This window comes from Pseudomonas sp. LBUM1679, from assembly GCF_059695565.1.
Window position 1 is genome coordinate 4593037 of the sequence record NZ_CP166774.1, and the last position, 57671, is coordinate 4650707.

The 57671-nt window shown below is 56.4% G+C and carries 48 protein-coding genes and 8 pseudogenes (2 of these 56 only partly in view); 31 read left to right on the forward strand and 25 right to left on the reverse strand.

Features of this window, described 5'->3' with window-relative positions; translation table 11 throughout:
• The 4 genes and pseudogenes from ACA062_RS20885 to ACA062_RS20900 all read right to left on the reverse strand — a co-directional run.
• Positions 1–190, reverse strand: partial view of an MFS transporter gene (locus ACA062_RS20885; protein WP_497452802.1) — the beginning only. 1013 nt of this gene lie to the left of the window's left edge; the window shows 190 of its 1203 coding nt (coding positions 1–190); the start codon lies at positions 188–190; its stop codon lies off the left edge, out of view.
• A gap of 225 nt (positions 191–415) precedes the next feature.
• Positions 416–1168: an SDR family oxidoreductase gene (locus ACA062_RS20890; RefSeq protein WP_497452803.1), complete on the reverse strand. Its 753-nt coding sequence runs from the start codon at positions 1166–1168 to the stop codon at positions 416–418.
• Positions 1169–1406: 238 nt separating this feature from the next.
• Positions 1407–2777 carry a purine-cytosine permease family protein gene (locus ACA062_RS20895; protein WP_497452804.1) on the reverse strand — a complete coding sequence of 457 codons (1371 nt, stop codon included), beginning with the start codon at positions 2775–2777 and terminating at the stop codon, positions 1407–1409.
• A 551-nt stretch (positions 2778–3328) separates the two neighbouring features.
• Positions 3329–3541, reverse strand: a pseudogene (locus ACA062_RS20900) (TetR/AcrR family transcriptional regulator); the annotation flags it as partial.
• Positions 3542–3551: 10 nt separating this feature from the next.
• Between ACA062_RS20900 and ACA062_RS20905 the strand changes: the two are divergent.
• The 4 genes and pseudogenes from ACA062_RS20905 to ACA062_RS20920 all read left to right on the forward strand — a co-directional run.
• Positions 3552–5165 (forward strand): ABC-F family ATP-binding cassette domain-containing protein, encoded by a 1614-nt coding sequence (locus ACA062_RS20905; RefSeq protein WP_497452805.1) that lies wholly within the window; start codon positions 3552–3554, stop codon positions 5163–5165.
• A gap of 400 nt (positions 5166–5565) precedes the next feature.
• Positions 5566–6630, forward strand: a complete 1065-nt coding sequence (locus ACA062_RS20910; protein WP_497452806.1) for an alpha/beta fold hydrolase — start codon at positions 5566–5568, stop codon at positions 6628–6630.
• Positions 6631–7001: 371 nt separating this feature from the next.
• Entirely contained in the window at positions 7002–8549 is a 1548-nt protein-coding gene (locus ACA062_RS20915) for a sensor domain-containing diguanylate cyclase (RefSeq protein WP_497452807.1), read from the forward strand.
• Positions 8550–8717 (forward strand): annotated as a pseudogene (locus ACA062_RS20920) (alpha/beta hydrolase); the annotation flags it as partial. It abuts the gene before it with no gap.
• Here the strand turns inward: ACA062_RS20920 and ACA062_RS20925 are convergent.
• Positions 8695–9288 (reverse strand): eCIS core domain-containing protein, encoded by a 594-nt coding sequence (locus tag ACA062_RS20925; RefSeq protein ID WP_497452808.1) that lies wholly within the window; start codon positions 9286–9288, stop codon positions 8695–8697. The pseudogene ACA062_RS20920 and the gene ACA062_RS20925 overlap by 23 nt on opposite strands.
• 62 nt (positions 9289–9350) lie before the next feature.
• Here ACA062_RS20925 and ACA062_RS20930 point away from each other — a divergent pair.
• Both ACA062_RS20930 and ACA062_RS20935 read left to right on the forward strand, forming a co-directional pair.
• A pseudogene (locus ACA062_RS20930) lies at positions 9351–9483 on the forward strand (transporter); the annotation flags it as partial.
• Between the two features lie 23 nt (positions 9484–9506).
• A complete protein-coding gene (locus tag ACA062_RS20935; protein ID WP_497452809.1) occupies positions 9507–10181 on the forward strand; it encodes a DUF3313 domain-containing protein in 675 nt (224 codons plus the stop codon).
• A gap of 100 nt (positions 10182–10281) precedes the next feature.
• Here the strand turns inward: ACA062_RS20935 and ACA062_RS20940 are convergent, their stop codons facing one another.
• On the reverse strand, positions 10282–11499 hold the full coding sequence (locus tag ACA062_RS20940; RefSeq protein ID WP_497452810.1) for an MFS transporter: 1218 nt from the start codon (positions 11497–11499) through the stop codon (positions 10282–10284).
• 129 nt (positions 11500–11628) lie between these two features.
• Between ACA062_RS20940 and ACA062_RS20945 the strand changes: the two genes are divergently transcribed.
• Positions 11629–12279, forward strand: coding sequence for a TetR/AcrR family transcriptional regulator (locus tag ACA062_RS20945; RefSeq protein WP_497452811.1), 651 nt, complete (start codon positions 11629–11631; stop codon positions 12277–12279).
• 91 nt (positions 12280–12370) lie between these two features.
• Here the strand turns inward: ACA062_RS20945 and ACA062_RS20950 are convergent.
• Positions 12371–12634, reverse strand: a pseudogene (locus tag ACA062_RS20950) (MFS transporter); the annotation flags it as partial.
• Positions 12635–12682: 48 nt separating this feature from the next.
• Between ACA062_RS20950 and ACA062_RS20955 the strand changes: the two are divergent.
• The 7 genes from ACA062_RS20955 to ACA062_RS20985 all read left to right on the forward strand — a co-directional run bounded on the left by ACA062_RS20955 (position 12683) and on the right by ACA062_RS20985 (position 20118).
• Positions 12683–13258, forward strand: a complete 576-nt coding sequence (locus tag ACA062_RS20955) for a transporter (RefSeq protein WP_497452812.1) — start codon at positions 12683–12685, stop codon at positions 13256–13258.
• 417 nt (positions 13259–13675) lie between these two features.
• Complete coding sequence (locus ACA062_RS20960; protein WP_497452813.1) at positions 13676–16210, forward strand: arylsulfatase; 2535 nt, start codon at positions 13676–13678, stop codon at positions 16208–16210.
• A 151-nt stretch (positions 16211–16361) separates the two neighbouring features.
• Positions 16362–17483 carry a formylglycine-generating enzyme family protein gene (locus tag ACA062_RS20965; RefSeq protein ID WP_497452814.1) on the forward strand — a complete coding sequence of 374 codons (1122 nt, stop codon included), beginning with the start codon at positions 16362–16364 and terminating at the stop codon, positions 17481–17483.
• 189 nt (positions 17484–17672) lie between these two features.
• A complete protein-coding gene (locus tag ACA062_RS20970; protein ID WP_497452815.1) occupies positions 17673–18350 on the forward strand; it encodes a DUF3313 domain-containing protein in 678 nt (225 codons plus the stop codon).
• A 63-nt stretch (positions 18351–18413) separates the two neighbouring features.
• A complete protein-coding gene (locus tag ACA062_RS20975) occupies positions 18414–18839 on the forward strand; it encodes a hypothetical protein (protein WP_497452816.1) in 426 nt (141 codons plus the stop codon).
• A gap of 14 nt (positions 18840–18853) precedes the next feature.
• Positions 18854–19312, forward strand: coding sequence for a glycine zipper 2TM domain-containing protein (locus ACA062_RS20980; protein WP_497452817.1), 459 nt, complete (start codon positions 18854–18856; stop codon positions 19310–19312).
• A 50-nt stretch (positions 19313–19362) separates the two neighbouring features.
• Positions 19363–20118, forward strand: coding sequence for a bestrophin-like domain (locus ACA062_RS20985; RefSeq protein ID WP_497452818.1), 756 nt, complete (start codon positions 19363–19365; stop codon positions 20116–20118).
• A gap of 331 nt (positions 20119–20449) precedes the next feature.
• Here the strand turns inward: ACA062_RS20985 and ACA062_RS20990 are convergent, their stop codons facing one another.
• From ACA062_RS20990 to ACA062_RS21005, 4 genes are all read right to left on the reverse strand, one after another.
• Complete coding sequence (locus ACA062_RS20990; RefSeq protein ID WP_201256747.1) at positions 20450–20833, reverse strand: VOC family protein; 384 nt, start codon at positions 20831–20833, stop codon at positions 20450–20452.
• A 90-nt stretch (positions 20834–20923) separates the two neighbouring features.
• The gene (locus ACA062_RS20995) at positions 20924–22042 is read right to left on the reverse strand and encodes an S-(hydroxymethyl)glutathione dehydrogenase/class III alcohol dehydrogenase (RefSeq protein WP_497452819.1); all 1119 of its coding nucleotides are present in this window, start codon (positions 22040–22042) and stop codon (positions 20924–20926) included.
• A gap of 119 nt (positions 22043–22161) precedes the next feature.
• Positions 22162–23130 carry an ABC transporter substrate-binding protein gene (locus ACA062_RS21000; RefSeq protein ID WP_497452820.1) on the reverse strand — a complete coding sequence of 323 codons (969 nt, stop codon included), beginning with the start codon at positions 23128–23130 and terminating at the stop codon, positions 22162–22164.
• Between the two features lie 154 nt (positions 23131–23284).
• Positions 23285–24121: a HalD/BesD family halogenase gene (locus ACA062_RS21005; RefSeq protein WP_497452821.1), complete on the reverse strand. Its 837-nt coding sequence runs from the start codon at positions 24119–24121 to the stop codon at positions 23285–23287.
• Positions 24122–24229: 108 nt separating this feature from the next.
• Here ACA062_RS21005 and ACA062_RS21010 point away from each other — a divergent pair, with 108 nt between their 5' ends.
• The 3 genes and pseudogenes from ACA062_RS21010 to ACA062_RS21020 all read left to right on the forward strand — a co-directional run.
• Positions 24230–25141 (forward strand): LysR family transcriptional regulator, encoded by a 912-nt coding sequence (locus ACA062_RS21010; RefSeq protein WP_497452822.1) that lies wholly within the window; start codon positions 24230–24232, stop codon positions 25139–25141.
• Positions 25142–25351: 210 nt separating this feature from the next.
• Positions 25352–25652, forward strand: a pseudogene (locus ACA062_RS21015) (hypothetical protein).
• 90 nt (positions 25653–25742) lie between these two features.
• Positions 25743–26012, forward strand: a pseudogene (locus ACA062_RS21020) (hypothetical protein); the annotation flags it as partial.
• A gap of 175 nt (positions 26013–26187) precedes the next feature.
• On the opposite strand, the gene ACA062_RS21025 reads toward ACA062_RS21020, so the two are convergent.
• Positions 26188–27402 (reverse strand): MFS transporter, encoded by a 1215-nt coding sequence (locus ACA062_RS21025; protein ID WP_497452823.1) that lies wholly within the window; start codon positions 27400–27402, stop codon positions 26188–26190.
• The gene (locus ACA062_RS21030; RefSeq protein ID WP_497452824.1) at positions 27403–27555 is read right to left on the reverse strand and encodes a twin-arginine translocation signal domain-containing protein; all 153 of its coding nucleotides are present in this window, start codon (positions 27553–27555) and stop codon (positions 27403–27405) included.
• Between the two features lie 96 nt (positions 27556–27651).
• On the opposite strand from ACA062_RS21030, the gene ACA062_RS21035 reads away from it, so the two are divergent.
• The 5 genes from ACA062_RS21035 (at position 27652) to ACA062_RS21055 (ending at position 33767) form a co-directional block, all read left to right on the forward strand.
• Positions 27652–28545: a LysR family transcriptional regulator gene (locus ACA062_RS21035; RefSeq protein ID WP_497452825.1), complete on the forward strand. Its 894-nt coding sequence runs from the start codon at positions 27652–27654 to the stop codon at positions 28543–28545.
• 178 nt (positions 28546–28723) lie between these two features.
• Entirely contained in the window at positions 28724–29659 is a 936-nt protein-coding gene (locus ACA062_RS21040) for a LysR family transcriptional regulator (RefSeq protein ID WP_497452826.1), read from the forward strand.
• A 160-nt stretch (positions 29660–29819) separates the two neighbouring features.
• On the forward strand, positions 29820–31274 hold the full coding sequence (gene tcuA / locus ACA062_RS21045) for an FAD-dependent tricarballylate dehydrogenase TcuA (RefSeq protein WP_497452827.1): 1455 nt from the start codon (positions 29820–29822) through the stop codon (positions 31272–31274).
• Entirely contained in the window at positions 31261–32418 is a 1158-nt protein-coding gene (gene tcuB, locus ACA062_RS21050) for a tricarballylate utilization 4Fe-4S protein TcuB (protein WP_497452828.1), read from the forward strand. Before tcuA ends, tcuB begins: the two co-directional genes overlap by 14 nt.
• Before the next feature lie 47 nt (positions 32419–32465).
• On the forward strand, positions 32466–33767 hold the full coding sequence (locus tag ACA062_RS21055; RefSeq protein WP_497452829.1) for an MFS transporter: 1302 nt from the start codon (positions 32466–32468) through the stop codon (positions 33765–33767).
• 445 nt (positions 33768–34212) lie between these two features.
• On the opposite strand, the gene ACA062_RS21060 is transcribed toward ACA062_RS21055, so the two are convergent.
• On the reverse strand, positions 34213–34665 hold the full coding sequence (locus ACA062_RS21060; protein ID WP_497452830.1) for a MarR family winged helix-turn-helix transcriptional regulator: 453 nt from the start codon (positions 34663–34665) through the stop codon (positions 34213–34215).
• 171 nt (positions 34666–34836) lie between these two features.
• On the opposite strand from ACA062_RS21060, the gene aceE reads away from it, so the two are divergent.
• Both aceE and ACA062_RS21070 read left to right on the forward strand, forming a co-directional pair.
• Positions 34837–37506 carry a pyruvate dehydrogenase (acetyl-transferring), homodimeric type gene (gene aceE, locus ACA062_RS21065; protein ID WP_497452831.1) on the forward strand — a complete coding sequence of 890 codons (2670 nt, stop codon included), beginning with the start codon at positions 34837–34839 and terminating at the stop codon, positions 37504–37506.
• 298 nt (positions 37507–37804) lie between these two features.
• Entirely contained in the window at positions 37805–38635 is an 831-nt protein-coding gene (locus ACA062_RS21070) for an alpha/beta fold hydrolase (protein WP_497452832.1), read from the forward strand.
• 416 nt (positions 38636–39051) lie between these two features.
• Here ACA062_RS21070 and ACA062_RS21075 read toward each other — a convergent pair.
• A pseudogene (locus tag ACA062_RS21075) lies at positions 39052–39437 on the reverse strand (histone-like nucleoid-structuring protein, MvaT/MvaU family).
• Positions 39438–40036: 599 nt separating this feature from the next.
• On the opposite strand from ACA062_RS21075, the gene rimA reads away from it, so the two are divergent.
• The 6 genes and pseudogenes from rimA to ACA062_RS21105 all read left to right on the forward strand — a co-directional run bounded on the left by rimA (position 40037) and on the right by ACA062_RS21105 (position 45497).
• Positions 40037–40810 carry a S6 modification regulatory phosphodiesterase RimA gene (gene rimA / locus ACA062_RS21080; RefSeq protein ID WP_497452833.1) on the forward strand — a complete coding sequence of 258 codons (774 nt, stop codon included), beginning with the start codon at positions 40037–40039 and terminating at the stop codon, positions 40808–40810.
• 230 nt (positions 40811–41040) lie between these two features.
• The gene (locus ACA062_RS21085; RefSeq protein ID WP_497452834.1) at positions 41041–41400 is read left to right on the forward strand and encodes a hypothetical protein; all 360 of its coding nucleotides are present in this window, start codon (positions 41041–41043) and stop codon (positions 41398–41400) included.
• Positions 41401–41402: 2 nt separating this feature from the next.
• Positions 41403–42695, forward strand: a complete 1293-nt coding sequence (locus ACA062_RS21090) for a sensor domain-containing diguanylate cyclase (RefSeq protein WP_497452835.1) — start codon at positions 41403–41405, stop codon at positions 42693–42695.
• A gap of 2 nt (positions 42696–42697) precedes the next feature.
• A pseudogene (gene dmeF, locus ACA062_RS21095) lies at positions 42698–43417 on the forward strand (CDF family Co(II)/Ni(II) efflux transporter DmeF); the annotation flags it as partial.
• A gap of 382 nt (positions 43418–43799) precedes the next feature.
• A complete protein-coding gene (locus ACA062_RS21100; RefSeq protein WP_497452836.1) occupies positions 43800–44633 on the forward strand; it encodes a glycosyltransferase in 834 nt (277 codons plus the stop codon).
• Positions 44634–44693: 60 nt separating this feature from the next.
• Positions 44694–45497, forward strand: a complete 804-nt coding sequence (locus ACA062_RS21105) for a 2OG-Fe(II) oxygenase (RefSeq protein WP_497452837.1) — start codon at positions 44694–44696, stop codon at positions 45495–45497.
• Between the two features lie 256 nt (positions 45498–45753).
• Here ACA062_RS21105 and ACA062_RS21110 read toward each other — a convergent pair whose 3' ends face one another.
• On the reverse strand, positions 45754–47190 hold the full coding sequence (locus ACA062_RS21110; protein WP_497452838.1) for an IS1182 family transposase: 1437 nt from the start codon (positions 47188–47190) through the stop codon (positions 45754–45756).
• Between the two features lie 290 nt (positions 47191–47480).
• Here ACA062_RS21110 and ACA062_RS21115 point away from each other — a divergent pair, with 290 nt between their 5' ends.
• Entirely contained in the window at positions 47481–48221 is a 741-nt protein-coding gene (locus ACA062_RS21115) for a Mut7-C RNAse domain-containing protein (protein WP_497452839.1), read from the forward strand.
• A 121-nt stretch (positions 48222–48342) separates the two neighbouring features.
• On the opposite strand, the gene ACA062_RS21120 is transcribed toward ACA062_RS21115, so the two are convergent.
• From ACA062_RS21120 to ACA062_RS21160, 9 genes are all read right to left on the reverse strand, one after another.
• Positions 48343–49230 carry a LysR family transcriptional regulator gene (locus ACA062_RS21120; RefSeq protein WP_168187400.1) on the reverse strand — a complete coding sequence of 296 codons (888 nt, stop codon included), beginning with the start codon at positions 49228–49230 and terminating at the stop codon, positions 48343–48345.
• Positions 49231–49301: 71 nt separating this feature from the next.
• Positions 49302–49808 (reverse strand): RidA family protein, encoded by a 507-nt coding sequence (locus ACA062_RS21125; RefSeq protein WP_497452840.1) that lies wholly within the window; start codon positions 49806–49808, stop codon positions 49302–49304.
• 29 nt (positions 49809–49837) lie between these two features.
• Positions 49838–50233, reverse strand: coding sequence for a c-type cytochrome (locus ACA062_RS21130; protein ID WP_497452841.1), 396 nt, complete (start codon positions 50231–50233; stop codon positions 49838–49840).
• A 10-nt stretch (positions 50234–50243) separates the two neighbouring features.
• Positions 50244–51848 (reverse strand): flavin monoamine oxidase family protein, encoded by a 1605-nt coding sequence (locus tag ACA062_RS21135; protein ID WP_497452842.1) that lies wholly within the window; start codon positions 51846–51848, stop codon positions 50244–50246.
• Positions 51848–53188: an amidohydrolase gene (locus ACA062_RS21140; RefSeq protein ID WP_497452843.1), complete on the reverse strand. Its 1341-nt coding sequence runs from the start codon at positions 53186–53188 to the stop codon at positions 51848–51850. Before ACA062_RS21140 ends, ACA062_RS21135 begins: the two co-directional genes overlap by 1 nt.
• A 115-nt stretch (positions 53189–53303) precedes the next feature.
• Positions 53304–54632 (reverse strand): MFS transporter, encoded by a 1329-nt coding sequence (locus ACA062_RS21145; protein ID WP_497452844.1) that lies wholly within the window; start codon positions 54630–54632, stop codon positions 53304–53306.
• Positions 54633–54682: 50 nt separating this feature from the next.
• Entirely contained in the window at positions 54683–56026 is a 1344-nt protein-coding gene (locus tag ACA062_RS21150) for an OprD family outer membrane porin (protein ID WP_497452845.1), read from the reverse strand.
• A 60-nt stretch (positions 56027–56086) separates the two neighbouring features.
• Positions 56087–57379 carry an ArgE/DapE family deacylase gene (locus tag ACA062_RS21155; RefSeq protein ID WP_497452846.1) on the reverse strand — a complete coding sequence of 431 codons (1293 nt, stop codon included), beginning with the start codon at positions 57377–57379 and terminating at the stop codon, positions 56087–56089.
• A 172-nt stretch (positions 57380–57551) separates the two neighbouring features.
• Positions 57552–57671, reverse strand: partial view of an aldehyde dehydrogenase gene (locus ACA062_RS21160; protein ID WP_497452847.1) — the 3' portion only. The gene runs 1374 nt beyond the window's last position; 120 of the gene's 1494 nt are visible here — the last part of the coding sequence; its start codon lies beyond the right edge, outside the window — the gene reads right to left on this strand; its stop codon occupies positions 57552–57554.

Genomic DNA, 57671 nt, shown 5'->3' on the forward strand with positions numbered 1-57671 from the left:
CCAGATACATCGTCAGCATCGTTCCAGCGGCAAACGCACTCAGGGCAAAACCCAATTCCTGATCGGTCAGCGCCAGCGCCTGTTTCATGCCAGGAATGTTTGTCGCCCAGATAGCCAGCACCATTCCGTTGGCAAAGAAAATCGCGGACGTAGCAATCCTCGCACGTCGTAGAACCTTGGAATACACCATCGAAACCTCACAGATTGTCGTTCTTATAGCGACAGTTATAGAAAGCGCTGTCTTTTCAAACGGAGGGGGAAATCGCTATCAACCAGCAACCGACCTGACCCTGGCAGCTCCAAGCGGACCAACCGTATACCGCACGGTCGAGAAGCACGAATCATTCCAAGCCCAATGGCCGTTAGTCATGCAAGAACGCGGACCATTAGTCAAATGGCCCGCGACCTGTGCGCATTACCAGGCGGTGTAACCACCGTCCACGGTGAACATCGCTCCAGTGGCGAAGCTTGAATCAGCAGACGAAAGGAAAAGGATCATATTGGCGATATCGACTGGTTCGCCCATTTTGTTCAACGGCGAACGAGCTTCCAGGCCTTTCTTGAACTCGACAGGATCGGGAACGCTTTCAAAGATCTTGTCGTAGTAACTCGATGCGATAACCCCAGGAGCAACACTATTGACTCGCACACCTTCAAGGGCGTGATCAAGCGCCATAGCGCGGGTCAATGCAGCAACGCCACCTTTGGCTGCAACGTAAGCGGCACGGTCCTTGATCCCTACAACGGAAATGGTCGATGCCAGGTTTACCACCGCTCCCCCGCCCCGCCGCACGATTTCAGGGATTGCAAATTTGGAGCAAAGGAATACCCCCTTCAGGTTGACGTCGATAACCTGGTCCCACGTATCTTCGTCAACAGTGACCACGGTTCCCAAGGTACCGAACCCGGCGTTGTTGACCAGAATGTCCAGGCCGCCAAAATGCGCGACGGTTTTTTCCACCATGAGTTTTACTTGCGCTGTGATAGCGACATCCACTTGAACGGCGAACGCTTGTGGCCCGATGGACTCGGCAACCGCGAGCGCCAATTCGATATTGCGGTCGGCTACGACGACTTTAGCCCCTTCTTGAGCAAAAAGGCGGGCGGTAGCTTCGCCAATGCCCGCACCGGCACCGGTGATGAGTGCGACTTTGTCTTTCAGTTTCATGTTGAAAATTCCTCAATGTTCAATCGATACGTCTAACAATCTGAAATTCGGATACCGTCCACGATGCCGATAACACCCCTTGCTCACTTCGCCAGTTGCCTATCGGCGGCTGGAATCCGAACCTCATTCAAAATTACGACAGCACTACTGTAAACGATTACAAAACAGTGCAGACAATACCAAATTTCCTGTACGCATGGAGCATTTGTCTTGTGGTTTGGTGATCAGGGACGAGGTATCAAGCTGCCTGACCCAAGGTTGGCAGGTGACGAGAGGCTTTGTAGCGGGCATGGCCAACATAAAGCGCCGCAGGGACGATCAAAGCAGGAATCCAGCTCATATCCGCTCCGATCATTTTGGCGAAATAGCTGTGGTAGAACGACATATCCATGAATGGAATAGTCGAAGCGACACCGATCAGGAAGATGATCATGGTGGACACATTGTACTTACCGTATATCCCTTTCCCATCGTACATATCCGCCACAACGTATTTGCCTTTCCTGACCAGATAGTAGTCGGCAAGGTTGATCGCGCTCCAAGGCACCAGGAAGTAGACTTGGGCAATCAAAATGTCAGCAAAATAAGCGTTGAAGTCGTATTGCGTTGCAACGGCAATTAACGTGGCCGCTGTCGCCGACAGTCCCATCACGATGAATTTCGTCTTGCGGCTGATTCGTTTCATCCCGTGCATGCCGGAAATGATCGTCATCGCCGACATGTACGCGCTGTACAGATTCAGTGAGTTGATCTCCAGAACACCGAGGACCACGATGACCATCGCGACTTTTGACCATGGGCCGAAGAAGCTTGCGATAGCATTGCCAGGGTTGCTCGTCACATCAGTGAACATGGTCGCCAACACAGCCCCCAGAAGCATCACCAGCCCTGCGCCCAGCAAGTTACCCATGTAGCTGAACCAGAACGTTTGTTTGCTGGAAATATTCGCCGGCAGGTAGCGGGAATAATCAGCGACATAGGGACCAAAACCCAATGTCCAGGAAGCTGCCTGGGTCACTGTCAAGGCAAACGCCGCCAGGGTAAAACCTTGAGTGAGGTCCATTGCGCCTGCAGGCAGAGGTTGTTGCAGCGCCAGGTAAGCCACCACCAGAAAGATGATGCCTGATAGTGCAGACATGATTGCCCCAAGGCGATGGATCAGCTCATAACCGATGAAACCGATGATGAACGAGACCAGGCCGAACAAGACAATGGCCATGTTATCGCCCACATCGAGAAAGACCTTGATCGTGTCTCGCATCACCACGCCATTTGCCGCGGTAAACAGGATGAAAGAGATGTAGTTGATCAGGAGCGGAAAACCGGCCCCCATCACACCAAATTGTGCGCGACTCTGGATCATCTGAGGGATGCCCAGATGTGGCCCCTGCGTTGAGTGGGCGGCCATGAAAATGGTCCCTATGACGCAGCCCAGAACCAGAGCGATGCACGTCCACGCCAGACTCAATCCAGCGACAATACCCAAGGTACCGACCACTAAAGTGGTGACCTGCATATTGGCACTGAACCAGATTGTGAAGAGACGACGCGGGTGACCGTAGCGCTCCGACATAGGAACAAATTCGATGCTTCTTTTTTCGATGTCCATCGTTGGCCTCTGTATGGGCACGCGACTCTGCGATCATCTCACAGAGGGCGATTGGGTTCTCGTTACCGAGAACGGTTGTCGATCAACCTGGAATGTAATGGATTACATTCAAGCTCAAAAAAAATGCCCTGTATCCATAACGTCATCGAGCTGATCGCTCAGTAGCCGCATGGCCTCGCATTGATACAGGTCATCTCTGTAAAGGATTACAAAGCAGTGTTCGTGCCAATTTCCTGCGTTTTTATTGCGACGCAGTGGCTAATGGGCAACTGGCTGGTGAAGCGCAGACACAGGAGAGATTTCAGTAGAGCCAGAGGATCGTTTTGTCTGCTTTGGTAACACCATGTGTTTCTGATAGACCCGACCGACTCGTGCAGAAACAGTGCGGCTCGTTAGAAATCGACCAATAACAGGACGCCCAACTGGAGAGCGAAGGAGAACTGCAGCAGCAAGGCCGGCCTGCTTAGCCCCCCGCTCCGGCCAACGACGTTTTGAGCCGGACCGAACTCAAGCACAGGCTGAGCCTCTCACGGATCGTACTTATTAATGGCCTAAGCGTCGCGCTTTCGTCGCGCCTGTGCATCCTCCGCCAGCGCCTGACGCACCAGCGCCCGAGCCGCCCAGGCGGCGGTGTCGAGCGATTCTTCGATACTCGCGCGACTGATATCACGCACGGCGATCAACGCCTCGGTGCCCATGACGATCGACAGCGCCTGCTTCAGTCGTTTGCGTGCCCGGGGGGATAGCACGTCTTTGAGCGAGTCGGAGTGACACATGACCAATCCCTATCTCGCGCTGGAAGGCGTGTCTTGTGTTCTGCCAGACGGCAGGACGCTCTTCTGCGATATCAACGAACAGTTCGATCAACGGCCCACTGGCCTGGTCGGGCGAAATGGTGCCGGTAAAACCGTTCTGGCGCGCATTCTGGCTGGGCAGATGCAGCCGACTGCCGGACGTAGTGCGTCCTCTGGCAGTGTGCACTACCTGGCCCAGCAGGTATCGCATCCAGCGGGCACTGCGGTCGCCGGCCTGGCAGGTGTACAAGCCACTCTCGATGCGCTCGAACGCATCGAAGAGGGCAGCAGCTCGCCCGAGGATTTCGATGCCGTGGGCGAGCGCTGGGATGTACGTCTGCGGCTCCAGCACGAGCTGGAGCGTAGTGGCCTGGGCTATCTCCATGCTGCGACGCCTGCCAGCACGCTCAGCGGCGGCGAGGCCATGCGCGTCACGCTGATCGGTGCGCTGTTATCGGAGGCCGACTTCCTGATCCTGGACGAACCCAGCAACCACCTCGACCGACCTAACCGGCAGGCATTGATCGAACAGCTGCAACGCTGGCCGCGCGGGCTGTTGGTGGTCAGTCATGACCGGCAATTGCTGGAGGTAATGGAGCGTATCGTCGAGCTGTCTTCACTGGGACTGCGCAGCTACGGCGGTAGCTACAGCGTTTACACGCAATGCAAGGAGCAGGAGCGGCAGAACGCAATCCAGCAACTCGAACAGCGCAAACTCGAACGCCAACGCGAAGAACAGTCCCTGCGCGAACAGCGCGAGCGCCAGGAGCGACGCCAGGCCCGCGGCAATCGGCATGGGCGCGAAGCCAACCAGGCGAAAATCCTGCTGGACCGCCAGAAAGAGCGCAGCGAAACCTCGGCAGGCAAGCTGCGCCAGCAGCACGCCGCCACGCGGGAGCAACTCGCCCAGCGCGTACGCGAAGCCGCGCAGCAGGTCGAGGACCAGGCAGCCATCGTGCTTCACACGCTGCCGGTAGCGCCATCCTCGCAGCGACGCGTCACGGAGCTCGATGCAGTGGAGCTGCCCTTTGTAGCGGCTGCCACGCGCCACATCAGCCTCGTCTTGACCGGACAACAGCGCGTGGGCGTGGTCGGTCCCAACGGCTGCGGCAAGTCGACCCTGCTCAAGGTGCTCGCCGGCCAGCTTCAACCCCGGGCCGGGATCTGCAAGGTTGCGATCGAAGGTGTCTACCTCGATCAGCGGCTGACCAACCTGGAGCCGCAGCGCTCCGTGCTGGAGCAGATGCTGGCAGCCAATCGCACTGCCACGGAAGGCGATCTGCGCATGCGCCTCGCGCAACTCGGCCTGCATGCCCGGAAGATCGTCGCGCCCAGCGGCTTGCTCAGCGGCGGGGAGCGCCTGAAAGCGTCACTGGCATGCGTGCTCTATGCTGACCCGCCGGCGCAACTGTTATTGCTGGACGAACCCAGCAACCACCTCGACCTGCCCTCGGTACAGGCGCTGGAAATCATGCTGCGCAGCTACCAGGGTGCTTTGGTCGTGGTGTCGCACGATGATGCATTCATGGACAGCCTTGGCTTGACCGATCGCCTGGTGGCGACCGAACAGGGTTGGAGGCTGGAGCCGCATTGATGCGCCAAAGTAAAGCCAGCCGACGTCCAGTTCCAGGCCGAAATGGACGGCAAACGAGACGATCAAGCCCGAGCCGGGGCGACGCCTGGCGTATGTCGGGATTGCCATTGGCAGTGTCAGTACTCCCAGTCAGCGTCTGCCCAATTGACCTGGCATCGTTAAACCGGCTCCCGCTTATGCTGCAGTAGCTCGCCCTCCGCCCGCCTCGCTGTTGATCATCCGCAGCGATCTGCCGCTGCACTATGTATCAAAGTATGTCTAACTGGCATCTTGATACACAGGTTTTCACCCGGCCTGCGTTTCGACACAGGCCCGATACGTCGCCGCGTTCAAATGCAACCCAGGTTTCAAAGGGATCATTCAGACCCCCTGGCCAACGGCTTGTAACGGAGACATCAGCATGCAAATGGCACTGCAGGATACAACCGGCAAAACCCGCCGCCGTCTGCTCGGCTCGTCGCTCCTCGCGTTCACCCTGTTTGGCGTGCTCGGTGCGGCCCAGGCACAAGCCACCGCCGCCGTGCAGCCCGCCGCGATCGATGGCGGCGCCACTCATGCAACCCCCTCTCCGTTCGGCCCGTTGAAGCATGTGAACGCCGGATTGTTGAACGTGGCGTACGCCGAAACAGGTCCGGCCGACGGGCCGGTGGTGATACTTCTGCACGGTTGGCCGTACGACATTCACAGCTATGACGAGGTCGCCCCCTTGCTTGCAGCCAAGGGCTATCGGGTGCTGATGCCCTATGCGCGAGGCTACGGCGACACGCATTTTCTCTCGCAGAAAACCCTGCGCAACGGCCAACCCGCTGCGCTGGCCAGTGACGTCATCGACTTCATGGACGCGCTGAAGATCAAACAAGCCGTGCTCGGTGGCTATGATTGGGGCGCGCGTTCGGCCGACATCGTCTCGGCGCTGTGGCCGGAACGGGTCAAGGCGCTGGTCTCGGTCAGCGGCTATCTGATCGGTAACCAGGCGGCCGGCAAGAATCCGCTGCCACCCAAGGCTGAGTTGCAGTGGTGGTATCAGTTCTACTTCGCCACCGACCGCGGCCGCGCCGGGTACGAGAAAAACACCCACGACTTTGCCAAATTGATCTGGCAACTGGCGTCGCCGCAATGGGCCTTCGATGACGCCACTTTCGACCGCAGCGCCAAGGCGCTGGACAACCCCGACCATGTCGACATCACCGTGTTCAACTACCGCTGGCGCCTGGGCCTGGTCCAGGGCGAAAGCCGCTACGAGGCGCTCGAGCAGAAACTGGCCACGGCGCCTTCCATCAGTGTGCCGACCATCACCCTGGAAGGCGATGCCAACGGCGCCCCGCACCCTGCCCCCGAGGATTACGCCAAGCGCTTCACCGGCAAGTACGAGTTCCGGCTGATCAGCGGCGGCATCGGCCACAACCTGCCCCAGGAAGCTCCGCAGGCGTTCGCCAAGGCGGTAATTGATGCGGATCACCTTTGAGGTCAGGCTGACAGCCGGATTTCACTAAACATCACATCTCTGATACCCCCCGCCCCGTAGGAGCTGTCGAGCGAAGCGAGGCTGCGATCTTTTGATCTTGATCTTCTCGAGATCGCTGAGAAGCAAGATCAAAAGATCGCAGCCTTCGGCAGCTCCTACATTGACCGCGTACTACGCCATTACGAATTGACCTCAATGGGGTGCCGCTCCTTGAGGCACTAACCACTGGCATTCATGTCTTACCCCTACCGCATTTGATATCAGCCAAAATGGCGCGCAAGGTATGCGCACCTCGCAAACGAACGCGCTGCCAGGGATGAAGCTGGACACCGCACAGGGCGAGTGCACATCAGTCGTAGAAGGACATGTAGATGCTCGGACGCAAACCACCAGAGTCAAAGTCAGACGGCCCCACTGAAACCTCCTCTGCAAACGCGGTGCGAGCGGGAGCGACCTTCCGGCTCATCGTGAGCTTCATGCTCGTGGTGATCGTGGCCTTCCTGGCCGTTGAAGGTTGGCGAACCTGGCGTGACTATCGTGCTGCCTTTGCCTCTGCCCGCGACTCCGTGACCAACCTGGCGCGTGCAACGGCCCAGCATGCCGAAGATGCCATTCGGCAAGTCGATGTGCTGACCGCTGCGCTCGGTGAACGGGTGGAAGGCGACGGCTTGCAGAACATCAACGTCCCTCGCATCCACAAGCTTCTTGTTCAGCAATCGAAAATCATGCCGCAACTGCACGGGCTGTTCATTTACGGCGCTGACGGGCAGTGGATCGTGACGGACAAGGCAGTGACCCCAGACACCGCGAACAACGCCGACCGCGATTACTTCCAGTACCACCGCACTCACGCTGATCGAAACGTGCGTATCGGCGAGGTTGTCAGAAGCCGGTCCACCGACGATCTGATCATTCCCATCTCTCGCCGATTGAACCATCCGGATGGCTCCTTCGCAGGCGTGCTGCTGGGTACGATCAAGGTCAGTTACTTCGTGGACTACTACGGCGATTTCAAAATTGATGATAAAGGCGCCTTGGTCCTGGCCATGCGCAACGGAACCATCCTGGTGCGGCGTCCCTTTATCGCATCCGTCGTCGGCAAAAGCCTGGCGGACAGCGAGATTTTCCGGCGCTATTTGCCGAACTCCCACGAAGGCGTCGCAGAAGTCAAAGCGGTCATAGACGACACCGAGCGCCTGTACGGTTACAGAGCATTGACCACCTACCCCCTGGTCGTGGAAGCCGGCCTCTCCCGTGAATCCATCATTGCACCCTGGCGGCGGGACCTACTGAAAACCGGATTGGTGCTGGTGTTCCTTATCGCGGTACTGGCGGTGTTCGCACTGATCGTCTTGAATCAGCTGCGCCAGAGAATGGTGATGGAAAGGGAGCTGCGTCGCGCGCACCAGGCCATGCGAGACATGGCGTTGACTGACAGCCTGACTGGACTGGGCAATCGTCGACGCCTGGATAGTGCGCTGCTGGATCAGATTCGCTGGGCGCAGCGTCATGGTTCACCGCTCTCGTTGATCATGCTCGATGTCGATTACTTCAAGCGCTACAACGACAGGTACGGCCATGCAGCAGGCGATGACTGCCTGAGCGCGGTGGGCGGCGCGATCCAGCATGTGGTTAAACGACCCGGAGATCTGGCCGCCCGGTACGGTGGCGAAGAATTTACCGTGCTGCTTCCCGACACGGACAGCGCGGGCGCACTGAAGGTTGCCCAAGATATCCTGCTGGCCATTCGATCACTGAACATCGAGCATTCCGAGCATCCCTTGGGTCTGGTCACTGCCAGTGCAGGCATCACTACACGTCAGCCGAGCATCGAAAACGTGACGCCGGCCACCTTGCTGAAGTTGGCTGACGCGCAACTGTATTTAGCAAAACACAGTGGGCGAAATTGCGTCATGTAGTGGCATGGCGCGGGCCAGTTCTCCAAGACCTGGGAAGCCATCGTCGATGGCCGCGAAGGCTTCCAGAACATCTTCCTGCGCCGCCAATCCGGTGTGTACCTGATAGACCAGCCGCGTCGTGGCGATGCCGTGGCTTCGCTACTGTTCAGTAAGTCCCTTCCCGCACCCACCGTCGGACCTCAACCTGTATGGCATATGCCGGCGCCTCCACCGCATTGAAATCCTGTGTATAGCGCTGGGCAAATCCTTCCACCCCCCACTCCTGATACTGCTGTACATGCTTGAGTTCGTGAGCCCAGAGCGCGATGTCCTGTTCTGCGGTTTGAGTGTCCCGGAAGAGGATGATGTCGATCAGCGTCACGGCCCCGACATCTGGATTTTGCAGCATGGCACTGGCGGCGCTGAATTGGCCGCTGTCGCTGACTTTGTAGCGCGCGGTATCGAGGACGCCGGGGTCGTACCAGCGCAGCAGTTGCTCCCGGATGTGCGGTGGAATGGGTTGGGTGCCGGCGATGGCGGCTTCAGCGCGGGCTTGGGTCAGCCACAGCGCCAGGGCAGGTGCCGCGACCTGGTAGATGCCAGGCAGGGTGCCGAGCAGGTCCCCGGGGTCTGGCAGGCAGATGCAGCTGTCCAGGCACACTGGTTTCTCGCCAGGTGGGCAGGCGTTGTTCTGGGCTGGCGCTTCAAGCGTCAGGCAAAGAACAAACAGCGCCACCAGGCGAGTGGTGATGGGCGGCATTGGGTGCTCCAGGGACGGACGCAGCGCGAACAATTGATCGACGATCCGCATAGCTCTAGCGTAGAACTTTTACCGTGCCCATGGGTGAATTCTGGCGCATAGCGGCCGGACGCCACCTATGCTCTGAACAAGGTCACCGACATCAACGTCAGCCGGGCCATGGTCTGGCTCGGCGACATGCCGGTAGACGAGACTTAATCCCTGGAGCACACCCCACAATGAACCTGTCCCGAAAACTGTTTATTGGCGCTGCGCTGGCCAGCCTGCTGCTCGGCGGTTGCACCTCGAAGGTCACCGAGCGTGAGCAGTATTCCGGCTTCCTGTCCAACTACAACAACTTGCAGCAAGTCACCACCACCAGTGGCGAGGCCACCATGCGTTGGGTGAGCCCATCCTGGAAATCCGGCGCCTACGACACCGTGGTATTCAACCGGTTGGAACTCTACCCGGCGCCACAGCCCAACGAGCGGGTCAACCGGCAAACCCTGGACGAATTGCAAAGCTACATGACCAGCAAAGTCAAAGGCGTGCTGGGGCAGAAGTACCGGGTTGTGACCAATGCAAAATCAGCGCCCGCCGGTTCGAAACCCTTGATCATGCGCGCGGCGATCACCGGGGTGAATGCCGAAAACGAAGGCATGAAGTGGTACGAAGTGGTGCCGGTTGCCGCTGTCGTGGGGAGTGTTTCCGCTGTCAGTGGCCATCGCGACCAGGACACCACACTGTTTATCGAGGCCGAGTTCATCGACGCCAGCACCAACCAGACCGTGGCCAAAGTCGTGCGTAAAGTCTTTGGCAGCACCCTGGAGAATGCCAGCCAGAAGATCACCGCCAAGGATTTCAAACACGCGATCGACAGGTTGACCAGTGATCTGCAAGCTTTCATCAGATAACTGAAAACAACATCACACCGAGACTCGTTGTCGTACCCACCCCCCTCATGCAGACGTATCGCTTGTACATGAGGGGTGCATGCTCTAAAGGCTGGTTGATTCAGTGCCCCGCAACCGCAGGCCTGCCAGCCGCACGCGGGCCTGACTTGAAGCCGTGAGCCCGAGCCCCCCAGGCAATCGCAAAACCTACCCCGGCCAGTACCACCATTGCCCACGGAAAAGAGGCGACGCCCCAGTTGTCCAGCAATACCCCACCCACCACTCCACTCCCGGCAATCGCACTATTCCAGGCCACCACATTCAACGACAACGCCACATCCGCCCCATCCCCCGCCGCATCCGCCAGCGCCGTTTGCAACAACGTCGCCGCCCCGCCGAAGCTCAACCCCCAAACGGCCACACCGATGCAGATCACCTCAGGCACGCTACCCAAAAAGCCAAAGGCCACAGAAACTGCCGCAAACGCCGCCAGGCTCACCAGCACAGTCTTGCGCAACAACGGCTCAACCAATTTGGCAGTCACCCAAATCCCCATCAACGCTGCAATACCAAACACCAACAACACCAGATCCACCCGATCCCCCAACCCCGCCGACGCCACGAACGGTGCGATGTAGGTGTAGAGAATGTTGTGTGCCAGCATCCAGCTGATCACCACCGCCAGCACCGGTCGCACGCCCGGCGTGGTCAGCACTGTGCGCAGCGACATGCGCTGGTGCGCGGCCTGGGGTGGGTAGTCAGGGACTTTCACCAGTACCCAGGCGATCAGCACCAGGGTCAGGGCCGACATGAGGCCGAAGGTGGTGCGCCAACCCACCAGGCCGCCCAGCCAGGTACCGAGGGGCACGCCCAGGGACAGGGCAATCGGCGTGCCGACCATGGCCAGCGCCAGTGCCTTGCCCTGTTGATGGGGCGCGACCATGCGGCGGGCGTAGCCGGCCAGCAGGCTCCAGGCCAGCCCCGCCGCGACGCCGGCGAAGAAGCGCGCCACCAGGGTCACGCCGTAGTGGGATGACAGCGCGGTGATGGAGTTGAACAGCAAGAAGCCGACGATGGTCAGCAGCAGCACGTTACGACGACGCCAGCCGCGGGTGGCGATGGTCATGGGGATGACCGCCAGCACCGAACCCAGGGCGTAGGCGGTGACCATCTGGCCAGCCATGGAGGGGGAAATCGCCAGGCCTTCGCTGATCAGCGGCAACAGGCCGGCGGGCAGGGTTTCGGTGACGATGCAGATGAAGCCGGTCATGGCCAGGGCGAGCAAGGCGCCGATGGGCAGGCGATCGGACGCTGCCGACAAGGTGATTGAGGGTGTCACGGGAGACTCCTTGTATGAGGATTTCAGACTTAAATACTGATCGGTATAAATGTTGAGGGCGACCAGCGCTCGTTGTCAACGACTTATGTATCGATTAGTATTTATCTCGTCATCCAGAGGAATCTTGCAATGGCGCAAATGGGCCGTCCCCGCACCTTCGACCGCGACCAAGCCGTGGAACAGGCCTTGCACCTGTTCTGGCAACACGGCTACGACGCCACCTCCCTCGCTCAGTTGAAAGCCGGCTTGGGGGGCGGGATTTCCGCGCCGAGTTTTTACGCCGCGTTCGGCTCCAAGGAAGCGTTGTTCGATGAGTGCGTGCAGCGTTACCTGACGACCTTCGCCCGGGTCACCGAATGCCTGTGGGACGAGCGCCTGCCGCCACGCCAGGCCATCGAGACCGCGCTGCGCCAATCGGCACGCATGCAGTGTGAAGACGGCCATCCCAAAGGCTGCATGGTGGCCCTCGGCGTGATGAGCGCGCCCAGCCCGGAGAATGCCCGGGTGGCCGATGCCCTGACCCGATCCCGCGCCCGCACTCGCGCGGGGATTCTGGCGTGTGTCGAGCGGGGTATCCGTAGCGGTGAGTTACCGGACACTGTTCACGCCCCCGCGATGGCTACGGTGTTCGACAGTTTCCTGCAGGGGATTTCCATCCTCGCTCGGGATAACACGCAGCATGAGGTCATCGATGCGGCCATCACCCAGGTACTGCTGACGTGGGACATTGCAGCCTCTACCGAACCGCCACGTGAGGCGAGACAAAGTGCGGTGCAATGACGGTGTTCAGTAACCAACGCCGTGCACGCCACCCGACGCCCGAATGGATTCATCTGTTACCCAATGCGAGTCCCACGCAACAGCGGCATTGTCATCGTAACGGAGGCAAACCCGTTCGCGAGACGAACAGTGCAAGCACGGCAGCCACCAGAAGAAATACTCCACTCGCGATGAACGTAGCCTGGTAACCAGCTCCGTCATTTAGCCACCCACCCACCGTTGCGCCGAGTGTGATAGCCAATTGAATCACCGCCACCATCAGACCGCCTCCGGTTTCGGCATCTCGTGGAAGCGTGCGTGATAGCCAAGTGAACTAGCCCACAGGCGCGCACGTCGCAATCAGGCCCGATTGACCGGCTCTGCCCTGCTCGCCGGTGAACCCAGGGAGCGCAAGGTTACCGGGTTGATCGATCCAAGCCTGCGCTTCTCGGTCAACTTGTATGGCGCCCCGGCGATGTCCCTGGCTGAGTTCCCCAGCTATCAACAGGATGTGATTATCGGCGCCAGCCTGGCGATCACGGCGCCGCTCGGCCAATACGACGATAGCAGGCTGGTCAATCTGGGCAACAATCGCTGGTCATTCAAGCCTGAACTTGGGGTTTCCAAGCGCCTGGGGCAAGTGACCCTGGAATTATCCGGCGCGGGCACCTTTTACACCGACAATGACGAGTTACTTGGCGAGCACGTACTTTCCCAAGACCCGATTTACCAGGTACAGGCGCATCTTATCTATGCCTTTGGCAACGGTGTTTGGGCGTCGCTGGATACGACCTGGTTCGCTGGCGGGAGTACCTCGGTCGATGGGGTCGGTAACCACGATTTTCAGGAAAACACACGCTATGGATGCACCCTCACGCTACCGTTGAACCGGAACCATTCGCTAAAGCTGAATGCGAGTAATGGTGGGCATACCCGCACAGGCAGCGAATACGATGTCATTGGCATCGTCTGGCAGTATCGCTTCGGCGGAGGGCTTTGAAACATAGGATTTACGCTACCTTCCATCGATGCCTTCCTGAGACATTTGGCTGATGCTGGTTATTACCCGCCGTCTGTGACAGGCAACTACCAGCCAAAAGCGGTCATTTGTCTGTTGTGACGAAGTGTGCCTGTGTCTATTGTGACGAAGAGTGCCTGAAACAAACTCGGCCCACTTGATTGGACGAGCGAGATTGCTGATCTATGCTGAATCATCAACATCGCTCACTAGCGGGTGTGATATTCGATGTTTGCGTTGATCGTGTTTTCCGCGCCACATAAACACGCGGTATGCGTAACGCACTTTCTTCAGGCCCATCAATACCAAAACAGAATTAACGCTATAGCGACTTAAGTGTGATGCCTGGCCCGGCGTCGCACGCCGCCTGGGGGATGGATCAAACATCTAGGAGGTCCTATGTGCAACGTCAGACTGGACATCGACTCACCAACAGGCGGACTGCTGAGCATCTTGATGTTCGCTATTTCAGCAATCGTCATGCAGCAGGCCAGTGCGGGCACCGATGAGATTAACGGTGTACCGGGCTCGCCCAGTGCCACGGTGACTATCAGCGGCGAACAGATCCCCGCACCTCCCTCAAAATTCGAAGGCAAGATCGAGCGCAATGCGGCCCAGTCGAAGCCTTATTGGCCTCCGCGTATCGAGCCACACAAGGGAGCGCCAAACGTATTGCTCATCATCACTGACGACACAGGTTTTGGCACGCCCAGCACCTTCGGTGGGGTTATTCCGACCCCCACCCTCGATCGGGTCGCCCGGGACGGGCTGCGCTTTACGAATTTCCACTCGACGGCATTGTGCTCGCCTACTCGCGCTGCGTTACTCACTGGGCGTAACCACCACTCAGCCGGTTTCGGTGTCATCTCTGAGCAATCGTCCGGCTATCCTGGCTACAACAGCATCATCGCACGCGACAAGGCGACAATCGGTAGAATGCTGAAGGACAACGGCTACCGCACTGCGTGGTTCGGCAAGGATCACAACGTTCCCACCTTTCAAGCGAGCCAGGATGGGCCGTTCGACCAGTGGCCGATTGGAATGGGCTTTGAATACTTCTATGGCTTCATCGGTGGCGATGCCAACCAATGGGCGCCGAACCTATTCCGTAACACCACCCAGATCTACCCGTTTGTAGGCAAACCAGGCTGGAACTTGACCACTGCGATGGCCGACGACGCAATTGCCTATGTGAACCGCATCAATGCGGTTGCACCCGACCAGCCGTTCTTCGTCAAATACGCCCCCGGCGGTGTCCACGCGCCACACCACCCGACCCCCGAGTGGATCGAGAAAATCAGCAAGATGAAGTTGTTCGACCAAGGCTGGAACAAGCTTCGGGACCAGATTTTCGAAAACCAGAAAAAGCTCGGCGTGATTCCAGCCGATGCCAAGCTCACGCCTTGGCCTAAAGACTTGCTCAAAGATTGGGACACGCTATCGCCGGACGAGCAGAAAATGTTCATCCGCCAGGTCGATGTATTCGCCGCGTACGTCGCTTATACCGATCACGAAATCGGCCGTGTCATCCAGGCAGTCGAGGACATGGGCAAGCTCGACAACACCCTGGTCATTTACATCAGCGGCGACAATGGCGGTAGCGCCGAGGGCACGTTGCTCGGCACACCAAATGAGGTCGCAAGTTTCAACGGTGTTGATGTGCCGGTCGCCGACCAGCTCAAGAACTTCTACGACGATTGGGGCTCCGACAAAACCTACAATCACATGTCGGTGGCATGGTCTTGGGCATTCGACACCCCCTTCTCGTGGACCAAACAGATTGCCTCACATTTCGGCGGCGTGCGGCAAGGCATGGCGATCATGTGGCCGAAGGTGATCACGGACAAGGGGGGTATCCGCAACCAGTTCCAACATGTCATCGACGTTGTACCGACAATCCTCGAAGCAGCACAGGTCAATCAACCCAAGGTGGTCGATGGCATCGCGCAGAGTCCGATCGAGGGCACCAGCATGATGTATACGTTCAACAAGGCTAATGCCAACGCGCCGTCAACGCACAAAACCCAGTACTTCGAAATGATGGGCGACCACGCGATTTACAACGACGGTTGGATCGCCAGCTCGAAAGTAATGCGACCACCGTGGATCATCGTCGGTAACGTGAGCCAGGACCCGGCCGCTTTTCCGTGGGAACTCTACGACCTGCACAAGGATTGGACTCAATCCGAAGACGTCGCCGCCAAGTATCCAGATAAGCTGAAGGAAATGCAGAATATCTTTTGGGCGCAAGCGGAGAAGTATCAGGTGCTGCCGCTCGATTCGACAGTGGCGACGCGATTGGTGACGCCGCGGCCGAGCCTGACTGCGGGACGTAACGTGTTCACATGGACGTTGCCGCTGACGGGCGTTCCAAACGGTGATGCGCCCTCCATTCTCAATGCCTCTTACACCTTCAAGGCCGAGGTCGATGTGCCAACAGGCGGTGCCGAAGGCATATTGATCACCCAGGGCGGTCGTTTCGGTGGGTACGGTTTCTACCTGCTGAAGAACAAACCGGTGTTCCTGTGGAATCTGGTGGACCTCAAACGTCAGCGCTGGGAGGGACCCGAGCTGACGCCCGGCAAACACATCCTGGAGTTCGACTTCAAGTACGACGGCCTTGGTATGGGGACACTGGCGTTCAACAATATGTCCGGCATCGGTCGCGGCGGCACCGGTGTGCTGAAAGTGGACGGTAAAGCCGTCGCGGAGCAGAAGATGGAGCACACCATCCCTCTGATCCTGCAATGGGACGAGAGCCTCGACATTGGTTCAGACACCCTTACCGGGGTGGCCGACCAGGACTACCAACCGCCATTCGCCTTCACCGGCAAGATTGACAAGATCACGCTGACGATCAACCGGCCAAAGCTGACGCCTGAAGACGAACAGAAGCTGTTACAGGCGCAACGGGACAATAAGACCAGCGAGTAACGGTTGCCGCTGGTGATCCGGATCACAGCCCCCAAAGGCTAGGGGGCTGGAGGACGTTTCGGTCGTGGCACCGGGCGGTAGTCAATGGTTTTGCAGTGGTCACCGCCTACAGACACCAAGGGGAGCGCATATGCTAGTCAGGAAACGGCGCTTGGGCATCGCTTTAGTCGCAGTCGGGATAGTGTCTGCCTGCGTGGCTTTTGCTGTGAGTCAGCATTTTAGCGGTCCAGTGGCTTTGACACTGGGTGATGGAAAAAATGGCCCCCTGGATATGATCTGGCTTCCTGCTGGCGAATTTTTGATGGGCAGCGATCACAAGAGGGCTCGACCCAATGAGGGGCCAGCTCACAAGGTCAGACTCGATGGATACTGGATCGACCGCTATGACGTCACCAATGCAGATTTCGCCCGTTTTATTTCTGAAACGCACTACGTCACCACCGCCGAACGCAAACCCGAATGGGAAGATCTGAAAGTACAACTACCGCCAGGCACTCCTGCGCCGGATGACAGCGTCATGGTGCCAGGCGCATTGGTTTTCGTGGGCACAGACAGGCCGATCCCTCTGGATGATTTCAGTCAGTGGTGGGCGTTTGTCCCGGGGGCTGACTGGCGTCACCCGTCGGGTCCCGACAGTACAATCGAGGGCAAGGAAACCCATCCGGTCGTTCAAGTTTCCCGTGAAGATGCAGAGGCGTACGCAAGATGGGCACATAAGCGCTTGTTGACCGAGGCTGAGTGGGAGTACGCCGCAAGAGGCGGACTGGAACAAGCGGACTACGCATGGGGCAATAGTTTCACGCCTGGTGGAGAAAAGATGGCCAACACCTGGGATGAGATTCAACCCTTTCCCGTTACCGGTTCGAGCAATAAATTCAAGATAGGCACCAAACCGGTAGGCAGTTACAGACCTAACGCTTATGGGCTATATGACATGTCCGGGAACGTTTGGCAGTGGGTCGCCGATTGGTATCGTGCAGATGCGTTTAAAGTTCGACTCAAACTTCAGCCGGCTGGGGAAGTAGCGGTTAACCCGGTGGGGCCAGCCGAGAGCTATGACCCCGAACTCGGGGTGACGGCCAACGCACCACAGCGCGTGATTCGAGGGGGCTCTTTTCTGTGTAGCGACAGCTATTGCACGAGCTTTCGAACCAGTGCCAGGCAAGGTGCGGATCCTATGAATTCCATGTCCCATCTCGGCTTTCGCTTGGCGATGAGTAATGACCAATGGGAAAAGAACCAGACTCAGCTACGCGCTGCGCCAGGACACTGATGTGAACTTCAGCTGGGTCACCCTCAGGCTCGGGACATGCCGGTGGATCAGACAAAAACCTTGTCCGGCGATCGAACCTCGGACTAGTTCGGCAATGTCTGGATTCATGCGCTCACGGGCAACATGACCTGACGTTTCTGAAGTTGTGTTGACGACAAATACGACTTAATCCAAGGAGCACAAAGCACCATGAACATGTCCCGAAAATTGCTCGTCGGCGCCGCTCTGACCGGGGTTCTACTCGGTGGTTGCACGTCGAAAGTCACCGAGCGTGAGCAGTACTCCGGTTACCTGTCCAATTACAACAACCTTCAAGAAATTTCCACCCCCAGCGGCGGCACGGCGATGCGTTGGGTGAGCCCGTCGTGGAACCCGAATGCGTATGACACGGTGGCGTTCAACCGGCTGGAACTCTATCCGGCACCTAAGCCCAATGAGCGGGTCAACCAGCAGACACTTGACGATATCCAGAACTACATGACCACAAAGGCCAAAGGCGTGCTAGGCCAGAAATACCGGCTGGTATCCACTACGGACGCAGCACCGGCCGGCTCGAAACCCTTGATTCTCCGAGCGGCCATCACCGGAGTAACCGCTTCGAACGAAGGCATGAAGTGGTATGAAATAGTTCCGGTCGCTGCCGTGGTCGGGGCGACACAAGCGGCCACCGGCCACCGGGACCAAGACACTAACTTGTTCATCGAAGCCGAGTTTATTGACGCAAACACCAATCAGACCGTTGCCAAGGTGGTGCGCAAGGTGTTCGGCAGCCAGCTTTCGAACGAGAGCGAGAAAATCACCACCAAGGACTTCAAAGCCGCGATCGACAAATTGAACGCCGATCTCTGGGCTTTCATCCGTAGCTAAGCCTCGCTTCAATCGTCAACACTCGTTGGCGGTTGAATATCCCTCAACGAGAGGACACCCGACATGTGGGCTTATTCATCGCTACTCTCAAGATTACACTGGCCATTACTGAGCGCAGCGCTCTTCGCGAGCGTACTCGCGCTGAGTGCTTGTGCAACCGTCGATGCCCAGACGACCGCTTATGTCGGGGTCGAGCATCCCGCACCGACCCTACCCAATGAAGTCCAGGTATTACGCGCTGAACCGACGCGCCCCAATGTGCAGTTGGGCGAAATTCTGATCGATGCCAGTGTCGACCCGGCGCCGCCGATCACGCAGGTCGAACAAAAACTGCGTGAAGAAGCCGCCAAGCTTGGCGCAGACGCGGTAGTCGTCGTTTACGACCAGATTCAGCCCGTCGCCGCCTACGTGACAGGCCCGCTGTGGAGCCGTGACATAGAAACGATCCAGGGACGCAAGCTCAAAGGCATTGCCATCCGATATCAATAATGAGGTGCACCGAAATGAAAACAATCTTGTCGTGGATGACGCTTACGTTGGTGACTGTGCTGATCAGTGCCTGCGCCGCCGTGGGATCAACCGATGGTGGTGCCGGTGAAATCGAGATTCGCTCAGGGAAGATCGAGCAGATATCGCTGACGCAGATGCAAACCAATCACGACAGTGGCGTCGGCGCTGTTCTCGGTGGCCTTGGCGGTCTCGGTGTCGGCAGCCTGATCGGTCGTGGCACCGGGCGCGACGTCGCCATGGTTGCGGGCGCTCTCGCCGGCGCTGTCGGCGGCAATTACGCGGAGAAGAAAAAATACGACCAGCCGATAGAGGCGCAACAGATCATCGTGCGGGTCAAAAGTGGCGTGCTGGTATCGGTTACCCAGCCGATCAATCCATCCCTGGGTAAAGGCATGAACGTTTACATCCAAGGCTCAGGTAATGACGCTCGAGTGGTACCGCAAGGCGGTTAAAGTTCACTTAGGTCTTCGGTCCAAGGGGATTCCATGCGCATTTTTCGCTCATGAGCCATTTAGCTATCGGACTCATCGCCTTCGTCGCTATCTTCGGCGGCGCTCTTGTTGGCATCTTTGCTGCGCGGGCTTTGCCCGAGCATCACCTCAGCAATGAGTCGCGCAATGCGATCTCCGTTTCAGCGGCGATTGTCGGCACGCTTTCGGCCTTGGTGATCGGTCTGATGATCTCGACGGCGAACAGTTCGTTCTCGACACGGTCGAGTGAAGTATCCAGGATTGCCGTCGACATCGTCCGCATTAACCGAATGATGCTGCGTTACGGACCAGAGGCGGAGGATGCCCGCGTTAACCTGCGCAACTACGCTAGGGCGAAAATGCAGGAGTTGTTCCCGACCGCGGGTGAACCGTCACAGTCAACCGAAGCGACTGTCGGGATGATGGAGGCGACACAAGAATCGATTCTATTGCTTGTTCCGACTGATCCGAGACAGCGCTGGCTGCGCTCGCAGGCGCTCACACTTTCAGACGATGTTTTACAGGCGCGTTGGCTGCTGGCGGAACAGCGTGCCAGCAACATTCCGATGCCGTTCCTGATCCTGTTGATCTTTTGGCTTAGCCTGGTTTTCGCCAGCTTCGGTTTGTTCGCACCTCGCAATGCCACGACTATCGCCGTTTTCTGCCTCTGTTCGGTTGCGGTTTCGGGGGGTATCACAATGATTCTGGAGCTGGACTCGCCCTTCTCCGGTCTTGTCCATGTCTCCGGTGAGCCGATGCGCCAAGCGCTGGCCGAGATCATCCGTTGATCAATCAGTCGAGGACGGGGTCGGTCAGCACATAAAATTCGCCTAGCCGAAGACCTCGTTATCCCCGGAACCGAGACACTCGAATATCTCCTTTTAGCGGTGACTGCATGGCCGGATCGATTGTGGACTGTCACGATGGACCTGTTTGGGTCGTTTTCTGCCTCTCGCGACGGGCAGAAAACGGCCAATAGCGGCCGATCGTAGCGAAGCTAACGACCGGCCGTCTGTTACACGAGTCCTAAAACATGGTCACTGGCAACTTCTGGAAATGACCACAACCTCATGAGGGATTGACCAGCTCGTGGGAGTGAATGCGCAGCCCGAATAAAGCTTAGGCCGGCTTGAAACAGTACGCGGCCAGTTTGTTACCATCCAGATCCCGGGCATAGGCGGCATAGGCATCAGGTGCCCAGCCCCGTGGCCCAGGGGCGCCTTCGTCGGTGCCGCCACAGGCCAGGGCTGCCGCGTGGAAGGCGTCGATTGCGGCGCGATTTGGTGCTTCAAAGCTGACAGTGACACCGTTACCGACACTGGCAGGAGCGCCGTTTGCCGGTTTCAGCACGAAGAAGGACGGGGCATTCTCACCCCAGATCGAGCCATTGTCTTCCAGATCAGCGATGCGTTTCTGGCCGAGTGCGCCGAGCACACTGTCGTAAAAACTGCGAGCCTTTTGCAGATCGTTGGTACCGACGGTGACGTGAGTGAAGATGCTCATTTTGATGCTCTCTTTTTAAAAACAAGATGGGTGGGCATTGCAGTTTGCCCGTGCGCGAGACGTCTAACGCTCAACGCCAGGACGATTCAATCAGCGATCGAAATGGATAACGGTGCGAATGCTCTTGCCTTCATGCATCAACTCGAAGGCCTTGTTAATGTCTTCGAGCCCCATGGTGTGGGTGATGAAGGTGTTGAGCGGGATTTCGCCGGCCTGGGCCTTCTCGACATAAGTGGGCAATTCGCTGCGGCCTTTTACACCGCCGAAAGCGGAGCCGCGCCAGACGCGACCGGTCACGAGCTGGAACGGTCGAGTACTGATTTCCTGGCCTGCACCGGCGACTCCGATAATCACCGACTCGCCCCACCCCTTGTGACAGCACTCCAGGGCTGCGCGCATTAGATGGACGTTGCCAATACATTCGAAGGAGTAGTCCACGCCACCCTGCGTCATCTCGACGATGACGTCCTGGATCGGTGTGTCGTAGTCCTTGGGGTTGATGAAGTCGGTGGCGCCCAATTGCCTGGCAATCTCGAACTTGGCCGGGTTGATATCGATCGCAATTATTCGACCGGCCTTGGCCATGGTGGCGCCGATTATGGCGGCTAGGCCGATGCCGCCCAGACCGAAGATCGCCACGCTGGCGCCCTCCTCCACTTTGGCCGTGTTGAGCACCGCACCAATGCCGGTCGTCACACCGCAGCCAAGCAGGCAAACCTGCTCCAGCGGCGCCTCCTTCGGAATTTTGGCCAGCGAGATTTCCGGCAGCACCGTGTACTCAGAAAAGGTCGAGGTGCCCATATAGTGAAACAGGGGCTGGCCTTCGTAGGAGAAGCGACTGGTGCCATCTGGCATCAGGCCCTTGCCCTGAGTCGCACGAATTTTCTGGCAGAGGTTGGTCTTCCCGGATTTGCAGAATGTGCAGTCGCCACATTCCGGGGTGTAGAGCGGGATCACATGATCGCCTACCGCCAGGGAAGTCACCCCCTCACCTAGCGCTTCGACAATACCAGCGCCTTCGTGGCCAAGAATGACGGGGAAGATCCCTTCGGGATCGGCACCGGACAAGGTAAACGCATCGGTGTGACAGACACCTGTGGCAACAATGCGCACCAGCACCTCACCGGCTTGCGGCGGTGCCACATCGATTTCCACAATTTGCAGTGGCTGGTTCGCCGCGAAGGCGACGGCCGCTCGTGATTTGATCATGTTCGTAATTCCCGGACGCGAAGAAGAGCCGCCTCTGTGTAGAAGCAGCAAAAAATCAGTAGTGAGATTGTGTTCAGAGGGACGTTACAAAGGCCGGGCATCCCTGCCCTCAAGACCAGTTAGAGCGATGCTTCGATCTTTTTTGCCGCGGCTTCATCTACCCAGGCGTGCCAGACTTCCGGGTGTTCCTTGAGGAACATTCTGGCCAGCTTCGGAGATTCGATGCGTTCCCGGGTCATCCTCGCCAGGTTCTGATTCAACAGATCGATGGGAATGTTGACCTTCTCCAGAACCGCGACCAGTTCAGGAGCCTGCTCATGAAAAGCCTTGGAGAGTCCGACCATGGTGATAACGTCTTTGTTGGCTCCAGTCTTTTCTTCCAGTCTGATCGCGTCAATCTGGCCCATCAGCGGCGTCGGCGACCAGTAGTAGAACAGTACCGGTTCACCGCGCTTATAGCTGGACAGGACAGCCGCATCCAATGCGGCACCAGTGCCTGGACGGAAATTCGTGAAGGTGTTTTCAAGACCGTACTCTTTCAACATCTCGGTATTGTCCTGCTCACAAATCCAACCAGCGGGACAGTTGTAGAAGCGGCCTTTGGAAGGTTCCTCCGCATCGCGAAAGACGCTGGCGTACTTGCTCAAGTCAGCGACTGTCTTGAGGTCAGGTGCTTGCGCTGGCCTGTTACGTTTAACGTCCCCTTCAACGACATAGCGCGGTACATACCAGCCCTGAGTCGCACCAATAATAGGCGCGCCAACCCCGACGACCTTTCCGGCTGCCGCTGCCTTTTTCCAGACCTCGCTGCGTTCCATCCATTCTTCGCCAAACACCTGAATGTCGTTGCCGGCGAGAGCGGTCTCAAGAATGATGGTATTGCCCACCAACTGATCCGTTGCACAGCCATAACCGTCCTTGAGCACGATCATCATGATGTCGGTAAGGAGCATCCCGCTCTCCCAATTCAAGCCGGCAAATTTCACCGGCTTGCCCGACTCACACCATCCTGAAGCCTGGCTTGAAGCACTACCAACGAGCAAGCCAAGGGTGAGCAACGAGGCCAGCAATCTCTTCCTGTTTTTCATGATCAGACGCTCCGAATCATTATTATTGGGGGCAGCGAACTGTTGTGTGCAACACAGGAACAAACGAGTCCATCAGATTTAGCATGGACAAGTACGTGCGCATACACGTGAAGCGAAGGCATGAATCAATTGCTTTTAGTGTTATTGGCGAAACTTAAACTTGATCTACGGAGGTGCGCCCGTAGAACAACTGGCGGGCATAGGCACTGAATTCAACGTTGGGCTGGTCCACGTACGCGAACACCGCATTGAGCCTCAGCCGGTCCCCTTCCACCGGCGTCACCCGGTGCAATGAATAGCGACCGCGGAACAATGTCAGGGTGCCGGGCACTTGAGGCAAAACCTCTATTTGCTGTGTTTTCGGGTCATCGAGGAATTGCCTGACCGCGTCATAACAATCGTCGTTTTCATTGCGCAGCATGCGTACGTACTCGAAATCCCCACCGGCGCTCGCCGCCTGGAGGGACAGCGTGACGCTGAAGTCGGAACGATCAAAATGCCATCCCAACTGCTGTCCTGCGGTGAAGCCCTGCAAGTTAAGGGCGGCTAACGGATCGGCATGGCGATAGAGCGCGTCCAGAACCAATACATCTTTGATGAAAGCAAGGACTTCGTCCGACTCATAGATCTGCCTGATCAAGTGCTCGGCCGGAATATCGGCATAAGCAACGGTGTCTTTTGCCGTGTTCATCAACCGTCGTAGCGGATGTTCCGGATCAACGCTTTCATCTTGAGGTTTGAAGTAAACCGTGTGGTTTTCCCGAAAATGAAACATGCACGAGTGCAGGGCAAGCGTCTGGTCAGCCATCGCGACAACCGATGGGTTGCGAACAAAACCCGGGAAGATCGCAACGCCTTCTTCTCCCAGCAACGACTGACTTTGAGCAACCAGTGCGAGGTAAGCGGAACTGGTGCGGTCAGTAATGGGGTAACGCTCGAGGTCGATGATATCGCCCAGGGTTAGTGCAGGTGTGAAAGGCAGGGTAGTCATTATTGTTGGTCTCCAGTGGCTCTGCTGGATTCAGATTGCATCGGCACCAAAAACAAGTCACGCTCATAATTTTACGCAATTTTGTGAATTATTTTCAGGTCGCTCGCCATGAGACTCACACTGGATCACCTTGTGATGTTGCAAACCCTGTCGGAGGTCGACTCGGTTACGGCCGTTGCCGAGCGTTTATGGCTGACGCCCTCGGCAGTCAGTCACCGCCTACGCGAAGCCGAGCGGCGGCTAGGTGTGAGCCTGACGGAAAGATCAGCAGGAAAGCTAAGACTCAGCCCTGCTGGCGCGCGCCTGGAACGAGCAGCCAAAGACATCATCGCGATACTCAATGAAGCCGAGTCTGAAGCCAGGTCCATGGCCGGTGGCGTCACAGCGTTTGTACGCATGGGTGTCACCTCCTACGGCCCGTTTCGCTGGATTCCAAAATTCATCAAGCATTACTCAAGTCTACGGCCAGACATAGAAATCACACTGGTGACCGTGCCCCGTAATGACGTTTACGCGAGCCTGATGCAAGGAAGACTCGATGTGTCCATCATCGATGACGGTATGGTGCCTAGCGGTGTCGCCAAGTTACCGCTTTTTCGGGACGACTTGATTGCGATCATGGCAACCGATCATCCCCTTGCGGGAAGGAAAAATATCTACGCGCAAGACTTCAAGACCTACAACCTGGTGACGTATTCGACCGATCGCGCCAGTGGCTGGGAATATGACCGTTTTTTCGCCCCCGCCAGCATCTTGCCGCGCCGCATGATCACAGTGGAGTTGATCGAAGCCATCGTCGAGTTGGTGCGCTCAGGCTACGGAATCAGCATCTTGCAACGCGATTTGGTGACACCCAGCCTTGAGCGCGGGGAACTTGCGTGGGCGGCCCTGAATGACGGTTTGGATATCGCCTGGAACGCAATCATTCGCCCCTCGGAACGGGAAGACAGTGAGGTCAATAAAATGGTTACAGAGCTTGATACCTGGATTAAAAATGCAGGAAAACCTGAACACAGATAATCGCTGTTAGCGTGTGAATTGGTTCATTGGGTCGATTTCTGCCCGTCAAGACAGGCCACAATCGGCCAAAAGCGGCCGGTGGTCGTTGCATTTCACTTGTCGCCGGCGTGTGGCTAAGCTTAATAAATCGGGGTTAATTGAAACCTGGGTGATAGCGGCCATCAGCAGATCTCGATAGGCATCAAGACGCTGCTCCCAAAGGAGACGACTATGTATGCGGTTATAAGAACCTACTTGGGTACTGGAGCAAAGCAGCTTTTCGAGCTTTTGGAAGAGCGCAAAACCGACGTCGAAGCTACCCTGCGGACAGTGCCTGGCCTCGTAAGCTACACACTGCTGAATACTGGTGAATACTGGTGATGGTGGTATGTCGGTGACTGTTTGCACGGACAAGGCCGGCAGCGATGCGAGCTTGAAAGTCGCACGTGAGTGGATTCAGAAAAATGCATCAAATATTCACGCGGACCCGCCGATCGTAACGGAAGGTCCGGTCATTGTGCAGATCACTTAACGCGCCCTTCCGATTGATCTCACGACACTATCACTGACCCAGGTTTTGTATGTTTGCTTCGCGCAGATGTGATCGTCCGCAAACAACCACATTGGCCCCAGTTGGGGGGACATAGAACGAAACCTTGATCAGAAATTCAATGATATGAATCAGAGCGTTCAAAGTGGTTTCCAAGACGCTGAAGACAGCTGGAACGGATTTACTCGCCGCCTCAGCAATGGCGCAAGCCGGGCTTACGGCTACATCGACGGGCACCAGATCGATCACGTTCGCCAAGCGATGGCCTTCTCCTACCCGATTATGCAAATGAACCTGACGCGTAAATGGGCGTCGATCAACATTACCGAGATATTGCCACTGCCCACTCGATAACTGTCCCATCATGCTGCGTGCTTCCCTGCTGGCCAATGTAGAGATTTTGCCGCAGGCCAGGCTGGGGAGCTACTTTTTCAACAGAATCGGCCAATAGCAGACGTTGGATCAAATCCGATCTGACAAATTGTGGACAGTTGCCTGCCTTACTCAAATCTGCCTTCTATTGAACCTGGTTTCGCGATGTGAAAAAGGCCGTCACTGCCGCGAGCACCAGCAAGATAGAGCTTGCGAGAAATGTCATGCGATAGCCGCTCCCGTCGAACAGCAGCCCGCCGAGGGTAGAGCCCAACGCAATGGATAGCTGAATGACTGCCACCATCAGGCCGCCACCGGCTTCAGCATCCTTGGGCAACGCCTTGGCCAACCACGACCACCACCCCACAGGCGCCGCCGTCGCGATCAGGCCCCACAGCCCAAGCAGTACAAAAGCTGCCACGACTCCGCCGCCAAGGACAATCAAGGAAAGTGCAATGGCGGCCATCAAGAGTGGAATGCAGACCAGGACGCGGTACATTCCGGTTTTCAGGAAAGTGCCGATCAGAAGGGTCCCGACAAAACCCGCCACGCCGATGACTAGCAGGATCATCGACAACATGGATACATCTACACCAGTGACGGTTTCCAGGAACGGGCGCAGATAGGTGAACAATACAAACTGCCCCATGAAGAAAATGCCCACACTCAACATGCCGAAACTGACCAATGGGCTCTTAAACAATCGGAAGACATTGCCAGCGCCCGGTTTGCGCGGCGCCGGGGTCATCGCTGGCAGGCTGATCCACTGCCAGATCAACGCGATGATCGCTACCGGAATAAGGCAGAAAAAAGCACCCCGCCAACCGATCACACTCCCCAGATAGCTTCCCAGTGGTGCGGCCACTACGGTTGCCAAAGCATTGCCGCCATTGAAGATTGCCAGAGCCTTGGGCACGCTATGGGCAGGTACCAGGCGCATGGCCATTGCCGCCGACATCGACCAGAATCCGCCGATCACCACGCCGATCAGCGCACGACCAATCATGTACACCGTATAGTTCGGCGCCAGACCGACCACCAGCCCTGACACACACATAAGCCCGGTCAGTAGAAGCAACAGCGTCTTGCGGTCCATTGAACCCGCTAGCCTGGAAATCGAAAGGCTTGTCAGCACCGCGAAGGCGCCGGAGATGGCGATCCCATACCCGGCCAGTCCTTCACTGATTTGCAGATCCGATGCAATCGGCGTGAGCAAACTGACAGGCATGAACTCCGAGGCGATCAGCGCGAATACGCACAGTGTCATCGCAAAGATGCCACTCCAGTAAGCCGGCAGTTCCCCAGTCCCCGGCGTGCCGATGGCCTCACCTGCCGGGGTGTCGAATACTTGAGCCGTCATTCAAACACCTCTCATCAAATAGTTGTTGGCTGAAGCGACGCCCAGAGCCGCAATGCTGACGCCGGAGGCCTTTACGAATGCGCGCCGATCAAGCCCTTGAGAGTCCAAGGCTTCTGTAGCTTCAAGGAGGGTTACAGGTGTCTCGCTCATCATCAGTACTCCGTTCCAGATAGGTGACAGAGCTTGACGGATTAGAGATATATTGATTAGTAGGCGTAATCTTCATGCAGTTTTGAGAAAAACTCAGTAATGGCCAATACCAAAGTCAACGATCTCCAAGCTTTTCTGGCGGTGGCGCGAGATCAAAGCTTTACGAAAGCCGCCGCCAAACTGGGCATTACTCCTTCTGCGCTGAGTCATACGATCCGGGCACTTGAACAAAGACTGGGGATACGACTGCTGGCCCGTACGACACGCAATGTGTCGCCCACAGAGGCGGGAGAAAGATTGATGCGCTCGATCGCTCCGCTTTTTGATCAGATCACCGCCGAGCTTGAAGCGCTGGGCGAGCTGCGGGACAAGCCCAGTGGCACGATTCGTATTTCCTGTACTGATGATCAGATTGAGTTGTGCATTCGGCCGATGCTTGCAAGCTTCCTGAAGAGCTACCCGGATATCACACTGGAGTTCTACGTCGACTATGGATTCACCAACGTGGTCGAGGAGCGATTTGATGCTGGCATTCGCATGGGCGAATCGATCAGCAAAGACATGATCGCCGTTCGCATAGGGCCGGATTGGCGGTTGGCTGTGGTGGGCTCTCCAGAATATTTCGAACGCAACCCGGCACCAACAACCCCCCATGAGTTGACCGGGCATGACTGCGTGAATATCCGACACAGACCATCAGGGGCGATCTACGCATGGGAATTTGAAAGGAATGGCCAGGCTTTTACCGTCAAGGCAGATGGACAACTTGTTTTCAACAGCATCATGCATGTACTCAATGCCGCCGTTGATGGCGTTGGCCTGGCCTACGTACCAGAGGAATTGGTAGCACCCTATCTGGCCGACGGCCGACTCAAAGAAGTCTTGGCCGACTGGTGCCCTGAGTTTCAGGGTTACCATTTGTATTACCCCAACAGACGCCAGGCGTCTCCCGCCTTTTCTGCATTGGTGGAGGCGCTGAAATATAGAAGCTGAGCCTTCTACATTCGACGCGCGGCAACCTCTGCTATGGGTCAACTGCTACCAGTCCTCGACAAAGCGCACGCGCTCAACGGTCAACCCAAACCTGCGACAATGCTGCCTCTTCGGGCTTCGTAACTTGCGTGGCAAACGTTCAGGTATTTGAATAACAAATTCGCGGGGAGCAGTCACATTGGAATTGAGACAACTGCGCTATTTCGTAAAAATCATCGAGCTTGGCAGCCTGGGGCGTGCGGCACTTGAACTGGACGTTGGTGTGTCAGCCCTCAGTCAGCAAATCTCCAAGCTGGAAAGCGAACTGTGCACCCGCCTCCTGAATCGAACCTCCACCGGCGTGACGCCCACTAGCGCCGGATTTGCGTTTTTACACCATGCCCAATTGACGCTACGCCAGGCGGAAAACGCAATCATGGCCGCCCATCGCGGGCGAATGAGCGGTTATGTCAGCGTCGGCTTACCACCGACTACCGCGACGGTGCTCGCGTTGCCGTTGATCAACGCTATGCGTGCGCGTTATCCGGACATACAACTGCATTTGGTGGAAATGCTTTCCGGCCACTTGGCGGCGCAGCTCAACGCACGGCAAATTGATCTGGCCATCCTCTTTCAGCTCGAAGGGGGTAAACGCTGGAGCGTGACTCCGCTGCTGGATGAAAAGCTGTTTGTCATTGCCTCGCCCAGCCTGCCTCAAGCGCCTTCTGGTGACAGCGTGCAGTTAGCCGACCTCGGCGGCCTGCCGCTGGTGATGCCCAGCGCGCAACATGGATTGCGCTCGGCATTGATGAGCGCGTTTGAGCGGGTCGGGCTAACACCCAATGTCATTATGGAAGTCGACGGTCTCGCTGTTTTGATGAACGCCGTTCGGGCCGGTCATGCGGCAACGATACAACCGGGGGCGGCCGCTGCATTGAAAGACGGGTCCGGACTTTCACTGATCAGGATTGCCGATCCCCATGTGGGCCGGCGTAATCTTCTGGCGACGCTGGCTGACGACGAACTCTCTCCGGCGGCGCTGGCAACGCGGTTGGTCATCGTCGATGTGGCGCGACAGTTGGTCGTCGACAAACAGTGGCCTGGAGCTACGTGGATAGAAGGGGTAGACGTGTAATCCTCCTTCAACCCCGGACATCTCCTGACGACAAAGCCTTTAGAAAAACTAAACACCCCGCGTCAAAAGCAGCCTTTCGGCCACTCCTTCCCCACCCTATCGTTCTCCCCACTCGCAAGGAGCACTTCGTTCCCGCTTCCTTGCAAATCGAGGAGCGATAATGATCGATGTCTTAATCATAGGGGGTGGCAACGCTGCCTTGTGCGCCGCTCTGATGGCGCGAGAAGCGGGCGCCAGCGTGATGCTGCTGGAAGCCTCTGCGAAAATCTGGCGCGGTGGCAACTCCCAACACACCCGTAACCTGCGGTGCATGCACGACGAACCGCAGGACGTGCTGATCGATGCCTATCCGGAAGAAGAATACTGGCAAGACCTGTTGAAGGTTACCGGTGGCCTCACGGATGAAAAGCTTGCACGCATTGCAATTCGGGCATCGTCTTCTTGCCGCGATTGGATGCGTTCGCACGGCGTGCATTTTCAGCCACCGCTGTCCGGCGCGCTGCACGTGGCGCGGACCAATGCTTTTTTCATGGGCGGCGGCAAAGCGCTGGTCAATGCGTATTTCCGCAGCGCCGAGCGCCTGGGTGTAAAAGTCCGATACAACACGCAAGTGACCGACATCGAGTTGGATGAGGGGAAATTCGTCGCCGCCCATGTGGGCGAACATGAGGTCGATGGTCAGCGTGTCGCCGCAGAACGCATTGAAGCCCGGGCCTGCGTGTTGGCGGCTGGCGGCTTCGAATCCAACCGTGAATGGCTGCGCGAAGCCTGGGGTCAGAACGAACGCGGTGAATGGCCATCGGACAATTTCCTGATCCGGGGTACCCGATTCAACACCGGCATTTTGCTACGGCGCATGCTCGACCTTGGCGCAGATGTGATCGGCGATCCGACGCAAGCACACATGGTCGCGATTGATGCCCGCGCGCCACTCTACGACGGCGGCATCTGCACCCGAATCGATTGCGTATCGCTGGGTGTGGTGGTCAATCGTGATGGCGAACGCTTCTACGACGAAGGTGAGGATTTCTGGCCAAAACGTTATGCGATCTGGGGGCGCCTGGTGGCCGGACAACCCGGTCAGCAGGCGTATTCGATCATCGATCAACAAGCCATCGGCCGCTTCATGCCGCCGGTCTTTCCCGGAACCACCGCCAATACTCTGCAAGACCTTGCCCGCCAGTTGAAGCTGCCTCAAGAAAAATTCGTCAAGACTGTCGAGGACTACAACAGCGCCTGCCACGTTGGCACGTTCGATCACACGGCGTTGGACGACTGCCACACCCAAGGACTGACGCCCGCCAAAACCCATTGGGCGCGGCCATTGGTGAAACCACCTTTCTACGCCTACCCGCTTAAACCGGGTGTCACGTTCACCTACCTCGGCCTCGCCACCGACGAAACCGCTGCCGTGCATTTCAACGGCAAAGCGAGCCCCAACCTGTTCGTCGCGGGAGAAATGATGGCCGGCAATGTTCTGGGCAAGGGCTACACCGCCGGCATCGGCATGGCCATCGGTACCGCGTTTGGCCGCATCGCCGGTGTGCAGGCGGCCGCTTCGGTGGGCTTTGGCATTTCATCTGCAAACACGGAGTCTCGACATGCAACTGTTTGATCCCCAAGCGTCGGGCGGGTTGATCCCGGTGTTGAATCTTGACGAAAGTGAAGTCCAGCGGCAGATGACCATCTGCAATGCCTGCCGTTATTGCGAAGGCTTTTGCGCGGTATTTCCGGCGATGACCCGGCGCTTGGAATTCACTCAGGCCGACATCCATTACCTGGCGAACTTGTGCCATAACTGCGGCGCGTGCCTGCACGCCTGTCAGTACGCCGCCCCACACGAATTCGAGGTCAACATACCCAAAGCCATGGCCAAAGTGCGCCTGGATACTTACGCCGAATACGCCTGGCCGCAAGTGATGGGCAGGTTGTATCAGCGCAACGGCCTGACCCTGGCGCTGGCTTCCGGTGGGGGACTGGCCTTGTTTTTATGCCTGACCCTGATGCTCATGGGCAACCTGTTCACGGCCATTCCCGGGGGCAACTTCTACAAGATTTTCCCGCATAACACCCTGGCGCTGATGTTCGGCTCAGTGTTCGGCTTTGCGGTACTTGCCCTGACCATGGGTGTACGGCGCTTCTGGCGCAACGTTTCACCGGTCGCGGCGCCACTGCCGTTGAAAACGTACGCTGCATTGGAGGCTACGGCCAACGTCGCGAAGCTCAAATACCTGGACGGCGGCCATGGCGAAGGCTGCAACAACGCCGACGATCAATTCACCTTGTGGCGACGCCGATTCCACCACCTCACCTTCTACGGCTTCATGCTGTGCTTCGCCGCCACCGGTGTCGCCACGCTCTTTCACTATCTGCTGAAGTGGTCGGCGCCTTATCCGATCTTCAGCTTGCCGGTGATGTTGGGTATTGCCGGTGGCATCGGCCTGCTGATCGGCCCGGCGGGTCTTCTTTGGCTGAACCTGCGTCGCAACCCTGCGCACGGCGATGAGCACCAAAAACCCATGGATCGCGGCTTCATCGCGTTGCTGTTTCTGGTCAGCGCAAGCGGCCTGGCGCTACTGGCTTTGCGTGAAACCAGCGCCTTGGGCTTGATGTTGGCTATCCATCTCGGCCTGGTCATGGCGTTTTTCCTGACCATGCCCTACAGCAAATTCGCCCATGGAATATTCCGCAGCGCAGCGCTGCTCAAACACGCCATCGAGAAGCGTCAACCCAACCCGATCAACGCCGGCAGCGACTGACGGTTAAAGCACTCATTCCAAAAACAATAGTGAGCATAACGGTAGCCATGATGAAAACGACAACGGCAACAACCCGAGCCAAGGGGTCCAAATTGGGCGCCATTTTGCGGGTCACTAGCGGTAACTTTCTCGAGCAGTTCGACTTCTTTCTGTTTGGGTTCTACGCGACCTACATCTCCCAGACTTTCTTTCCAGCCACCAGCGAGTTTGCCTCGCTGATGATGACCTTCGCGGTATTCGGCTCCGGATTCCTGATGCGTCCATTAGGCGCCATTGTGCTGGGGGCGTACATCGACAAGGTGGGCCGTCGCAAGGGGCTGATCGTGACGCTGTCGATCATGGCCGCCGGTACCGTATTGATCGCCCTGGTGCCGGGCTATGCCGCCATCGGCGTGGCGGCACCGATTCTGGTGTTGTTGGGCAGGCTGCTACAGGGCTTCTCCGCCGGCGCGGAAATGGGCGGTGTTTCCGTGTATCTGGCGGAAATTTCCACCCCCGGTCACACCGGTTTCTACACCAGTTGGCAATCGGCCAGCCAACAGGTGGCGATCGTCGTCGCGGCCGCGTTGGGCTACACGATCAATGCCACGATGCAAGCCGCTGAAATCGCCGATTGGGGCTGGCGTATTCCGTTCTTCATTGGCTGCGTGATCATCCCGTTCATTTTCATTATTCGCCGCTCACTGGAAGAAACCGCTGCCTTCACTGCTCGCAGCCATCGTCCAACAACTCGCGAAGTTTTTCGCTCGATGCGTGACAACTGGCGCACCGTACTGGCGGGCGGCTTGCTGGCGTCCATGACCACCACCACGTTCTACCTGATTACGGTCTACACACCGACGTTTGGCAGGACAGTACTGAACCTGAGCACCACCGACAGCCTGGTGGTCACACTGCTGGTCGGCATCAGCAACTTTGTCTGGCTGCCTATCGGCGGCGCCCTTTCCGACCGAATTGGCCGTCGGCCACTGTTGCTGGCGATATCGTTGCTGTGCATCTTCACCGCGTATCCCGCCATGCACTGGCTGGCAGAGGCGGCGAGTTTCGAACGACTGCTCGCTGTTCTGCTGTACTTCTCATTCTTCTTTGGCATTTACAACGGCGCCATGGTCGCGGCACTGACCGAAGTCATGCCACAGAACGTGCGGGTAGTCGGGTTTTCACTGGCCTTCAGTTTGGCCACCGCGGTGTTTGGCGGTTTTACCCCGGCAATCTCGACGCTGCTTGTCCAGGCTACGGGCGACAAGGCATCACCTGCCTACTGGCTGATGTTCGCGGCGGTGTGCGGGTTCACGGCGACGACGATTCTGTATCGTCGGCAAAAAGCTTTGGCAGTCAGAACCGTTTAGTTCCTCGATCGCGTGCGATGGGTAAGGCGCGCTCATGAGGAGCGCTCCATTCCCTATCAATATAATTGCATTTGCAATCATATTAAGGCGTGCAGTAGGGTGCAAGCATGACGGAACGCATGGAGATTTTTGGCATATGATCGGCTTTTCCAGCTTCAGCAAAACACCCGATACGCGCCTTGCCGCTCAGGCCTGCATCGATAAAATCCGAACCTTGGCACAGCAACACACCGCTGGCTTTTCCTCTCCGCTCTACACCATGCCCTGGCCCGTGATGCAGACAAGGCCCAACGCTGGAACCGGATGCATCCCGACATGCCGCGGCGGTCGTCACATTTGCTCGACTGCCTGAGCGCCGATGATTGCCCGGTGGTGGCAGTGACCGGTTATGCCCAGCATGTCGCCGAGCAGATCGGTGGGCATATCCAGTCAGACCAGACTGCGGTCAACCCGCTCGCCCACTGGCTCGCGCCGCGCTGGCGGCCCGCTCAAGCGCGTTACTGAAGAACCGCTGTTGCTCGTCATCGAATTGCGACAAAAACAACTCGTCCACCGCCCCTTCATAAATTTGCCACATTTTTTTACGCAGCACTTTCCCGCTCTCGGTAATGGCGACATACGCACCACGGCCGTCATCGCTGGCACGGCTGCGTGTGACCAGCCCTTCGGCCTCCAGACGGTCCACCAACCGGGTGAGGTTGTAGCGCTCGATCGCCATCACGTCAGCCAATTCGCTCATGCGTCGGGTGCCTTCAGGGCCGCTTTCCAGGCCCCATAACGCGTCGTACCACGCATACGCCGGCAGGCCGGCGGCCGCCAGTCGACGCTCGATTTCCCGGATCAGGCAGCGGTGGGCCCTGACGAATCTGAACCAGGTATCCGAATCGCTTGAAGACATGCATCACCTTTTTCATGACATCGATTTAGTTGCAATTGTAGCGTGCGCCAGGCTAAGTTCCCGCATGTAGTTGCAATTACAATTACATGTTTGCTCAAGGTTGGCGTCGACCCACGCCCCTTAGCCAGGCACCCAACGACTCGGTGCGGCTGCACTGTCCAGGAGACGACGATGGCACAACACCCCCTGTTTCTCGACGAGGATCCACAAGAAACTCGCGAATGGCTCGACTCCATCGAATCGGTGGCGAGCGTCGAAGGGCGCTCTCGCGCCCACTATCTGATCGATCAGATGCTGGATTTCGACGCCGACCGCCACGGTAATTTCTACGGGCGCGTCACTACGCCCTACGTCAACACTATCCCGGTCGACCGTCAGCAGCCCTACCCCGGCGACCTGGCAATAGAGCGCCGGATCAATGCGTATATCCGCTGGAACGCTTTGGCCATGGTGCTGCGCGCCGGCAAACATTCGAACGTGGGCGGGCACATTGCATCCTATGCCTCGGCGGCCATTCTGTACGACGTCGGCTTCGAGCATTTCTTCCGTGGGCGCACCGATCAATTTGCTGGCGACATGGTGTACATCCAGGGCCACTCTTCGCCGGGCATCTACGGGCGCGCCTATCTGGAAGGTCGCCTGAGCGAAGAACAGCTGGACAACTTCCGCCGCGAGACTGACCGCGACGGTGTCTCGTCCTATCCGCATCCAAGGCTCATGCCGGACTTCTGGCAATTTCCGACGGTGTCCATGGGACTCGGACCGATCACCGCCGCGTATCAGGCCAGATTCATGCGCTACCTCGAAGACCGTGGCCTGAAAGAACATCAAGGGCGCAAAGTCTGGGCGTTTCTCGGTGACGGCGAAATGGACCAGCCGGAATCCCTTGCGGCGATTTCCCTGGCGGGTCGGGAGAAGCTCGACAATATTATTTTTGTCGTCAACTGCAACCTCCAGCGCCTGGACGGACCGGTGCGCGGCAACAGCAAGGTCATTCAGGAATTTGAAAGCCTGTACCGGGCGGCCGGCTGGAACGTGATCAAGGTGATCTGGGGTAGCGGTTGGGATGCCTTGCTGGAAAAGGACAAAAGCGGCCTGCTACGCCAGCGGATGATGGAATGCGTGGACGGCGACTATCAAAACTACAAGTCGCAAAACGGCGCTTACGTACGTGAGCATTTTTTTGGCAAATACCCCGAGTTGCTGGAACTGGTCAGCGACCTGAGCGACGAAGAAATCTGGAAGCTCTCTCGCGGCGGCCATGACCCGGACAAGGTCTACAACGCCTACGCCGAGGCGATGCGCCACAGCGGCGGGCCGACGGTCATTCTGGCCAAGACCGTGAAAGGTTTCGGCATGGGTGAAGCAGGCGAAGGCCAGAACATCAACCATCAGCTCAAGAAGATGGGTGAGGATGCGGTCAAAGCGTTCCGTGATCGTTTCGCGCTGGACCTCACCGACGATCAACTGGGCGACATGCCCTACCTCAAACCGGCAGCGGACAGTATCGAGGCCCTTTATCTGCAAGCCAGGCGCACCGAACTGGGCGGTTACGTGCCTGCCCGCTTCAGCGCAGTCGAGCCGTTGCAGATCCCGCCATTGTCGGCCCTGGACACCCAGCTCAAAGGCACTGGCGAGCGCGGTATTTCCACCACCATGGCGTTTGTGCGCATCCTCGGCACTTTGCTCAAAGACCCGAACATCGGCAAGCTGATCGTGCCCATTGTCCCGGACGAATCACGCACCTTCGGCATGGAAAGCCTGTTCCGCCAGATCGGCATCCATTCCCACGTCGGCCAGTTGTATACACCTCAGGACGCCGGCCAACTGAGTTATTACAAGGAGGCACGGGATGGCCAGATCATGCAGGAGGGCCTGAACGAGTCCGGCGGGATTTCTTCGTGGATCGCGGCGAGTACTTCGTACAGTACGCACGGCGTGACGACGGTGCCCTTCTACATCTTTTATTCGATGTTCGGCTTCCAGCGTGTCGGCGATCTGGCCTGGGCGGCTGGCGATGCCCGTGCCCGAGGTTTCCTGCTGGGTGCCACGTCTGGCAGGACCACGCTGATGGGCGAAGGCCTGCAACATGACGATGGTCACAGCCATGTATTGTCCGCAACCGTACCGTGCTGCGTGTCCTACGACCCGACGTTCGCCTATGAACTGGCCGTGATCATCCAGGATGGCATGCGGCGTATGTATGTCGAAAACCAAGACATCTATTACTACATCACGTTGCTGAACGAAAACTACGCCCATCCGCCCATGCCCGAAGGTATCGAGCAGGACATTCTTAAAGGCATGTATCGGCTCTCAGCCCCGGCGCAGCCAATCGAAGGCAAGCACGTACAGCTGATGGGTTGCGGTTCAATCCTGCAAGAAGTCATCGCCGCCGCGCAGTTGCTGGAGCAGGACTTCGATGTCAGCAGCGAAGTGTGGAGCGTCACCAGCCTGACCGAACTGCGTCGGGACGGCCAGGATGCCGAACGCTGGAATTTGCTGCATCCCCATGAGGCGCCACGTATCGGTCACGTTGAACGGTGCCTGCAAGATAAACAGGGTCCGGTGGTGGTCGCGACTGATTACATGAAGATATTCGCCGACCAGATCCGCCCGTTCGTGCCCAAGCGGCGCTTTGTGGCATTAGGCACCGACGGTTTCGGCCAATCGGATACCCGGGAATCGTTGCGCAGGTTTTTCGAAGTGGATCGCCACTTCATTGCATTGGCGGCCTTGAAAGCGCTGGCCGATGACGGTGTGGTACCCAGGGAGAAAGTAGCCGAGGCGCTTGCGCTTTACGGGATTGACCCGGAGAAACAGAACCCGGCGAACGTTTGAGTCTTATCTGTTGTAACCGCCTCCCCCTGTAAAACGGGAGACGGCTTCCGGCCGCTGCGTTTGCAGTGGCCTTTTTATGGACGCTACCCAATCACATCGAATGCTTTCCTATCCACCGCCGGTATTGGCGGGAGCGAAAAGCGCCAATCCGCTGATTTTCGCCAGTTCGCCTATTCTCATATTCCACCCGGAAAAACCATTGACCTAAAAGCTGACTTTCAACCTAACGTCATTTGGCGGCCATGCGGCGGGAACACGACGCTGATCATGGCCTCCATTTCATCCAGGAGATGCGAACATGGGGTACGTCACTACGCAGGACGGTGTCGAGATCTTTTACAAAGACTGGGGTCCACGCGATGCCCAAGTGATCTTCTTTCATCACGGATGGCCACTCAGTGCGGACGACTGGGATGCCCAGATGCTGTTCTTCCTGGCGAACGGCTACCGGGTCATTGCCCACGACCGGCGCGGCCACGGGCGATCCACTCAGGTCTGGGACGGGCACGACATGGATCACTATGCCGATGACGTCGCGGCCGTCGTCGACCATCTTGGCGTGCAGGGTGCAGTTCATGTGGGGCACTCCACCGGCGGCGGTGAAGTCATCCATTACATTGCCCGCCACGGCGAAGACCGAGTGTCGAAGGCCGCCATCATCAGCGCCGTGCCGCCGTTGATGGTTCAGACCCCGAGCAATCCGGACGGCTTGCCCAAGTCGGTTTTCGATGACTTGCAAGCACAGCTGCAGGCCAACCGCGCACAGTTCTACCATGACGTTCCAGCCGGGCCCTTCTACGGTTATAACCGCCCGGGCGCGAAACCGTCCGAGGGCATCATCCGGAACTGGTGGCGGCAAGGCATGATGGGCTGTGCAAAGGCGCATTACGATGGGATCGTCGCCTTTTCCCAGACCGACTTTACCGAAGATCTGAAAAGCATCACCATCCCGGTGCTGGTGATGCATGGGGATGACGATCAGATCGTGCCTTATGCAAACTCGGGGCACTTGTCAGCCAAACTACTGCAAAACAGCACGCTGAAAACTTACTCGGGCTACCCACACGGAATGCCGACAACGAACGCCGACACAATCAACGCCGATTTGCTCGCTTTCGTACGAGATTAGGCCACTGGAGGGGTGGGGGAAAATCCTGCCCCTTGCCTTCTCCGATGTTAAATAGCTCGCGGTGAGCATCAGGAAATGCACTTGCGAATGCGTCGATAGCGTCGCCAATAGCCTGCCCTTGCGAATGGTCACTTCTGATCGCGACGCTATGGACCTGACGGGTGTCGGCGAAAGCCCGCCCAGTTTGATCGGCGAGAAACCTAGATTCTCCGCAAGCGCACCAATCCCCGCTGCGACGCCGTCATCGTCGCTCGCCAGAAACACGACTCTCCTGCCACCCTGTACAGCCGGATCCTGGCCAAGGACGGCGGCGCCCAAATGGTTGAAGCCCTTGACCAGTCGTCCACCAGTGAAGGCCTGCGCGACGACCCTGGAAGAAGGCTCTCCTCCGCCCGTGGTGCCGGCGCTCGATCCGGTCAGGATGATCGAACCGCCCTCGCCTGTTTGGCGGACTCGACGGTGTCGGAGCCGTATTCGGCTTTCCATTCCTTCAGAATCTTGTGGTTGCCACCCTTTGTCTCAACGACTTCGCCGGTCTCCGCATTTTTTTGTAGATCTTCACTTGTCGAGGCTTGCGAGTGCTGCTCTTCGACTCAGCAGCGGGCACACGCCGACTAGCCTTTGGCTCAAGTAGGTTGACGATGTCTCTCAAGCTAAAACCATACTCCGCCAACAACGCACGGAGCTTTGTTTCGAACTCGATTTCTTGCTTCAGACTGGCGTCACCTTTCAAGGCTTAAAGCGCTTGGAGTTGCTCTGCCAAGTGTTTTTCAAGCTGACGAAATTCTGCGAGTTTGGACATGGAATATCTCTCCGTGATTGTTTTCCTAACGTCATACTAAAAGCAGTGTTTTGTGTTGAATAAAAAGAACCTTTCCTTGCTCTGTAAGTCGCCCAACGCAACGTCAGCTTTGATCGCCAAGCCCGTCACTTAAAGAAAAAAGACAGGCTTTATGCTCACCTCTCCACCATTAAACTGGTCATCTAGGATGAACAATCGCGCGGTACAGAATGCTAGTAAGTGGTTCTCAACATCTTCCGCGCACCATGACCAGCTGCCCGCTTGGCAAAGGAGTCTCTATCGCTCCCCCTTTGTGTTGCCTGAGTTCCGAATACAATCCTTGGTTTCCGCCACTTACGCCTTCAGGATTTTTGCGAGATCGGACAACGTGAGGAAACGCCAAAATGCGTGCCAACATCCTCCTGAAACCGTCACCTTATACTTATGGCTAAAAAACCACATATTTACCGTGCTGAAGAAAATAATCAGCCAATAGACTGCTACACTTCGATTTTCCAGTGGAGGCTAAGCAAGGCACTCTGAGTGATTTCACGATTCACTCCAACATTCAGGATTCATTAAAAATAATATAAATTACATCCGACTTTTTGGAGTGCGACGTGACCGTTTTTCCGAGCTCATTGACTTCGCCCAGTGGTTGCCAAGGATGCAAAAGCTCCTTAGATCCGGATTTAGATTTCACCTTCGCTTATCAGCCGATCGTGAACGTACGCGATCAGTCGATTTTTGCACATGAAGCATTGGTACGGGGCGTTAACGGTGAGGGCGCGCTGTCTGTGCTCGAGAAGGTCAACGATCAGAATCGCTATCGATTCGATCAATTGTGCCGCGTGCGGGCTATTTCTACTGCCGCGCAGCTCGGCATGACCCAACACCTATCGATTAACTTTCTACCCAAAGCAGTGTACCGTCCAGACCTGTGCATTCGAAGCACACTGGAAGCTGCGCGAATAAATAATTTTCCGCTCGACCGGTTGATTTTCGAGACGGTTGAAAGCGAATATGTAGATAACAATTACCACCTGACAAACATACTATCAAAATACCGAGAGTTCGGATTCAAAACGGCAATAGATGACTTTGGCGCGGGTTACTCAGGGTTAAACCTATTAGCAGATTTTCAGCCGGATTTGATTAAGCTAGATCTTGCGCTAGTGCGCAATATTCATCTTGATTCCGCTCGCCAGGCCATCGTACGTGGCATTGTTATAATGTGTGCCGATCTAGGTGTCAACATCATTGCTGAAGGTATAGAACATTCGGAAGAGCGGGATTTTCTTACCGATTGCGGAATTTTTCTAATGCAAGGTTTTTGGTTCGCCAAACCTGCATTCAAAGCAATGGCTTGCATCGCTCCAAGCGCTTGGATATAAGTAAAAACCACACAAAATCTTATCGATCATATTTGATTATTTGGCTAGCTAATCAGCCGCGGCACCACCACCATGCCCACTTGGCCGATCAAGCCCGGAACAATAATTTTCAATCAGTGTTTGTTAAATATTGATTACGGAAAGGATGATTACCTTCTATCATAAGTTGACTGAAGCCAGTCCGAGATAAAGCGCTCCAATTGATATCAAACTTAGCGAGTGACTAGAAAATGAATCTTACGTTCGAAAAAGCATCGATACAATCATTATTGGAAGCGTCTGACCAGTTGGACACTCTGAACTTTGGGATCATTGGCATTAACGACGCTTCTAATGTGGTAATTTATAATACATTTGAAGCCTCAAGTGCGGCCTTACGACAGGCGCGTGTTTTAGGGAAAAATTTATTTTCTGAAATTGCCCCCTGTCTGAACAATGCTATGGTTGCTCAAAGATTTGAAAACGAACCAGAGTTAGATGTGATTATCTCTTACGTCCTGGCGCTTAGGATGCGGCCAATACCCGTCAGATTAAGACTCTTGAAAAAAATTAATAACGACACCCGTTTCCTGCTGGTTGAATGGGCATAAACATGAGTGGCATAGAACAGGACGACGATTCAATCGAATCAGAGTATGAAGCATTACTTTCATTCATGTATCTATCACCCGTAGGACTGGTGAGAACCAATCCCAGCGGAAAAATTGACATGCTTAATCCCATGTCAACTCAGTTATTGATGCCCTTGGTGAAATCTCCAGGCCTTGAAAACTTATTTGAAACACTTGCTTCCGTTGCACCTGAACTACGTAACCTTGTGACAAGTTTTAGAGAGCCTTGCGGGTCAATCGTTGTAAACCATAGAATTCACGTGACGCCCGCAGCCGACGGAGGTGTTGTACTGGCCTGTACTATTGTGAAGGTTAACGACGATGTTCTTATAACAGTTCTGACTGATATTTCATGCCAAGTTGCAACTGAAAGACGGCTTCGGCAGACCGACTCATGGCTTGACGCCATCTATACTATTGTTAACGATTTCGCCGTTCTCGGTTTGACAACAAAAGGAGAAATTATTAGCTGGAGCCCCTCAGCAGAGCGTTTGACGGGATACACCGAATCTGAGGCTATCGGTGAGACGTTGCGCCAATTCTGCAATCTTTCCGCCTTGGACGCGCACGTTTTAAGTGAACATCTGGCATTCGCACGTGAGGAAGGCTGGCACTCACGAGACTATTATTGCAAACACAAATCAGGACAACATTTTTTTGCTCAAACCATGATTGCCGTTCTGCGCGAAGACGATGATGAGTTTTCTGGTTATACCGTGGTGTTTCGAGATATTACCGAGCGAAAGGTGTCGAGTGACAATCTGGCCGATTTGCTAACTAAAGACCACCTAACAGGTGCAATTAACCGCGCTCATTTTTTCAACCTTGCAGAGAAAGAGTTTGCTCGAGCCAATCGATATAGACAGTCAATATCGATACTTATGTTAGACGCCGACCACTTCAAGCTTGTGAATGATAGTTGGGGGCACCCGACTGGTGACGAGATTCTCAAGTCTATTGTTAAAATTGCCCAAGGGATTCTCCGGCCCGCAGACACTATAGCCAGGTTTGGCGGGGAAGAGTTTGTCGTTATGCTCCCAAATACCAGTAGCCTTGAGTCATCTCTTATTGCAGAACGGCTCAGGAGTGGCATTGAGGCATCTAGCGTAGACGTTAAGGGGCAGGCAATAAAAATTACAGTCAGTATTGGTTGTACTTCCATGAATGAATCGAGATCCACTCTAAAGCAATTATTGAGTTCCGCAGATAGCGCGCTCTACCTGGCAAAAGCCAAGGGTAGAAACTGTATAATTGACATTGACTCAGCCCCTTAAATTCTGCCTACGCATACGCCAAACATCACGCGACCAGTAACCGCTTCAGTTTCGGCACCGGCAAGGTCGGAGACTTGGGTGGCTTCGCATCAGCCTTAATCCTGGGGCTGGTTTCCTTGGGAATCGCCGTAGAGTCTGTCATACGTCTACTTCAGCCTACCGAGGTTCAATTCGGTACGGCGACCCTCATCGCCATCGTCGGACTGGTAGTCAATATCCTGAGCGCGCTGTTACTCGGCCACGGTCATAGCCATGGCCATGGCCACGATCATGATCATACCCACAGCACTCACGGCAACGATAACAACCTGAAATCGGCTTACGTTCATGTGATCGCCGATGCCCTGACGTCGATCCTCGCCATCGCGGCGCTGCTTGCAGGACGGTATCTCGGATGGGTCTGGCTGGACCCGGTAATGGGCATCGTAGGCGCCATCGTTATTGCTCGGTGGGCCTGGACTTTGATGAGGGCGACCGCCAGCGTTCTCTTGGACCAGACGGACGACCATGTTGCCGAGGAAATTCGAGAACTGGTTGAGCAACCTGGTGATGCGACCATTACTGACTTACACGTCTGGCGGGTAGGTCCTGAGGCCCATGCGGCAATTGTGAGCGTAGTCGGCAACTCGACGCTGGACGCAGATAGCATTCGTGAGCGCCTCAAACCTGTTCACGAAGTGAACCACCTCACCCTTGAGTTTTGTGATGCCAGTCTGGCGTAGTGTCAGGACAAGGGACCAATGGCCCCTTCGCTTGCAGATGGACCATCCTGCTAACGCGAGCGTATGACGAAACGAGGTTCCTGAATGCCTTACCGAGACCCAGCTCACCACTACTCAAGAACCTTTGACTAACGCTCCTTTTGATGTAACAAATTATTTCAGCGAGGTTTACCTATAGACTAGCCCCTTATACGATGAAAGCCGCATCTGCTACTCTCTATTAGGTCTGAGTCAACGATGATTAGACACTGACTGCCAACGGTGTAACAAAGCTATGACTTCTGGCCACGCAAAGTTTGCGCGTGAAATAATAAACAGCAGCTGGATACAGGCGCGATTATTTTTTGCACCTATCTCCAAGCTATTATGGAGTGTCTGAACGATGGGCGGCACTGGTATTCTGGCTGACAAAACTAAAGTTTTCAGTATTGTTGTAGTTAACTACAAAACACCCGAAATAACCAAAATATGCTTAGACCTATTGCATCAGCATGTGGGCAACAGCGGCGTCCCAGTATGGGTAGTTGACAACTATTCCGCCGATGAAAGCACAGAGTATTTGCGGACACTTGACTGGATCAACCTGATCGAGCGAACCACTCCCGAACCAGAACAGGGCCATATCGCGCATGGCAAAGCACTCGACATGGCGTTGGAGCGTATTGATACCGACTACGTATTTCTGCTGCACACCGATACGTTTATTTTCGATAAAAATGTGTTTTCGATGATGCTGAACAAATGCATGAAGAACCCGAAGGTCGTAGCCGTCGGTTGCGTAGAACAATTAAACCGCGGCACCACTAGAACCCTTTGGCGCTTCAGCTCACGACTATTCAAACACCACTTCAGACGTATGAAACTTTCCCTTGGACTACGCTCCAGAGAGCCAAAACCGTACAGGGAAGTTTACCTAAAGAGCTTCTGTACGTTATGGAACTGCAAACTAATCAAACAGCACGACATGCATTTTTTGATGGATGTTCGTGTACCTGGCTATACCCTCCAAGACCGCATGACCGAGCTTGGTTATGTCGTTGAGCTTTTGTCGCCGCGTAAGATATTCAGTTATCTCGATCACATTCAGTCCGGCACTGTAGCTGCAGCCGGAGGCTATGAAACGACTCATAGACGAACCAAGATGTACAACAACCTCCTGCAGCGCCTGAACAAGGACAACAGCAAAGGTCAAACGTCGCAGACACGCAACAAGTAGTGTGGGCCACACTACTAAAAGTCATCCATAGGTCTTTATGTTCAGGTTATTGGAGCGGTAATGACACCCATCACTCAAACACTCCCCATCACGCTCTCCCCGGAGCTTGATTTCGACCAGAACGCCGCCAGCACTTTTGGTCACTCGCTGGCCAGTTGCTATGTCCAGGCCACGCCATTTCCACACATCGTCATCGATAATTTTTTACCGAAAGACCTGATTGCGAGTATCTGCGCGCACTTCCCAGTCGAGCCAACCAACAACGAAATGCTCTACGAGCGTGGCTATAAAGGTCAGCACAAACGGCAAATCAGCCCCAACGAATGCGATCCCTATCTGAAGACGGTTTTCAACGCCTTTAACTCGGCACCCATGTTGCAGTTTCTTGAAAAGCTGACGGGCATCGAAGGTTTGATACCCGACCCATACTTTACCGGTGGTGGGCTGCATGAAACAAAAAATGGTGGTTTCCTGGGTGTGCACTCGGACTTCAGACTCAACAAAAAGCTTAATATTGAACGCAGACTGAATGCCATTATTTATCTTAACGAAGACTGGCAAGAGGAATACGGCGGCAACCTGGAGCTTTGGGATGTCGACATGAAGACTTGTCTTAAAAAAGTCCTGCCGGTTTATAACCGCTGCGTCATTTTCAACACAGACAAAGACAGCAATCATGGGCACCCAGAGCCTTTAACGACTCCGCAGCACATCACGCGCAGGTCTATAGCGCTTTATTACTACACCGCAGCAACCGTGGCGGCCGATCCCGCACAAAGAAACAAAACCCATTACAAGCCAAGGCCCAAAGATCGTTTAAGCCTCAAGTACTATATGAGCAAGCTGATCAAGAAGAAAAACTAAACAATATCACCAGACGATTGTTTTATTTTTTGATTTTTCACCTTCTCCAGAGTCTAGACACTCCGACTGTCGGCTTTGGGTCCAGGCTGTGTGAAAACGCACTGAATACGTCGAAAGCTGAGAGTTGTGTGCGTTACCTACGAAACCAGCAGGCGAAAGCGCGAATTGCCCTAGTCAGCTACATAGGCGTTCGTAATGCTGTTTGGGCCGCGTCAGCGGCACAAACAGCCACTCACGGACGATCAAGCAGCTGGATTCACGCCCTGATCGCCTCAAGCAGTCCTGCGATACCAAAGATGCTCATCATTCGCTTGAGGTTGTAGGCGAGCACATGAAGGCTCATCTCAGTGCTCACCCTCGGTAGGGTTTTGGTCAGGAAGTGGGTACTTCCCATCCAGTACTTGAGCGTTCCAAAAGGATGTTCAACGGTCTGTCGACGAACCCTCATCATCGCTGGATCATGTTCTAGCCGAACCTGCATCGCGTCGACTACAGCCTCATGTTCCCAGCGCTTCACACGGCGCTCCTTACCAGTCGTACATTGCTTTTGCATTGCGCAGGACTGGCAGCCCGAGTAGTAGTAACAATGCAATAACATGCCGTCTTCCATCGACGAATACCGCCTGGTTAGTAACTGCCCCGCAGGGCATCGATACTCGTCCGACGCAATAAGATAGATGAAATCCTGCTTGCCGAATCTGCCTTCGGCTTTGCTGCCAGATGTGAGGGGTTTCGGTACGAAGGCAGTGATGCCGGCTTGCTCGCAAGCAAGGATTTCCAGACCTTTGTAATAGCCTCGGTCGGCCACCACCGTTAGCGATTCAGCCTCGATTTCTTCACGCGCTTGGCTCGCCATATTGCTCAGTTGCCCACGATCATTACCAACGTTGGTCACTTCATGGGCAATGATCAGATGGTGTTTGTCGTCGACAGCTGTTTGTACGTTGTAGCCAACCGTTCCGGTGCCTCGGCCGCTCGTGGCCATTGAGCGTGCATCTGGGTCTGTGAGGGAGATCTGCTGGTCTGGACTTTCGTGGAGCTGCGCCTCGATTTCCTTGAGTTTCTGCATCTGCTTTTTCAGTGTTTCTATCTTTTCTTTAAGCCGCTCTGCTTTGGCCTCGGCCACTTCGGGCGTTGCCCGATCCGCCGAATCCATCGCCGCCAGATATCGATCAATGCTCTGCTCGATCTGCTGCATGCGTGCCTTCACCTTGCCCTGAGTGAAGTTGCGGTCGCGATTATTGACGGCTTTGAATTTGCTGCCGTCGATGGCGATGATCGATTGGGAGAAGAGATTGAGGTTGCGACAAAGAACTACGAACTGGCGGCATACGCTGCGAATGGCTTTGCCGTTGTCTTTGCGAAAGTCGGCAATGGTTTTGAAGTCCGGAGCCAAACGCCCCGTTAGCCACATCAACTCGACGTTGCGCTCGGCCTCTCGCTCAAGTCGGCGGCTGGATTGAATCCGATTGAGATAGCCGTAGATATAGATCTTCAGCAATGTCGCTGGGTGATAGGCCGGACGACCAGTTGCGGCAGGATGGACGCCCTCAAAACCAAGTGCGCCCAAGTCGAGTTCATCGACGAAAACATCGACCACGCGCACTGGATTTTCTTCGGCTACGTAATCGTCCAGACACTCCGGCAGCAAGGTGACTTGCGTCCGAGCCTCACCTTCAATAAATCGCTTCATGATCGCCCCCGCTACGATCTCGACGATCAGAAGATTAGACAATTGCGGGAGTTTTCACACAGCCTGGACCGATAGCTGCCCGTTTACGTAGTGCGACTAACGGCCAAAAAGCTAGCTTGCTCAGCCTGATGTGAACTGCCTGATGTGAACTGCCTGAACAGCAGTAAATCCAGTAATAAAGCGCCATGCCGTAGTCAATTTCAACATCATTACGATCGTAGTTTGCAGCCTGCCGGAGAAGATGTCCGGACCAGACTCGCTCACTCCCCAGCCCTGCCATACTATTCAACATGACCAGCGCAACCTTCCGCTTCTACGAGGCGCTCAACAGTTTCCTGCCGGCCGAACGGCGGTGGCAGTCCTTTACCTGCGAGTGCGCGCGAGGGGCGACGGTCAAGCACATGATCGAGGCGCTCGGGATACCGCACACGGAGGTCGAGCTGGTGCTGCTCAACGGCGAGTCGGTGGGCTTCGAGCGGGTGGTCTTCGACGGTGACCGGCTGGCGGTGTATCCCAAGTTCGAAGCGCTGGACATCAGCCCGCAGCTAAAGGTTAGGGCGCAACCGTTAAGGGTGCTGCGCTTCGTCGCCGATGCGCACCTGGGCGGGCTGGCCAGCCTGCTGCGCATGAGCGGCTTCGACACCCTCTACGACAATGGCTTCGAGGATGGCGAGATCGCCGAGATCGCTGCGCAGCAAGGGCGCATCGTGCTGACCCGCGACCGCGACCTGCTCAAGCGGCGGATCATCAGCCACGGCTGTTATGTGCATGCGTTGAAACCGTCGCTGCAGCTGCGCGAATTGTACGAGCGCCTCGACCTGGCGCGTAGCGCGCGGCCATTCAGCCTGTGCCTTCATTGCAACCTGCCGCTGCACGAGATCAGCCCGGAACTGGCCCGGCCGCAGGTGCCGCCACGCGTTGGCGCCCTCTATTCGCACTTCCTGCACTGCGACGCCTGCCAACGGATCTACTGGGAAGGTTCGCACTGGCGCGGCATGTGTGCACTGCTGGCACCGCTGCTGGACCGATAGCCGGGCATATCGGACCGTTTGCGTAGCCAGGGATCACAGGCTTTTGCCTCAGGAAGATAACGGCCATATAGAGTCTTTAATAGCTGCATAAGCTTCCTGGTTTCGCCTTACGACGAACGATCTAATAGGTGCTGTGCAAAAAATCCTTAAGGCGCTGCGCCAGGCTTTCCAGGGTCAGGGTGCTGTAATGCTGACGATCCCACGCGGCATGCAGGGTCACGCCGAGGTTCACCTCCGGTGTGCGTGGCGATGCCTGAATCAGCACGCCATGTAGCCCGTAGCGCGGCAAATCCGTGACAACACCCACTCCACGCCCATTTGCCGCCAACGCCTGGATGATGGGTGATTGATCGCATTCTTCCACCGATGAATACCGCAGACCTTCGCGTGTCATGGCCAGATCCAGCTCAAGACGACTAACGCTGGAACTGCTTGGCAGTAATAACGGTTGAACCGCCAGTTCGGCGAGCGTCACCATGCTCAACTGTTCGATAGCCCAAGGATGACTGTCGTTCACATAGGCTCGTAGCGGTACCAGGCCTAATTGCAGGGTGGCGCAATCCTGCTCTGGTGTTACCGGCGAGACCACCATGTCCATCCCGCTATGAAGCAGTTCGTGCAGACCGAAATGCGACGATTCGTGGGTGAGGATCAGGGGATCCTCGACCTTCAACGTGCTGATAAAAGGCGCGATCAACCCGGCGATCGTGGCGTAAGTCGCACCCAGGTGCAGACGCTTGATATGCCCCTTGGACCAACTCTGTGCCGCTGCTTTTACCGACCGTGCGTTGCTCAACAGCTGCCGCGCCAAAGGCACCAGTTCGCGACCGGCCGGCGTCAGCCGCAAGCGGTTGCGCTGATTATCGAATAGCTTGAAGCCCAGCTCGCCTTCGAAGCTTTGTATCTGTCGACTCAGGGCCGGCTGCGCCATGTGCAATTGCGGGGCGGCAGCGGTCACCGTGCCAAAATCGACTACGGCGAGAAAACACTCGACACGGCGTAAGTTCATAGCGCCTTTACCCTTTTGCATTCCTGAAAAGAAGCACAGCTCAGTGGCTGCGCTTTTAGCGTATCAGTCGGTCAAGGACGTACCGCCGTGACTTCTATTTCAACCAGGTAGCCCGGATTGGCAAGACCGGCCACCTGAAACACTGAGCGAGTGGGCAGCAACGGTTGTTGCGCCGTGCCGAAAAACCGAGTGTAACCTTTCATGAAACCGGCAAAATCCATGTGGCCTTGCTTCACCGGATCCCCCACCAGGTACACCTGCATTTTCACCACATCACGCATGTCCATGCCAAGGCTCTTCAGTGATTGCTCGATACCCTGCAGGACATTGACCGTCTGGGTCTGGGTGTCACCATAGGCGGCGACACTGGTTTTGTCCTGATCGGCATGGATCATCGACGGCACCGCACCACTGAAATTCACCAGCGTCGCGTTTGCCGGAATCTCGATGGCCAGCGCGACGGGGAAATCGGTACCTGGGATTTTGTGGCGGATCACTTCACTGGCATTAGCTTGAGCGAGCAGCATAAAGATTCCAAGGCTGGCGGCGAGTGCCGGATTGAAGGAAGAACGGGGCATCGAAAGTCTCTCTATTAAAATTGGCAAACTCATCGGCCGGTTAATGCTTTTACCGTTGCCATGTTGACCGGTTCATTGAATGCATTGCCGTTGTGGGTGCGGATGTAGGTCACCACCGCCGCAATCTGTTCATCGTCCAGGAAGCCCTTGAAAGCAGGCATACCGCCCTGCCCTTGTGCCACCATGAACACGGGATAGGCATCTGCTGATAAGCGCGGATTGTTGGCCAGGGCCGGATACGCGCCTGCACCTTGGGCACCTTGGCCTTGAGCCATGTGGCAGCCTTGGCAAATGGCCTTGAACAGGCTTTCGCCCTCTCGTTGATCGAAATGCTTGCCAGGGACCGACACTTGCGGGTCGAGTGCATTGGCCTGCCCGCTGGCCAACGCAATCACCAACACCGAGGCACAATAAAATCGTTTCATGGTTAGCTCCTCAGGCCTGTGCGGTCGGGCGTCCGACGATGTGTGCATGCAGACGGGTGATAGCGTCCTGCGCCGAAAGAATGGCGCCTTCCTGCCACGCGGGCAGTTGCGAGGCGTGTTCGCCGGCCAGTACGAGACGCCCATCGATCTGACACAGATGGGTGTAGTGTGCGGCGCGCGAAGTTTCGGTCCATGCCCCATAGCAACCGTTGCTCCAAGGCACGCGATGCCAGCCGACAGCGATGCCGTTGTCGAATTCGACCGGATACTGCGGGTGAACCTGACTGCCGTATTCGACGGATTTTCTGATCCGTTCTTCTGGCGTCATTGCCGTGAATTCGAAGGCGTTGTTGTTCTCCCAGAGATAGCCACCGAGCACCACGCCTTTGCCGCGACTGCCATAATCGCAATTGGGATAACCAATCTGCTGCATGGGTGAATCCGTGTAGCTCACCCCGCCATAAATATGGTCGTCCTGCTCCCAGAAACGTCTTTTGAACTGCAAGCCGATTTTGACCGACGCGTTGTAAGGTACGGCCCGAATGGCTGCCTGCATCGGCGCGCCGCAATCGACAGGGATCTGACTGAGGATCGACAACGGCAGCGTGCACACGCACCAATCGGCTTTTTCCTGGCGGGGTGGGCCGCCCTGGCTGCTTTCCCAGGTGACCGTCACCCCTTGATCGTTCTGCTGGATGCGGGTGACTTTGCTATTGAACTGGATCAAGCCTTCGAGTTGGCGAGCGAACGCCTGGGCGATCATGTCCATCCCCCCCACTGGCTGAAACAGCGTGGTCTGAAACTCATGTAACTGACCGACCATGAGGTACAGCCACATGCCTGATTGGAGCAGCGCCTGGCGATCGATGATTTCCGAGGGTTGAGCCGCAGGCATCAGGCCGCCACCGGCATCCACGGCAAAGCCGCGACGAAGGCTGGTGTTTGACGATTTCCGGTACTCATTGCCCGCATCGAGCCCGGCCCATACACGCAGACTTTCCAGGAGTTTTTGCCGATCTTCGGCAGTGACTTCCTGATCCAGCGCCCCCTGGTTGACCGCCTTGCTCAGCAGCTCGGCAATATGCCCCTGGTAATCGGCCTGGACTTCGCGATAGCGCTTGGGTTTGCCGCCGAACGCCTGACTGTTGTGAACCAGGGCGTTATGGTTGACCTGTACGAAGGGTTCGAGTTTGACCTCGAATTTCTTGCAGTAATCCAGAATGGCATGGTGATGGTAGGGAATTCGCCAAGGCCCCGGATTGAAATAAAGCCCCTGATCGAATTGGCAGGTCTGAACGGCGCCACCCAACTCGGTGAAGCGATCACCCCCACGCAGGGTCCAACAGCGACCTCCGGCCTTGGCGTTGTATTCCAGCACTTTGACCTTGTAACCCGCCTTGCGCAGTTCATAAGCCGCCGTCATGCCTGCCAGACCCGCTCCCAAGACCAGTACCGTCGCGCCTTTTGGCGCCTGGCTCAGCTTGAAATCGCCGTTATAAGTCGACTCACCGGCAAAACTCAAGGCGCTCATGGCCTGGTACATCGCGGCCGCGCCGGCGGTGTTGCCGATCCAGCGCAGCAACGTGCGTCGTGTCACTTTACGTTGATCAATCATCACGACTTGGCTCCCAACCCCGCGAGCAGTGGATAGTTGAGAACGAACTCGACGTGGGCCCGTACACCGGTCTTCAGCGTGGCATCGTCGACGGTAAAAAACGGGCTGTGATTGACAGGCGCTTTAAGCATGTCCTGATCGGAAGCTGTCGCTCCCAGGAACACGAACAGTGCCGGGACCCGTTTGGCGTAATGGGCGAAGTCCTCACTCGCAGGGGAAAAATTCGGGGTGATTTTCGCGTTGCCGTCCGCGGCCTTCTTCATCGACGCCGCCATCATTCGAGTCAGGCGCTTTTCGTTCATCAGGACCGGTGCGTATTCGGAAAGCTCGACTTTTGCCGAGACACCATTGGCTTGGGCGACATGCTCGATCATCGGCGGCAACTGCTTCAGGATGCCGTTACGGATCTCGTTGTCGTTGGTACGCACCGTGCCAAGCATCGACAAGGTGTCAGGAATGATGTTGCCAACCGTTCCGGCGTTGATGGCACCGATTGTGACGACGCCCATGCCTTGACTCAGGTCTGCGCGACGACTGATCAGCGTCTGCAGTGCAGTGATCATTTGCGCACTGGCAACCACCGGATCCGCACCTTTCCACGGCATCGAGCCATGCACTTGTCGCCCACTGACGGTAATGCGCAGGCCATCGGCACTGTTGAGAACAGGCCCGGGCTTATAGCGAATTTGCCCGCTGGGCAGCCCCGCCATGACGTGCAAGCCGAAGATGGCTTCAACTTTTGGATTGTCCAGTGCGCCTTCGGCAATCATTTTCCGCGCACCGATTTCTGCGCCCCGGGTGAAGTTATCGATGTTCGCGCCACCCTCCTCGGCTGGCTGAAACACAAACACCACGGTGCCCGCAATCTGGTCACGGTGGTCAGCCAGCAGCTTCGCCGCACCCAGCAACATCGCGGTATGAGCATCGTGCCCACAGGCATGCATGACCGGGACTTCTTTGCCCTGGTATTGCGCCCGGGCGGTGCTCGCAAAGGGCAGCCCCACAGGTTCCTGCACCGGCAACGCGTCCATGTCGGCGCGTAATGCCATGACCGGCCCTGGCTTGCTGCCCTTGAGGACACCGATGACTCCGGTATTGGCGACGTTGGTACGAACGTCGATGCCCAGTGACTTCAAACGCTCGGCAACCAACTTGGACGTTTCAAACTCTTGATTGCCCAACTCGGGATGCTGGTGGATCTTGTGCCGCAGCGCGATGACGGCGGGCTCCTCCTGCAAGGCAGCGGCTTTGACCCAGTCATTGGGCTCGCTGGCTTGCGATGCCGTGTTGACGGCAGCGGCAAGCATTGAAACGAATAGCATCGGATAGATGGATTTCATCGGAACACTCTTTAACGAACAGGCACACCTCTCCCGCCCTTGACGATGCCAGGAGAAACCATGCGTGTTGGAAAAAAGGGTAATCGCCGTGCTGGCCAATTACCCTGAGGAAAGCTCAGTCAGGCTGGTGTCGCGTCACGTACAACGTGATGATCGTGGCGCACAGCGAGATGGCGGCGATAAGACTCAGGAGCAGCGCAGGCCCCCATGACTGGCCATCCGAAAGCATCAGGAACCCTGTGGCCAGGGCCGGCATGAACCCCGCTATCAGGCCGGAAAGGTTGGCCGACAACCCCAGGCCGCTGTAATGCAGATGCGGTGGAAACAAGCGGGTAAGTACATTGCCGATAGGCGCGTAGGCCACCGTCGCCAACCCCAGGCCAAGGACCATGGCCAGGTTGATGTACATAGGTTCACGGGTATCAACCAGCCAGAACATCGGGAATGCCAACACCAGGGTAATGACGTAACCGATGATCACCGTTTGCGTCGAGCCAATGCGATCGGCCAGCTTGCCGGCCACCACGAGGGTGACCATTTGCATGAGCGCACCACAGGTCAACGCCGTGAGAATGACGTGGCTGGGCAAGTTCAGCGTCTTGGTGACATAGCTGATCATGAACGCGGTGATGATGAAGAAACCGGCATTGCAATAAAGGTAAGTGGCGATGCCCAACACCAGCCGTCCCGGGACTTGGCGGAACAGTTCGAGCACCGGCATTTTTTCTGTTTTGTTCTCGCTCGCCAGTTGCTGGAAAGCCGGGGTCTCTTCGACTTTCCAGCGCAACCACAGCGCTACGCCGACCAACACGATGGACACCGCAAACGGCACCCGCCAGGCCCACTCCAGAAAGGCGTCACCCGGCAAGGAAGCGGCCAGGGCGACGGCACCCGACGACAGCAAGGTGCCCGTCGGCGAGCCCAGTTGCACGATGGCTGCGTACAACCCACGTTTTTTCGGCGGCGCGTATTCGATCGCCAGCAAGGTCGCTCCGCCCCACTCTCCGCCGGCAGCAATACCTTGCACGGCACGCAGGATAGTCAACAGGATGGGCGCGACGATTCCGGCCGTGGCGTAGGTCGGCAGAAAACCGATCATGGTCGTCGCCAGCCCCATCATCAGTACCGTGATGACTAATGCACTGCGCCGGCCATACTTGTCACCGATATGGCCGAAAATCACGGCCCCCAGCGGACGAGCAGCGAAGCCGACACCGAAACTCAAAAACGCGCCCATCACCGAAATGGCGGGGACGTCACCCGGAAAAAACAGCGGCGCGAACACAATCGCGGCCACGGTGCCGAACAGGAAAAAGTCGTACCACTCCAGGGCAGTTCCGATATAGGCCGCGATCACGATCTTGCGTGTCTGCGCCGCATCGAAACTGACCGGGGTCGAAGCTGGCCCGTCTGTCGAACTCACGGGGAGCGTAGTGGATTTCATGGGTACTCCGGTTTTGTATGCTGTTATGAGTGGTTACGGGCTGCGGCGGATCAGAAAATGTTGAAAGGCACGTTTACGATCAGGCGAAACTCTTCAAGGTTGCCTTCAATCTGGTTTTCGCTCGCGCGATGCCAGGCATAACCACTGAGTAGATTCACGCCTTTCAACTGCCCTGACTGGACGACGTAACTGACGAAGGTTCCAACCTCATAGTGGCTTTCGTCACTCTGTTTGAGCACGGACGAATAGATACCGTCGGGCCCGCCATCATAGTGAGTGCCATCTATTCCCCAGCCCTTGATGTACCAGAGGATGGTCTTGAAACCTGGAAATCCATACGCGGCGAAATCGTTGATGTAATTGACCTGGAATGAGCGTTCATTGGGGCCGTTGTAATACGAGAGCATGGTGTTTGGCAGATTGATCGCATTCGACTCGGCCACATAGTCGAAGTACTCATCGCCCTTGATCTGTTGTACGCCAACTTTCAGCGTGTGGTTCTTGTAAACAGGCGTAATGCTCAGGCCATAAGCCTGCTGGTCGATCGTCCCGGCCACTTCCTGGCCACTGGACTGAGTGTTGTAGAAGTCAAACTGGATATCGGTGGTGATTGCATCCCAGTTGAATTTCTGCCCCAGCCCCACATATTCACGATCCCAAATGTCCTCGAAACGCGAGACGTAAGCACTGGCGCGCCAGCCATTGCTGGCCAGGTAGTCGGCGCCGGCGTAAGCCACCCAGTCACTGGTGACCAGTCGAGTACCGAAACTGGGCGTCAAGTCCTGACTGCCTGCTCCGGTGCGCGGCGTAGCCCGGTCGAAGTACCCGGACTTGATTGTCAGGCCCTCGACGTCATGACTTTCCAGCGAGACACCGTCGAACGCTGCCGGAAGCGTGCGTGTATCGGAATAGCCCATCACGGGTGTTTTGACCTGGTGCCTGCCGACTTTCAGCACCGTGTCGGATACTTTGAATTTCAGCGCCGCGACACCCACCTTGCTCCAGTCATCAACCACGTCGCCATCTTTGTCGACCAGCAGCCGGTTGCTGCCACCGGCGGTCGCCAACTTGCTGCGTTCAAGCGCAACGGCAGCGTACGCCGACAGATCAAGGCCGAAACCGACCATGCCTTGGGTGAACCCGGACACATAATCAAGCTTGAAACCCTCAAGCCAGGCCGTGCGGTCGCGCACGGCCCGCCGCCCTTGCGATGTTTGCGCGGAAAAGTAAGTGTCCTTGCGCCCGATTTCATGGGAATACCACTGCCGGGTATTAAGCGTCAGCGAACTGTCCTCGATAAAGCCGGTTTCCTTGGCCTGTAAACCCATCGGCGCTATAAAAAGAGCGGCCGCAAGCGACCCGGCCACCTGAGGTGCCGAACGAAACATATGCATAACTGAACGCCTTATAATTTTTGTGATGGCAGGCAGAAAGGTGAAGTTGAGTCTTTGGTTTTATTTAGCGTGGTTGAGTCCGCACCAGCGTGCGATGAACACCGCGAGAACCTTGGTGACATCCATCATGCTGTTGATCGAAACCCACTCATCGATGCCGTGGATGGAGCCACCGACAGGGCCGTAACAGGTCGCGGGAATACCACCGTACAAATTGAAAAAACGCGCGTCGGTTGCGCCCTCAAACGTCACCAGTGGCAATGTTTCACCGATCACATCGGCATAGGCACGTTGCAGCGAAGTCATCACCGGCTGGTTCATGTCGATCTCACAACCCTGAGCCTGGAACCCGCCATAGGTGACCTGGTACTGAGCAGACCGATGAGCCGGGTGGGCGAGGAACAATGCGTCGAGCCTGGCTTCGACTTCAGCCTTGATCTGCGCCACGGTTTGTTCGGGATAAAAACCAATGCGAATATCCAGCCGACACATCGACGGTACCGAGGACGTCCATTCACCGCCCTGGATCTTGCCCAGGTTGAAATTGATCGGTTTAGGGTGGTGGCTGTAGCAGTGATGCCGGTTGGCAGGCTCGTTCCACTCGCTTTCCAGCGTCTTGAGGCCGGCGAACAGCGCCAATGCAAAATCAACGGCGCTACTGCCCTGAGTCGCCATGGCCGCATGGGCCGGTTTGCCGCTGATTTCCAGCGCCAACCAGAGCACACCCATCTGGCACGTCATCAAACCCGCTGTCGGCTCGGTAATGATTGCAGCATCTGCGGTGTGCCCGGCAACCAGGCAGGCCAACGCACCGTTACCCGTGCATTCTTCTTCGATCACCGACTGGAGAATGACCTTGGCAGCCGGCTCGTAACCCAGTCGTTTCAATGCCTTGAACGCCATGATGTAGCTGACGATCCCGGCCTTCATATCGGATGCGCCGCGGCCAATCAACTTGTCGCCATCGATCCAGGGCTGAAACGGCGGTTGTGTCCACAGTCGTTCATCACCGACTGGCACCACGTCGATATGCCCATTGAAAATAATCGACTTGCCCTGCACCACCCAAGGCCGATGAGTGCCGATGACATTGACCCGGCCTTCATAGGAAACCAGTGATGGCGAATACCCCGGGTGATCCTTGATCAGGCTTTCGTCGATGGTCAGCGCTTGAACTTCAAGTTCCAGGTCATCTGAAAACACTCTTTTCATAACGTCTTGCGCCGATTGCTCTTCACCCAGGAGCGATGCATGGGAGACCAGCTCACTCAACAGGGTGATCGATTCGCTGCGCAGTGCTTCGACCGCGGCGACGATGTCTTGCTCGAGCGCATTGATGTTTATTGTTTTCATTTTCAGGTCCACAGGTAACTGGATGTGATGTGGGACGAGCGTAAATTCAGCGAACCATGCCGTCCAATGCTGAATTGTTTGACTATCGATACCTAAACAGCATGGTTTTAATTATCAAAAGACGCTCCACATCCATGTCGAGCGAGGTGTGATACGTAGGCGATTACTCGAGCTACAACTTGATCCAGGTGGCTTTGAGTTCTGTGTATTTGTCGAACGCATGCAACGACTTGTCACGACCGTTACCCGACTGCTTGAAGCCGCCGAACGGTGCGGTCATGTCGCCACCGTT

Excerpts from the sequence above, each read along its gene's own strand:
- ACA062_RS20890 (WP_497452803.1), bottom strand. The coding sequence starts at position 1,168 with ATGAAACTGAAAGACAAAGTCGCACTCATCACCGGTGCCGGTGCGGGC.
- ACA062_RS20895 (WP_497452804.1), bottom strand. The coding sequence starts at position 2,777 with ATGGACATCGAAAAAAGAAGCATCGAATTTGTTCCTATGTCGGAGCGC.
- ACA062_RS20905 (WP_497452805.1), top strand. The coding sequence starts at position 3,552 with ATGACCAATCCCTATCTCGCGCTGGAAGGCGTGTCTTGTGTTCTGCCA.
- ACA062_RS20910 (WP_497452806.1), top strand. The coding sequence starts at position 5,566 with ATGCAAATGGCACTGCAGGATACAACCGGCAAAACCCGCCGCCGTCTG.
- ACA062_RS20915 (WP_497452807.1), top strand. The coding sequence starts at position 7,002 with ATGCTCGGACGCAAACCACCAGAGTCAAAGTCAGACGGCCCCACTGAA.
- ACA062_RS20925 (WP_497452808.1), bottom strand. The coding sequence starts at position 9,288 with ATGCCGCCCATCACCACTCGCCTGGTGGCGCTGTTTGTTCTTTGCCTG.
- ACA062_RS20935 (WP_497452809.1), top strand. The coding sequence starts at position 9,507 with ATGAACCTGTCCCGAAAACTGTTTATTGGCGCTGCGCTGGCCAGCCTG.
- ACA062_RS20945 (WP_497452811.1), top strand. The coding sequence starts at position 11,629 with ATGGCGCAAATGGGCCGTCCCCGCACCTTCGACCGCGACCAAGCCGTG.
- ACA062_RS20960 (WP_497452813.1), top strand. The coding sequence starts at position 13,676 with ATGTGCAACGTCAGACTGGACATCGACTCACCAACAGGCGGACTGCTG.
- ACA062_RS20970 (WP_497452815.1), top strand. The coding sequence starts at position 17,673 with ATGAACATGTCCCGAAAATTGCTCGTCGGCGCCGCTCTGACCGGGGTT.
- ACA062_RS20975 (WP_497452816.1), top strand. The coding sequence starts at position 18,414 with ATGTGGGCTTATTCATCGCTACTCTCAAGATTACACTGGCCATTACTG.
- ACA062_RS20980 (WP_497452817.1), top strand. The coding sequence starts at position 18,854 with ATGAAAACAATCTTGTCGTGGATGACGCTTACGTTGGTGACTGTGCTG.
- ACA062_RS20985 (WP_497452818.1), top strand. The coding sequence starts at position 19,363 with ATGAGCCATTTAGCTATCGGACTCATCGCCTTCGTCGCTATCTTCGGC.
- ACA062_RS20990 (WP_201256747.1), bottom strand. The coding sequence starts at position 20,833 with ATGAGCATCTTCACTCACGTCACCGTCGGTACCAACGATCTGCAAAAG.
- ACA062_RS20995 (WP_497452819.1), bottom strand. The coding sequence starts at position 22,042 with ATGATCAAATCACGAGCGGCCGTCGCCTTCGCGGCGAACCAGCCACTG.
- ACA062_RS21000 (WP_497452820.1), bottom strand. The coding sequence starts at position 23,130 with ATGAAAAACAGGAAGAGATTGCTGGCCTCGTTGCTCACCCTTGGCTTG.
- ACA062_RS21005 (WP_497452821.1), bottom strand. The coding sequence starts at position 24,121 with ATGACTACCCTGCCTTTCACACCTGCACTAACCCTGGGCGATATCATC.
- ACA062_RS21010 (WP_497452822.1), top strand. The coding sequence starts at position 24,230 with ATGAGACTCACACTGGATCACCTTGTGATGTTGCAAACCCTGTCGGAG.
- ACA062_RS21025 (WP_497452823.1), bottom strand. The coding sequence starts at position 27,402 with ATGACGGCTCAAGTATTCGACACCCCGGCAGGTGAGGCCATCGGCACG.
- ACA062_RS21030 (WP_497452824.1), bottom strand. The coding sequence starts at position 27,555 with ATGATGAGCGAGACACCTGTAACCCTCCTTGAAGCTACAGAAGCCTTG.
- ACA062_RS21035 (WP_497452825.1), top strand. The coding sequence starts at position 27,652 with ATGGCCAATACCAAAGTCAACGATCTCCAAGCTTTTCTGGCGGTGGCG.
- tcuA (WP_497452827.1), top strand. The coding sequence starts at position 29,820 with ATGATCGATGTCTTAATCATAGGGGGTGGCAACGCTGCCTTGTGCGCC.
- tcuB (WP_497452828.1), top strand. The coding sequence starts at position 31,261 with ATGCAACTGTTTGATCCCCAAGCGTCGGGCGGGTTGATCCCGGTGTTG.
- ACA062_RS21055 (WP_497452829.1), top strand. The coding sequence starts at position 32,466 with ATGATGAAAACGACAACGGCAACAACCCGAGCCAAGGGGTCCAAATTG.
- ACA062_RS21060 (WP_497452830.1), bottom strand. The coding sequence starts at position 34,665 with ATGTCTTCAAGCGATTCGGATACCTGGTTCAGATTCGTCAGGGCCCAC.
- aceE (WP_497452831.1), top strand. The coding sequence starts at position 34,837 with ATGGCACAACACCCCCTGTTTCTCGACGAGGATCCACAAGAAACTCGC.
- ACA062_RS21070 (WP_497452832.1), top strand. The coding sequence starts at position 37,805 with ATGGGGTACGTCACTACGCAGGACGGTGTCGAGATCTTTTACAAAGAC.
- ACA062_RS21085 (WP_497452834.1), top strand. The coding sequence starts at position 41,041 with ATGAATCTTACGTTCGAAAAAGCATCGATACAATCATTATTGGAAGCG.
- ACA062_RS21090 (WP_497452835.1), top strand. The coding sequence starts at position 41,403 with ATGAGTGGCATAGAACAGGACGACGATTCAATCGAATCAGAGTATGAA.
- ACA062_RS21100 (WP_497452836.1), top strand. The coding sequence starts at position 43,800 with ATGGGCGGCACTGGTATTCTGGCTGACAAAACTAAAGTTTTCAGTATT.
- ACA062_RS21105 (WP_497452837.1), top strand. The coding sequence starts at position 44,694 with ATGACACCCATCACTCAAACACTCCCCATCACGCTCTCCCCGGAGCTT.
- ACA062_RS21110 (WP_497452838.1), bottom strand. The coding sequence starts at position 47,190 with ATGAAGCGATTTATTGAAGGTGAGGCTCGGACGCAAGTCACCTTGCTG.
- ACA062_RS21115 (WP_497452839.1), top strand. The coding sequence starts at position 47,481 with ATGACCAGCGCAACCTTCCGCTTCTACGAGGCGCTCAACAGTTTCCTG.
- ACA062_RS21120 (WP_168187400.1), bottom strand. The coding sequence starts at position 49,230 with ATGAACTTACGCCGTGTCGAGTGTTTTCTCGCCGTAGTCGATTTTGGC.
- ACA062_RS21125 (WP_497452840.1), bottom strand. The coding sequence starts at position 49,808 with ATGCCCCGTTCTTCCTTCAATCCGGCACTCGCCGCCAGCCTTGGAATC.
- ACA062_RS21130 (WP_497452841.1), bottom strand. The coding sequence starts at position 50,233 with ATGAAACGATTTTATTGTGCCTCGGTGTTGGTGATTGCGTTGGCCAGC.
- ACA062_RS21135 (WP_497452842.1), bottom strand. The coding sequence starts at position 51,848 with ATGATTGATCAACGTAAAGTGACACGACGCACGTTGCTGCGCTGGATC.
- ACA062_RS21140 (WP_497452843.1), bottom strand. The coding sequence starts at position 53,188 with ATGAAATCCATCTATCCGATGCTATTCGTTTCAATGCTTGCCGCTGCC.
- ACA062_RS21145 (WP_497452844.1), bottom strand. The coding sequence starts at position 54,632 with ATGAAATCCACTACGCTCCCCGTGAGTTCGACAGACGGGCCAGCTTCG.
- ACA062_RS21150 (WP_497452845.1), bottom strand. The coding sequence starts at position 56,026 with ATGCATATGTTTCGTTCGGCACCTCAGGTGGCCGGGTCGCTTGCGGCC.
- ACA062_RS21155 (WP_497452846.1), bottom strand. The coding sequence starts at position 57,379 with ATGAAAACAATAAACATCAATGCGCTCGAGCAAGACATCGTCGCCGCG.